This window comes from Pseudomonas sp. Marseille-P9899, assembly GCF_903166565.1.
Taxonomy (GTDB): domain Bacteria; phylum Pseudomonadota; class Gammaproteobacteria; order Pseudomonadales; family Pseudomonadaceae; genus Aquipseudomonas; species Aquipseudomonas huaxiensis.
The window spans coordinates 1,489,447-1,547,117 of record NZ_CAESCG010000001.1 but is presented as its reverse complement, the minus strand read 5'-3'; the positions used below and the strand labels follow the sequence as shown (position 1 = coordinate 1,547,117).

Genomic DNA, 57,671 nt, shown 5'->3' with positions numbered 1-57,671 from the left:
CGCCAGCGGCAACACCAACGATGTCTGGAAAGGCGTTTCGGCGGTCTTCCAGAATGGTTCGGGCACCGTGGCCATCCAGGGTACCCAGACCATCAGCGCGTTGCGCTTCAAGAGCGATGGCTACGTGCTGTACGCCGATGCGACCAATGGCCTGAGCCTGGTCAACAGTTCGGGCGGCTCGGTGGTGGTGACGGTCGACAGCGGCTTGACCGCGACACTTGATACCCCCTTGGCCGGTACCGGCAAGCTGGAGAAAAGCGGTGCCGGGACACTGGTCCTGACCCGTAGCAACAGCTACGCAGGTGGCACCGCGCTGACTGCGGGCACGCTGTTGGTCCGTGATAACAACGCTTTGGGCAATGGCGCCCTGAGCCTTGCCTCCGGTACCACCCTGAGCAGCAACCTGTCCGCGCTGCAACTGGCCAACAACGTCGTCCTCGCCGGTGCGTCCACCGTCGATGTCAGCTCCGGCACCCTGAGCCTGAACGGTGTCGTCAGCGGCGCCGGTGGCCTGGTCAAGGTCGGTGCCGGCAGCCTGGTGCTGAATGGCAACAACGCGCAACTGGGCAATACCTCGCTCAACGCCGGTGGCCTCGTGCTGGGCCGCAGCAACGCGCTGGGTGCGGGCACTTTGAATACGGCCAACAACACCACGCTCGACAGCAACCTGACGAGCCTGCTGATCGGTAACAACGTGGCGATCACCGGTAACCTGACGTTCGTCGGCACCCAGGGCCTGACGCTTGATGGCACCGTGTCCGGCACCGGTAACCTGATCAAGAACGGCGTCAGTGCGCTGACCCTGATGAAGGCCAGCACGCTCAATGGCAGCGTCACGTTGAACCAGGGCACGTTGCGCCTTGCCAACAACAATTCGCTGGGCAACACCAACCTGGTGGTCGGTGGCGTGTCGGCCTTGCAGGCGATAACGGACATTACCGTCAACAATGACGTCAGCCTCGGTGGCGAACTGACGATCAACGGCGGCAACGAACTGACCCTTTCGGGCGTGATCTCCGGTGCTTCGGGCCTGGTCAAGGACGGTACCGGCAAGCTGACCCTGAGCGGTGCCAACCTCTACCAGAGCCCTACCACCCTCAATGCCGGCACGCTGGTGCTGGGTAATGCCCAGGCACTGGGCCTCAGCCGGCTGGATGTGAACGGCACCGGCGCGCTGGAAAGCAGCAGCGCCCTGACCGTGGGCAACGACGTCACCATCAGTGGCGCCCTCACCGTGCAGGGCAGCAACAACCTGACCCTGGACGGCTCCATCACCGGCATGGGCAGCCTGACCAAGGCTGGCAGCGGCACCTTGACCCTTAATGGCGGCGACGGTTTCTACGGCGTCTACAACGTCAACGGCGGTCGCCTGATCAGCAACACCGCGATCACCCTGGGCGAGCCGAGCGCAATCAATGTTGCGTCCGGCGCCACCCTGCAATTGGCCGCAGGTGCGGCCACCGGCCAGCTCAACGGCGCGGGTAATGTGCAACTCGATGCCGGCGAATTCCGGGTTGATGAGGGCACCTTCAGCGGCGCGCTGAGCGGAAACGGCGACCTCTACAAAAACAGCAGCGGCACACTGCAACTCAGCGGCAACAGCTCGCTGGCCGGGGCAACCACCGTTGCCGGTGGCATCCTGCGGGTCAACGGCAGCCTGGGTAACGGCAGTGTTTCGGTCGAGAACGGTGCATCCCTGACCGGCAGCGGCACCCTGGGTGGCGCAGTGACCGTCGCCAACGGCGGCCACCTGAGTCTGGCCAGCAGTTCGGTACTGACCCTCGGCTCGCTGGTATTGAATGACCTCTCCAACCTCGATGTCGCCTTGGGCTCCGCCACGGCGGGCGCGGCGGGCCTGGCAAACGTCAGCGGCAACCTGACCCTGGACGGCAAGCTGAATATCACCGACGTCGGTGGCTTCGGCATCGGCGTCTACCGCCTGTTCGACTACAACGGTGCGCTGATCGACAACGGCCTGGAACTCGGCGTACTGCCAACAGGCGTCCCGACCAACGAGCTGGAAGTGCAGACCAGCGTCGCCAACCAGATCAACCTGGTGGCGGGCGGCCCCGACTACATCCGCTTCTGGGATGGTAGCGAGCTGACCGGCAACGGCACCGTCGAAGGCGGCAACGGCACCTGGAGCAGCACCAACAGCAACTGGACCACCATCAACGCCGGGCTCAACGGCGCCTGGAACAGTTCGTTCGCGGTGTTCCAGGGCTCGGCCGGCACAGTGGTCGTGGATGGCACCCAAAGCGTTACCGGCCTGCAGTTCATCACCGACGGCTATCAACTGGTGGGCGGCGGTGCGGATTCGCTGCAACTGGTCAACGGCACCAGTGGCTACAGCACGCTGCGCGTCGACAACGGCGCGACCGCGACGCTGGACGTAAGCCTCGGCGGCAGTGGTGTGTTGAACAAGGTCGACAGCGGCACGCTGGTGCTCAATGGCACCAATACCTACAGCGGCGGCACGCGCCTGACCACGGGCACCCTGGTGCTGGGCAACAACGCTGCACTGGGCACCGGCAGCCTGCGCGTCAGCGCGGGTACCACGCTGGACAGCAACACCCCCGTCAGCGCGGGCAACACAGTGATCCTCGATGGCGACCTGACCCTGGCCGGCAACAATGACCTGACCCTGACCGGGCAGATCAACGGCAATGGCGGGCTGATCAAGAACGGCGCCAACGTGCTGAGGCTCGATGGTAACAACAGCTTCCAGGGCAACACCGAACTCAACAGCGGCACCCTGGTGCTGGGCCATAACAAGGCGTTGGGCAGCAGTGTGCTGGCGGTCAACGGCACCAGCACCGTGCTCGCTGCTGGTATCTCGGAGCTGAAGAACCGCATCCAGTTGGCCAGCAGCCTGACCCTGGGCAACATCGACCCGCTCGCCCTGACCGGACGCATCAGCGGCAACGGCACCTTGATCAAGCAAGGCCCCGGTACCGTGGACCTGACGGGCAGCAATGATTTCAGCGGTACCTACCGCATCAACGATGGTCGCCTCAATCTGGCCGGCAGCAACAGCACCGGCAATCCAGCGATCGACATCAGCACCGACGGCACCCTCGGCGTCGCGGTCGACAGCGCCGTGGGCCTGCTCAGCGGGCAGGGCTCCATCGCACTGGAAAACAACAGCGTGCTGACCCTGATCGGTGGCAGCTATAACGGCGCCATCACCGGTACCGGCAGCCTGAACAAAGTCGGTAGCGGCGGCCTGATCCTGTCGCGCGTCAGCAACATCAGCGGTGCCACGACCCTGACCGAGGGCAGCCTGTCCGTTACCGCGCACGGCGTGCTCGGCACCTCTTCGCTGACCGTCGCCAGCGGTACTACCCTCGACGGTAGCGGCACCATCGACGGCGCGGTGACCATCGCCGATGGCGGCCATGTGGTCGTCAACAGCGGCAAAACCCTGACCACCGGCAACCTGACCCTCAACGACGATTCCAACCTCGACGCCTTGCTGGGTGCTGCGGTACCGGGTGCCTCGGGTCTGCTCAAGGTCAATGGCAACCTGGTGCTGGACGGCAAGCTCAACGTCACCGACGTGGGCGGCTTCGGTCTGGGCGTGTACCGCCTGATCGACTACACCGGCACCCTCACCGATAAGGGGCTGACCCTCGGCACGCTTCCGGGCGGTCTGGTAGCGGGTGATCTGGACGTGCAGACCAGCGTCGGCAGCCAGGTCAACCTGGTGGTCGGTGCGGCGGCGGGTAATGTGCTGTTCTGGGACGGCACCGGTAGCGGAGTCGGTGCCATCGATGGTGGCAACGGCACCTGGGGTGCAACGGGTAGCAACTGGACCAACGCCAGCGGCAACTTCAACCAGGGCTGGAACAACGGCTTCGCCGTGTTCCAGGGCAACACCGGCACGGTCAGCGTCGAAGACACTCAGAGCACCACCGGCCTGCAGTTCCTGACCGATGGCTACCGCCTGGTGGCGGGTGCTGCGGGTGAGCTGGATCTGGTCAACAGCGGCGCGGGTTATGCCGGCGTGCGTGTCGGCAGCGGCAACACCGCTACGCTCGATGTGAGCCTGATCGGCAGCGGCAAGCTGAACAAACTGGAATCCGGCACTCTCGTGCTGAACGGCAACAACAGCTACAGCGGCGGTACTCAGCTCAGCGGCGGTACCTTGGTCGTGGGCAGCAACGCCGCGTTGGGCAGCGGCACGCTGACCACCGACAACCTGACCACGCTGGACAGCAACCGCGCTGTTACCCTCGGCAATGCCGTGACAGTGGACGGTGGCCTGATCCTCGCCGGCAGCAACGACCTTGGCCTTACCGGCACTATCAGCGGTACCGGCGCTCTGGCGAAGAACGGCGCTGCCAACCTGACCCTGAGCGGCAACAACACCTACAGCGGCGGAACCCTGCTCAACGCCGGCAGCCTGACCCTCGGTCACAACGCCGCGCTGGGCTCTGGCGCGCTGAGCATCCTCGGCAACACCAGCCTGGACACCAGCGCCAATCTGCAAGTGAGCAACAACATTGCCGTTTCGCAGCAACTGACCCTCGCGGGCAGCCACGACCTGACCTTGAGCGGTGTGCTCAGCGGCAACGGCGCGCTGATCAAGAACGGCAACGGCCAGCTTCTGCTGACCGGCACCAGCACCTACACCGGCAACACCTCGGTCAACGCGGGCGGCCTCACCGTCAACGGTACCTTCGCCAGCGCCAACGTGCAGATCGCCAACGGCGCCAGCCTGGCCGGCAGCGGTACCTTGTCCGGCCAGGTCAGCCTGGCCGACGGTGCCAACCTGAATGTCGCCAGCGCTACCGCGCCGCTGACGGTCGGTGGCCTGTCGCTGGCTTCTGCCAGCAACCTGAACTTCACCCTGGGCGCGCCGAACAGTGCGACCACGCTGGTGAAGGTCAACGGCGACCTGACCCTCGACGGCCTGCTCAACATCAGCAACGGTGGCGGCTTCGGCGTCGGTGTGTACCAGTTGTTCAGCTACGGCGGCAGCCTGACCAACAACGGTCTGAGCTTCGGTAGCCTGCCGACTGACATCCTCACCTCGCAACTCGAGGTGCAAACCAGCATTGCCAACCAGGTCAACCTGGTGGTCGGTGAAGCCGACGGCAACCTGGTGTTCTGGAACGGTTCCAAAACCAATGCCGACGGCACCGTCAGCGGCGGCAGCGGCACCTGGGGCGCGGACACCAACTGGACCAACTCCACCGGCAAGAACGCCAACGACTGGAGCAGCGGCCAGTTCGCGGTCTTCGGCGGGCAGGCGGGCACGGTCACGGTTTCCGGTCAGCGCGTGTTCTCGGGTATCCAGTTCCTGGCCAACGGCTACAAGCTGGTGGGCGGCACTGGCGATTCCCTCGAAGCGGTCAACGCGGCGGACGGTACCCTCGCAGCATTGCGCGTCGCCAATAGCGCAACGGCGGTGATTGACGCGGCCATCGTGGGCGAGGGCGGCATCCAGAAACTCGACGGCGGCACCGTGGTGCTGAACGGCGCCAACACCTACAGCGGCGGCACCCTGATCAGTGCCGGTACCCTTCAAGGCAACACCACCAGCCTGCAAGGCTCGATCGTCAACGACGCCAGCCTGATCTTCCTGCAGGAGGTCAACGGTAGTTTCGGCGGCACCCTCAGCGGTACCGGCAACGCGATCAAGCGCGGCGCCGGCAACTTGCTGTTCACCGGTTACAACGATTTCAGCGGCACCTTCACTGTCGAGGGCGGCGTGTTGCAGGTCGGTGAGACCGCCGAGGAAGAGCCGGCTCCAGTGGTCGCGTCGTTCGCTTCGTTTGCCCGCATGGCGCTGTTTGCCGCACCGGTCGGCGACACCCTGGCGGCCGATATCACCGTCAACAGCGGTGCCGGCCTCACCGGTACCGGCACCGTCAACAGCGTAGTCAACCACGGCACCGTGCAGCCGGGTGCCAATGGCAACCTGACTGTCACCGGCGACTTCACCAACGCCAGCGATGGTGCCTTGAACATCAACCTGACCCCGCTGCCGACCAGCTACCTGGCCGTGGGCGGCACCGCCAACCTGGCCGGTGAGCTGAACGTGTTCGCAGTAGCACCGTACGCCGGCGACACCACCTACACCTTGCTGACCGCCGACGGCGGCATCACCGGCAAGTTCGACAAGGACAACACCGCAAGCCTGGGTGTGAACTCGAACCTGGCGTTCATCGACACCAGCCTGGTCTACGGCAGCAACGACGTCAGCCTGTCGGTCGCGCGTAATGGCGTGGCCTTCGCCGATGTGGCCGTGAGCGACAACCAGCGTGACGTCGCCGCTGCCCTGGCTTCGGCAGCCGCACCGGCCAGCCTGAAAAGCGCAATCACCAGCATGGACCGTGCCTCGGCGCAGGCGGCGTTCGACAGCCTGTCCGGCGAGATCCACGCCAGCACCGCCAGCGTACTGCTGGAGGATTCCCGCTACCTGCGCAACACCGTCAACGACCGCATGCGCCAAGGCGATTGCGGCAATGGCGATCCGCGCAGCGTGCTCGCTCCGACCAGCGGCCTGCAGAGCACCAGTAGCGGTTGCCAGGGTCAGGGCGTGGGTTGGATCACCGCGCTGGGCGGCTGGGCCACGCATGACGGCGGCAGCGGTGTGGCCAGTGTCGATCGTGACCTGTCCGGCTTCATGCTTGGCTTCGACAACAACCTCAACGACGAATGGCGTGCGGGTATCGCGGCGGGCTACACCAAGACCAGCCTCGATGCCAATAAGCGCAGTTCCGATGCGTCGGTCGACAGCTACCACCTGGCGACGTACCTGAGCTACCAGCTTGATGCCTTCGCTGCACGTATGGGCGCCGGTTATAGCTGGCACGACATCGAAACCAAACGTCATGTCGCCGTCGGCAGCTACAACGAAGAGCTGAAAGCCAAGTACAAGGCGGGCAGTGCGCAGGTGTTCGGCGAAGTGGGTTACACCATTGAAGCCGCAGGCGTGGCGCTGGAACCGTTCGCCGGCATCGCCTACGTCAACTACGACAGCGACACCGGTCGCGAGAAAGGCGGGGCGGGTGCGCTGGAGGCCAGTTCGAAACAGGACGCGACCTTCACCACCGTTGGCCTGCGTGCCGGCAAGCAGTTCGTGCTGGGCAACGGTACCACCCTGACGCCACGCGGCAGCCTCGGCTGGCGCCATGCGTTTGGTGATACCCAGCCGGACGCGGACCTGCGCTTTGTCGATGGTGGCGCGGCGTTCAGCGCTCAAGGTGTACCGCTGGCGAAAGATGCAGCGGTGATCGAGGCGGGGCTGGATGTGAGTGTTGGGGCGGCGGGCAAGCTGGGTGTCGGTTATTCGGGTCAGTTGGCCAGTGATAACCGGGATCATGCGGTGACTGTTAGCTTCAGTCTCGGGTTCTGAGTTGTTTGGGGGCCGCTTTGCGGCCCTTCGCGACGGTTCGGCGCCCCGACGAGCTCGCTCCCACAGAGGATGGCGTGTGGGAGCGAGCTTGCTCGCGAAGGCCTGCAAAGCAGGCCCAAAAGAACCATCAACCGCGCTGTCGCGCCAGCGTCATCGCGGTATCTTCAATCATGTCCTCCTGCCCGCCGACCATCCCGCGCCGGCCCATCTCCACGAGAATTTCCCGCGCCGACACGCCGTATTTCTTCTCGGCACGCTTGGCAAACAACAGGAACGACCCGTACACCCCGGCAAAGCCCATGGTCAGGGCATCGCGGTCGCTGCGGATCGGGAAATCCATGATCGGCACCACCAGGTCTTCGGCCACATCCTGAATCTGGAACAGGTTGACGCCGGTTTCGATCCCCATTCGTTCACACACCGCTACCAACACTTCCATCGGCGTATTGCCGGCACCGGCGCCAAGCCCGGCGCAGGCGGCATCGATACGGGTGGCGCCAGCGGCGATGGCGGCAATCGAGTTGGACACGCCCATCGACAGGTTGTGGTGGCCGTGGAAACCGATCTCGGTCTCCGGCTTCAACGCAGCCCGCAGGGTGGCCACGCGGATGCCGACGTCCTCGGGCAGCAGGTAGCCCGCCGAGTCGGTGAGGTAGATGCAGTTGGCACCGTAGCTCTCCATCAACTTGCCCTGTTTTGCCAGGCCCTCGGGGCTGTTCATGTGGGCCATCATCAGGAACCCGACCGTGTCCAGGCCCAGCTTGCGGGCGTGGGCGATGTGCTGTTCGCTGACATCGGCCTCGGTGCAGTGGGTCGCCACGCGCAGGGTGGACACCCCCAGTTCATGAGCCATCTTCAGGTGATCGACGGTGCCGATGCCCGGCAGCAGCAGGGCGGAGACTTTCGTCTGCTTCATCAGCGGGATCACCGCCGACAGGTAAGCTTCGTCGCTGTGGGCCGGGAAACCGTAGTTCACCGAGCTGCCGCCAAGGCCGTCGCCGTGGGTGACTTCGATCAGCGGGATGCCGGCGGCATCGAGGCCGCAGGCGATGTCTTTCATCTGTTGCAGGCTGATCTGGTGACGCTTGGGGTGCATGCCGTCACGCAGGCACATGTCGTGGACGGTGATGCGTTTGCCGCGAAGGTCCATGGTGTTCTCCTTAGGCGTGGGCGGGTTGGACGGGGTGCAATTGCAGCTCGCCCTTGAGGATGGCGTCGGCGTACATCTCGGCGGTGCGGGCAGCGGCGGCGGTCATGATGTCGAGGTTGCCGGCGTACTTGGGCAGGTAGTCGCCCAGGCCCTCGACCTCCATGAACACCGAGACCCGGTTGCCGTCGAACACCGGTCCGTTGACCAGCTTGTAGCCCGGCACATAGCGCTGTACCTGGGCGATCATCGCGTCGATGGCCGCGCGGATGGCGTCCTGGTCAGGCTCGTCTTCGGTCAGGCAGTGCACGGTGTCGCGCATGATCAGCGGCGGCTCGGCCGGGTTGATGATGATGATCGCCTTGCCCTTTTTCGCGCCGCCGACTTTCTCGATGGCGCTGGAGGTGGTGCGGGTGAATTCGTCGATGTTCTTGCGCGTCCCGGGGCCCACCGATTTCGAGGCTGCAGTGGCGATGATCTCGGCATACGCCACCGGCTGCACGCCGGACACCGCCGCCACCAGCGGGATGGTGGCCTGGCCGCCGCAGGTGACCATATTGACGTTCATCGCGCCCAGGCCGAGGTTGGCCTTGAGGTTGACCGGCGGCACGCAGTACGGGCCGATCGCTGCGGGCGTCAGGTCGATCATCAGCACGCCCAGCGCATTCAGCTTGCGGCTGTTCTCGGCGTGAACATAGGCCGAGGTGGCGTCGAAGGCGATCTGGATGTTGTCGTCGAGTACGTGCGGCAGCAGCCCGTCGACGCCGTCGGCGGTGGTTTTCAGGCCCAGTTCGCGGGCGCGTGCCAGGCCTTCGGAGGTAGCGTCGATGCCGACCATCCACACCGGTTCCAGCACCTCGCTGCGTTTGAGTTTGTACAGCAGGTCGGTGCCGATATTGCCCGGCCCGATCAGCGCGCATCTGATTTTCTTGCTCATCGTCTGTGGCTCCCCAGGGTGCTCAAGGTATGAAGCGCAGGCTGGACTGGCCCAGCCCGCTCATGGAAAGGCTGATGCGATCACCGGCAACGACCGGCACCAGCGGCGCCAGGGCGCCGGAAAGAATGATTTCGCCACGGCGAAACGGAATGCCCAGTTCGCCCAGGGTGTTGGCCAGCCAGGCCACGGCCGCGCAGGGATGGCCCTGGACCGCCGAACCGAAGCCGCTGCCGGCGGGCTCGCCGTTTTTCAGCAGGTGCATTTCCACCCGGGCCAGGTCCAGCTCGCGCGGGTCGACGCGTTGGGTGCCGAGGGCGAACACGCCGCAAGAGGCGTTGTCGGCCACGGTGTCCTGGATGCGGATCTTCCAGTTGTCGATGCGTGAATCGACGATCTCGAAGCAGGGCATCACCGCTTCGCTGGCGGCCAGCACGTCTTCGGCGCTGATGCCGGGGCCTTGCAGGTCCTCGGCGAGGACAAAGGCGATTTCACCCTCGGCCCGCGGCTGGATGAGGTTGTAGCGGGCCAGGCTGACATCGCTGCCATCGGCCACTTGCATGGCGTCGGTGAGGAAACCGAAATCGGGCTGGTGCACGTCGAGCATCTCTTGCACGGCGCGGCTGGTAACCCCGATTTTCTTGCCCACCACGCGCTCGCCGAGGGCTTCGCGGCGTTGCAGGAAACGCAGGGAAATGCGGTAGGCGTCATCCAGGCTGATTTCCGGAAAGCGCTCGCTGAGCGGCGCGAGGGTCTTGCGGCTGCGCAGGGCGTGGAACAGCTCGGCGCCGAGGGCATCGATCAAATGGGCGTCCATGACGGGGCTCTTTCTGATGGAAGAAAAAAGGCCGGCCCCAACGGGTTGAGAGTGCCGGCCAAAAGGGGGAAGCGGGGTCAGCCGGCCCAGACGCTGGAATCGGCGCCGCCATCGACATCGATGATCTTGCCGGTGACCCAGGCCGAGGCTGGGCTCGCCAGGTACAGCGCGGCGGCGGCGATGTCCTCGGGGGTGCCCAGGCATTTGAGCGGGGTATTGGCTTCCATGGTCTGGCGCATGGCGGCGGGCATCACCCCGGCGAGGGCGTCGGTCAGGGTCGGGCCCGGCGCCACGGCGTTGACCCGCACGTGCGGGGCGAAATCCTGGGCCAGCAGGCGGGTCAGGTGGCTGAGGGCGGCCTTGGCGCTGCCGTAGGCGCTGAAGTGACGCTGCGAATAGCGCGCGGCCACCGAACTGACGTTGATGATGTTGCCGCAACCGGCCTCGCGCATCAGCGGCACACAGAGCTGGCAGAAGGCGTAGGCGGTGGAAACGTTGAAGCGCAGGATCTCGTCGAACTGCTCCGGGCTCAATTGCAGTGGATCGTTCGGCCCGCCGCCGCCGACGTTGTTCACCAGGTGGGTGATGCGGCCCAGTTGCTCGTGGCTCTGGCGGACCAGGGCCTGACGTTGTTCGCTGTCGTTGACATCGCAGGCGATGGCCAGGGCGCGCCGACCGAGGCCGCGGACCTCGGCGGCAACCGCCTCCACATCGGCCAGCGAACGGGCCGAACAGACCACATCGGCGCCGGCCTCGGCATAGGCCAGGGCAATCGCGCGGCCGATTCCACGGCCACTGCCGGTGACAATGGCGACGCTACCGTCCAGTTGGAATCGCTTGAGGATAGTCATGGGCTGTCCTTTCTCCTGTGGTTTGGATGATGGAAGGGACTATGGCTGGGGCGGGGATTTGGGGGCATCGTCTCAATGGACTAGCGGGATGGAGTGAAATATGTGGAACCACTGATGCTCGGCCGCTGATCCGACGGTGCACTAGGTTGAGGTCTCTATTGCAGGAGGCTGATATGGATCGTCCACACAACAAGCGTTTGCGCCATGGCCGTTTTTCCGAGCAGGGGCGTTTGTATCTTCTGACCACTACGGTTGCGGACAGGGTCCCGATTTTTCGGGAGATGTGCCTGGCGAGACTGGTAGTTGGACAGTTTCGGCAAGTGCAGGATGAGGGGCTGGCGAATTCGTTGGCTTGGGTCGTGATGCCTGACCATATTCACTGGTTGATGGAGCTGCGGCAGGCGAGTCTTGACACGCTGATGCAGCGCTTCAAGTCTCGTAGTGCGCGCAGCGTCAACGCGGCATGCGGGCGACAGGGCCGGCTGTGGCAGCCGGGCTTTCATGATCGGGCGTTGCGCCGGGAGGACGACATTCTCGAGGTTGCGCGGTACATCGTGGCCAATCCTTTGAGGGCCGGGCTTGTGCAGCGCTTGGGTGATTATCCGCATTGGGATGCAGTGTGGTTGTAGGGCCATCGCGAGCAAGCTCGCTCCTACAGGTTGGGAGTAGGGGTTGGGGGTTGGGGTAGTAGCGAGCTTGCTCGCGATGCGCCGCGCAGGCGGCGCTCGATCTAAAGAACGCTGAAATCCCTCTGTTGCGTCGGGAGGTCGGGCTTGCGCAACGGTTAGGTGATTGTCCGCATTGGGATGCGGTGTGGTTGTGGGGCCATCGCGAGCAAGCTCGCTCCTACAGGTAGGAGTTAGGGTTGGGGGTTGGGGTAGGAGCGAGCTTGCTCGCGATGCGCCGCGCAGGCGGCGCTCGATCTAAAGAACGCTGAAATCCCTTTGTTGCGCCGGGAGGACGATTCCTCTGAGGGCCGGCTTGTGCAGCGTTGGGTGATTGTCTGCATTGGGACGCAGTGTGGTTGTGGGGCCATCGCGAGCAAGCTCGCTCCTACAGGCGGCGGTAGGGGTTGGGGTAGGAGCGAGCTTGCTCGCGATGCGCCGCGCATGCGGCGCTCGATCTCAAAAGCGCCAAAATCCCTCGCCGCGCGCGTGTTACCAAAAGCCCTAGTCCGCTTTGACGATGAACGACCCCGCCCGCGAATCCGATCATCTCCCTCAGCTTGCGCAAGGGCGCAACCAGATCGGGAGAGTCGAGCGATGTACAGCATGCGTGACAAGAATGAAGAAGAAATCGAGCTGATCGAGCGGGCACGACGCCTGGTGCCGTTGCTCAAGGAACGCGCTGCACAAGCCGAGCGCGATCTGCGGGTGCCGGACGAGAGCATCATCGAGCTGCAAGCCGCAGGTCTGTTGCGGGCACTGCAACCCCGTGCGTTCGGCGGCTATGAGGTCGACCCGCGGACCTTTTTCGAAATCCAGATGATCCTCGCCGAAGGCTGCATGTCCACCGCCTGGATCTACGGTGTGATGGGCGTGCACCCCTGGCAACTGGCGCGCTACCCGGTCGAGGCGCAGCGCGAGGTCTGGGCCAATGACCACGGCGCGCTGATTTCTTCCACCTACATGCCGGCGGCCAAGGTCACGGTGGTGGAGGGCGGCTATCGCATCAGCGGACGCTGGGGCTTCTCCAGCGGCAGCGAGCACTGCCAGTGGGTGTTCCTCGGCGGCATTCTCCCCGCCGACGGCGATTTCGCCAGCGAGCACGGCACCTTCCTGCTGCCGCGCGAGGACTACCTGATTGAGCGCAACTGGGACGTGCTGGGCCTGCGCGGCACCGGCAGCCACGACATCGTCGTCGAAGACGTGTTCGTCCCGGCGCACCGCGTGCAGCGCACCAACAACTGGCGTATCGAGGCCACGCCGGGCCGGCTGGTCAACACCAACCCGATCTACGCCATTCCCTTCGCCCAGGTGTTCTCCCGCGCCGTGTCGACCTCGGCCATCGGTGCGCTGCAAGGGGCGATCAACGAGTTCCGCGCCAATGCCGCTGCGCACACCGGCAAGCACGGCGCGCGCACTGCGGACGATCCGGTGGCGCAAATCGCGGTGGCCGAGGCGGTCATCACCGTCGACGCGCTCAAGCTGGTGCTGGAGCGCAACTACGACCACCTGATGAGCCTGGCCTGCGCCGGCGAGTACCCGGACACCGAAACCCGCCTGCTGTACCGCTATCAGTCGTCCTACGTGACCAACGTCTGCGCCGACCGGGTCAACGACCTGCTGCGCAGCATGGCTGCATCCGGGCTGTACAACAGCAACCCGGTGGCACGGCTGTTCCGCGATCTGCATCAGGCCCGCGGCCACATCGCCAACAACTTCATGGCCTACGGGCGCAGCTTCGGCGCGGTGCAACTGGGCCTGCCCAACCCGGACCCGTTCGTCTGAGGCCCATCCCATCGCGCGTCCGCCTGCCTGTGCCGCACAGGCAGGTCGCACGGAGTACCTGAACCATGAATGATTATCTGACCTTGCGCGTGGCGCGGGTGATCGAGGAAACGGTCGACGCCCGCTCGCTGGTGTTCGACATCCCCGAGCACCTGGCCGAGCGTTTTCGTTATCAACCGGGGCAGTTCCTGACCCTGCGGGTGCCGTTCGAAGGCGGCTGGCTGCCGCGCTGCTATTCGCTGTCGAGCACACCGTTGCTGGACGAGCCGCTGCGGGTGACGGTCAAGCGCGTGCGCGAGGGCCGCGCCTCCAACTGGCTGTGCGAGGAACTACAGGAAGGCCAGAGCCTGGAAGTGCTGCCACCGGCCGGGGTGTTCGTGCCGCGCTCGCTGGACACCGACCTGCTGCTGTTCGGCGGCGGCAGCGGGGTGACGCCGGTGCTGTCGATCCTGCGTTCGGCTCTGCTCGCCGGCACCGGCAGGATCCTGCTGATCTACGCCAACCGCGACGAACAGTCGGTGATCTTCCGCGATGAGCTGCGCTTTCTCGCCAACGCCCATCCGCAACGCCTGCAAATCGTCCATTGGCTGGACTCGGTGCAGGGCGTACCAGCCACGGCGCAACTGGCCGAACTGGCCCGCCCGTTTATCGACGCGCACGCCTTTATCTGCGGCCCGGCGCCCTTTATGGATGCCGCAGTCGCCGCGCTGAAAAGCCTCGGCATGCCCAATGGCCGGGTGCATGTCGAGCGCTTCGTCTCGCTGCCTGGCGAGGGCGAAGCGTTGCCCGTGCTGGTGAGCGAGGCGGCGGTGGCCGCGCAACTGGCGGTGCGCCTCGATGGCGAGGACTACGCCGTGCCCTGCGACAGCGGCGAAACCGTGCTCGACGCCATGCAGCGCGCCGGCCTCAACCCGCCCAGCGCCTGCCGCGTCGGCGGTTGCGCGTCGTGCATGTGCACCCTGGAAAGCGGCGCGGTCGACCTGTTGCACAACGATGCGCTGGACCAGGACGAGTTGGCCGAAGGCTGGATTCTCGCCTGCCAGGCCGTGCCCACCACCGCGCAATTGCGTATCCGCTTCCCCGAATGATGATGAGCGAGTCGATGATGAACCCGAGCCAGAATTGCCCCGCGCCCGCGCTGGCGGCGCCCACCAGCATTGCCCGGATGCTGTTCGACAGCGCGCGCCGCTTCGCCGGGCACAGCGCCATCGAAGAAGACGGTCAGTGCCTGGACTATGCCGACCTGCCGGAGCAGGTCATGACCATCACCCGTGGCTTGATGGCCCTGGGCATCCAGGCCGGTGACCGCATCGGCCTGTGGGCGCCGAACAGCCGCCAGTGGATCCTCGCGGCGCTGGGCATTCATTGCGCCGGCGCGGTGCTGGTGCCGGTCAATACCCGCATGAAGGGCGCCGAGGCCGCCGACATTCTCGCGCGCAGCGGCTGCCGCGTGCTGTTCGTGCAGCGGCAGTTCCTCGACGTCGACTACACCGCGCTGCTGGCGCCCCATCGCCCTGCCAGCCTGGAGCATCAGGTGATCTTCGATGCCGAGCGCACCACGGACGTCCGTGACCTCGGCTTCAGTCAGTTCCTCACCGGCGCCCTGACCATCGAAAAACTCACCGCCGAGCGCCGCGCCCTGTCGATCGGGCCGGAAGCCATGTGCGACTTGCTGTTCACCTCCGGCACCACCGGCAAGCCCAAGGGCGTGATGAGTGCCCACGGCCAGAACCTGCGGGCGTTCGGCGAGTATGTGCAGGTCCTCGGCCTGGTGCCGGGGGATCGCTACCTGATCGTCAATCCGTTCTTCCACGCCTTCGGCTACAAGGCCGGCTGGCTGACGTGCCTGATCGCCGGGGCGACCATCCTGCCCCATGCGGTGTTCGACGCCGACGCGGTGTTCCAGCGCATCGCCAACGAGCGCATCAGCGTGCTGCCCGGGGCGCCGACCCTGTACCTGTCGCTGCTGGCTCATCCGCGCCTGGCCGAGACTGATCTGTCGAGCCTGCGCATCGCCGTGACCGGCTCGGCGAGCATTCCGCCGAGCCTGATCGAGCGGATGCGCAACGAGCTGGGCTTCAGTGTGGTGACCACCGCTTACGGCCTGACCGAATGCGGCGGCCTGGCGACCCTCTGTGACCCCGGCGACAGCGCCGAAACCATCGCCGGCACCAGCGGCCGGCCGTTGTCCGGCACCGAAGTGAGCATCCGCGACCCGCACAACCAGGCGTTGCCCCAAGGCGACACCGGGGAAATCTGCCTGCGCGGTTTCCACGTGATGCAGGGCTATTTCGAGAACCCCGAGGCCACCCGCGAGGCGATCGATGCCGAGGGTTGGCTGCACACGGGCGACGTCGGCCGGCTCGATTCGCGGGGCAATCTGGTGATTACCGATCGCCTCAAGGACATGTACATCGTCGGCGGCTTCAACTGCTATCCGGCGGAAATCGAAGCGGCGCTGATCGCCCATCCGGCCATCGCCCAGGTCGCGGTCATCGGCATTCCCGATGCGCGCATGGGCGAGGTCGGCTGCGCCTGTGTGGTGCTGCGCGAAGGCCGGCAACTGGAGGAGGGCGAGCTGATCGCCTGGAGCCGCGAGCGCATGGCCAACTACAAGGTGCCGCGCAGTGTGCGGCTGTTCCCGGCGCTGCCGCTCAACGCCTCGGCCAAGGTTGCGAAGAACGAGCTGCGCGCGCTGGTGGGCAACGGCTGATTTTCACCAAACGGACGATGTGCCGGCGCCTGCCCTGTTTCAGGCTGCGCCGGCAAGCCCAGGGTTTGTATGCCTAAAACAACAAGAAAGGAGAGGAGCATGTCTTCGCACAACCGGATCGCCACCCGTGATTTGCGCCGTCGCAGCCTGTTGGCACTGGCGGTCGGCCTGGCCAGTGGCGGGGCCAGCGCCGGCCCGAGCTTCGAAGTGGGGGACAACACCACCCTCGACACCTCGCTGACGGTCAACTACACCGCCTCGATGCGCACCGGCAAGCCGGCCCACGAGTACCTCAACGACCTCAACAACGATGACGGCACGCGCAACTTCAAGCGCGGCGCGCTGATCAACAACCGCGTCAGCCTGTTCGGCGAGCTGATGCTCAAGCACGACAACCTCGGTGCGGTGCTGCGCGGCAGCCACTTCTACGACGACGTCTACCACAACCGCAACGACAACGACTCGCCCGGCACGGTGAACAAGATCGGCCGCGCCGACGGTTTCAGCGACGACACCCGCCGCCTCAGCGGCAGCAAGGCGCGGCTGCTGGACGCCTACGTCTACGGCAACTTCGACATCGGCGACACCCAGTACCTGTCGGTCAAGGCCGGCCGCCATCTGGTGGCCTGGGGCGAGAGCCTGTTTTGGGCCAACATCAGCCAGGGCCAGGCGCCGGTCGACGCTACCAAGTTCAACGTGCCGGGCACCGAGGCCAAGGATTCCTACCTGCCGGTGGGGCAGGTCTCGGCGTCCTGGTCGCTCAACGAAGACCTGGCGCTGGTGGGTTTCTACCAGTACGAGTGGGAAAAGACCCAGCTCAACCCGGTGGGTGACTATTTCGGCAGCGATACCTTCGGCCCTGGCGCCGAGTTCTTCCGCCTTGCGCCCGGAGTGATCGCCAACCTGCCGGACCAGAGCTTCACCGGGGTCAATTACGCCGGCGAACTCAAGCCGCGTGACAGCGGCCAGTGGGGCCTGGGCGTGCGCTACCGGATCACCGAGAACACCGAAATCGGGCTGTTCCACTACCGCTACCACGAGCGGATCGGCTCGATGTTCTTCGACTTCAGCGGCACCACCGAGTACTCGTCGCTCAAGCGCCTGGCGCGGCACAGCGGCGTGGAGTCGGCGCCCGCCTATCGCCTGGGCTATTTCGAGGACGTCGAGCTGACCGGCATCAGCTTCAGTTCGAAGGTCGGCGACTCGGTGCAGTACGCCGGCGACCTCAGCTACCGCGACGGTGCTTCGGTGTACCTGGACAACGGCGCGCCGACCACCGGGCAGATCTGGCAGGGCAACCTCAATGCCTCGTACATCCTCGGCCCGAGCTTCATCGCCCAGCAGACCACCTTCATGGGTGAAGTGGTGCACCAGCGCATCCAGGGCGTCGACAAGCTCACCGTCACCGGCGGTGGGCCGGGCGTCGACGGCGTGTACGACAACTTCGAATCGGCCACCCAGACCCGCGGCTCGACCCTGCTGGGGATCGGCGCCTACATGGATTACCCGTCCATCGCCAACGGCCTGGACCTGACCACCAAAGTGGTGTGGACGCAGAACGTCGACGGCAGCGCCTACCAGGGCCTGGGTCGCGACGAGAAGCGCCTGACCGTGGGCGGCGACTTCAAGTACCTGGGCAACTTCCAGGTCGGCTTGACCTACGTGGCCTACCTCAGTTCGCCGGATATCGCCCAGGGCCGCCTGATGGCCGACCGCGATTACCTGTCGTTCAACGCCAAATACACCTTCTGAGGCAATCGGCCACGCCCTGGCGGCGTGGCCGGCTTTGTTCGTCCAAACGTCGAGGCCTGTCATGCAAACCCGTTCCGCTCCATCGCCGTTCAGCCCGGTCACCATCGGCCCGCTGACCCTGAAAAACCGCTTTATCAAGGCTGCCACCAACGAAGGCATGAGTGCCAATGGCGTGCCGTCCCGGCAACTGGCGGCGTTGCACGGCAACCTCGCCGGCGGCGGCGTGGCCTTGACCACGGTCGCCTATTGCGCGGTCAGCAAGGATGGCCGCACCTTGCCCAACCAGTTGATCCTCGAACCCGCCAGCCTGCCGCACTTCAAGGCCCTGACCGATGCCGTGCATGCCAAGGGCGGCCAGGCCAGCGCACAGATTACCCACGGCGGCTGCTTCACCTTCATCCGCGAACGCTCGACCAAACGGCCGCTGTCGGCCAGCGGCGGCTTCAACAAGATCGGCATGATGAGCGGCATGTTCCTCAAGCAGGCCATGAACGAGCGCGACATGCAGCAAGTGGTCGAGGACTTTGCCAAAGGCGCGCGATTGGCGCGTGAAGCCGGCTTCGACGCAGTGGAAATCCATATGGGTCACGGCTACCTGCTCAGCCAGTTCATTTCGCCGCTGTACAACAAGCGCCGCGATCAGTACGGCGGCAGCCTGGAAAACCGCCTGCGTTTCCCGCGTCGGGTACTGCGGGCGGTGCTCGATGCGGTGGGCCGGGAAATGGCGGTCATCTGCAAATACAGCATCACCGAAGGCGTGCGCGCCGGTAACAGCGCCGAGGACGGCGCGCGCATCGCGCGCATGCTGGAAGAAGAGGGCGCGCACCTGCTGGTGCTCAGCGCCGGGATGAACGCCGAATCCATCACCACCATGTTCGGCTCGTCCTTTCCCAAGGAAAACCGCGTGCAACAGAAGAACCCGGTGATTGCCCTGGCCATGGCCATCCAGCGCATGACCGACCCGGTGGTGGAGTTCCGCGAGCTGTACCTGCTGGAGCACGCACGCAAGGTCCGCGCGGCGGTGAAGATGCCGCTGGCCTACCTGGGCGGCGCCAAGAGCTTGGGCGGTATCGAACAACTGATGAGCGAAGGTTTCGACCTGATTGCCATGGGCCGGGCGCTGATCGCCGAGCCTGGGTATGTGAACAAGCTGGCCAATGGTGAAGGGCGCAGCAACATGTGCACGGCGTGCAATCGCTGCGTGGCGATGATGTATACGCCGGGTGGAACGTCGTGCGTGCTCGGTCAGCCGGGAGATGCGGCGCTGAACCGGGTGCCGGCGGGAGGCCAATAGTCTGGATTGACGCCCCGGGCGGCAGTTCCTGCCGCCCGCATCGCCGGCCCTACGCCAGCTTCATCATTGCACCGTCCCAGATCCGCTTGAAATTGGCCCGGCGTTTTTCGCGGCTGTCTTCACTGGTGCCCTTGTTGACCACATCGGTGATCCGGTTCACGACCTCCGGCGCACTGCCCAGATCCGCCTTCTCGTACAGCCGGTTTTCCAGCCAGAAGTTCACCGCGGAGCGGGTGGCGTACTTCATCTGCAACAGCAGGTCCGGGTTTTTCAGGAAGTCCACCGTGTCGTCTGGCCATCGCGTCTGGTGGTTTTCGTGCCAGCGCTGGAAGCGGGTGTAGTTGTGCCGCCCGGTCAGTTGCTTGAGGCCGCGTCCGCGAAAGGCCCAGCCATCGCCGCTGGCATGGCCGCCATTGCCCAGGTCGGCACGTGCGCCATAGGCGAAGTTGGCAATGGCTTCGAAGTCGTAGCGGGCCATCCGCTCGCCATTGGCCTTGACCAGGCCGGGCTTGCAGAAACCGTGGGTGCAGGCGGCATCCGGGTTGTTGCGGAAGTATTTGAAGGTCTTGGGCAGTGACGAACTGCGGTAGGCGAAGCTTTCTTCGACGATCAGCCGGTCGCTGGTTTCCTGCAGGATCTGCGCGAAGAAATGGCTGCGGCGCAGGGGGGTGTCCAGTTTGTAGAAATCGAGGTGGGCGTTGAGTTCGTGGGCGATGGCCAGCAGATCACCGTGCCGGTTATCGCCGACGCCGCTGAACATCCGCTTCATCAGCGCCAGGTTGAAGCTGAAGTGCTGGACGACGGGTGAGGGCGCCGAGGCAGGAAGAGGCGGTGGCGTCACCGGGGCGGGCGTCGCCACAGCCGCTGGCGGCGCGGCAACGGCGACGACTGATGGGTGCTTGTTCTTATGCCGCTTCCAGAACGCCAGACCCCGCAGAAAACCGGACATATCGCCTCCGTCTCATCCCTGAAAACGGAGAACTTGAACTATTCCTACAGCCAAAGGCAAGCTTTCTGTCGAGTGACGGGCCTCAATAGCAGCCTGTTATCAGGCTCCCGCGCCACTGGCCTCGATGCGGATCCTCTCCGCTCGGCATTCACTTCGATCAGTCGCCTGACGGGGCAGGAACGCCTGACCGATCACTCCTTTCAAGGTGCGCTCGCCCTTGAAGTCCTTCGGCAACGACACGCGGATCTCCTCCAGGTAGTCGCCGCTGCAGATCAACAGGAAGTTATTGCGCGCGTCCTTGCTGCCAAATTCATCGGCCAGCTTCGAATAGACCTGCTCCCTGGACACCTCGCCGCCGACGTTGCTGCGGATGTATTCACCGGCCTGGGAGTCGTTGAAGGACTTCAGCAGGTCCACCGCGAAGCGGAAGTACGCGTCATCGGTCATGGCCGTCTGGCACACCCCGTGTTTCTTCCATTCGTAGTTGCCGAACTGCGTGCCGTAATGAAAATTCGGCATCCACGGCTTGATGTAGTCCACGGTGTCGGCGCTCAGATTCAGCTCGGCGCCGTTGCACTGGCCATAGTCGATCCCGCAGGCCTGTTTGTTCGGCCACAGGCCGTGCAAGGTGAAGTGATTGACCGTCAACGCGCCGCTCTTCATGGCCTTGCACTCCGGCTTGGCCGGGCCGCCCCGGTCATGCTCGCAAAAGCCCGGCTGCCAGGTTACCGCCAGCACATAGCTGTCGTATTTATCGGGGACCCGGCAGGCCTGCGCTCCCGCTTCAGACATCACCAGCCCGTCCACCTCGCCGCAGTCGGCGGAGACCCAGCGCAGGTTGTTCTTGCCCGAACCCACCTTGACCCTGACCCACTGGAATTGCTCGCGGTTGACCTCGGCGATCGGGTAGGTCTGCCCCGGCTCAACGGCAAGGTTGCCAGGGTTGGTCTTGTTCTTGAACGATTGAAAGGCTTCGCAGCGTTGCGAAACCGCAAAGGTGCCCGCGCTGGCATTCACGGCCAGAGCGTTATCGACGTTCAGAAAGGTGAGCAGGGTGGCGAGGGAAAGTATGGCCAGACGGTCCATGGTGATGTCCTGGGTCAGCAAACGGATGCCGCGGGAGATTACCGTAGTCGTGGCCTGATGGCGCGCAGAAAGCAAAGAGGAAAACCGACGTGCCCGGGAGCAGTTTTGCTGCTCCGGGCGGGGCCGTGGCTCAACCGAATTGCAGGAATTCCAGGCAACTGCGGTTGAACAACGCCCGGTGCTCGACCTGCACCCAGTGCCCGCACTGGTTCAGCACGATAAAGCGTGCCTTGGCCGCGCCATCGATGATGCGCTGCGCGCCGCTGACCGGGTTGAAGTTGTCATTGCTGCCCCAGAAACCGAGGATCGGGCACTGGATCTCGCCCAGGCGGCTTTCCATGTTCGGCACCATCATCGTGCTGAACAGGTTCTTCGGCTGGGTGACCGCCACCGCCACCCGTTCCTCCAGCAAGTCTTCCGGCAGGATCGAGGGGTCGAACAGTTGCAGGCTCATCATGCTGCGCATTTCTTCCATGCCGATCGGGCCGGCATTGAACAGGCCGACCATGCGCAGGATGCCCGGCATCTGGAAGTAGGTTTCGCGTTCTTCGACGCCGCCTGGCGCCAGCAGAATCAGCTTTTCCGCCAGCTCCGGGTGACGCAGCGCCAGGCCCAGGGCGATGGCGCCGCCCAGCGAATTGCCGAGCAGTGTGCAGCGCGTGACGCCGATCTGTTGCAGGAAAGTCCCCACGCATTCGACGAAGAAATCCAGGTTGTACTGCACGTCATCGGGCTTGTCGGAGCGGCCGAAACCGGGCAGGTCAAGCAGGATGTTGCGATAGCCGGCGGCGACGAAATCCGGGGCGTTGCCCTTGAAGTTGCTATGGCCGCTGGCACCCGGGCCGCTGCCGTGCAGCCAGAGCACCACCGGGCCTTCGCCCTGGTCGAGGTAGTGCAGGCGCAGACCGCCGGGCAGGGTCTGGTAATGGCCGACGGGCAAGGGCAGGTCTACGGATTGATTCATGAGGTTCTCCAGGTCTGCGGATGGACGCGCAGACCGGCCGGGCGTGGTGGATGAGCGAAGGGGTAAGCCGCACCCGGCCAGTGTGCGCCAGGAGATGCTCGGCCCTGCGCGGCCTCGCCACATCGTCCGTTCAGACCACATGGACCGGTTGGTCCGCTAGTCCTGTTGGACGATGTTGGCCCCGGTCGGCGGGCCAATCATGCCGGGGAGGGCCCGCTGTCTGCGGGCCGCGTCGAACACTCCAGGGAGAATGCTATGAAGCTGCAGAACAAGGTGGCCTTCGTCACCGGCGCCGGGCAGGGCATGGGCCAGGCCATCGTGCGTCGGTTCGTCGCCGAAGGGGCGAAAGTGGTAGCCGTGGACCTCGATCAACAGGCCCTGGCTGCCAGCCTGGCGGACCTGGGCGAGAACGTCCTGGCGCTGTCCTGCAACGTCGCCGACAGTGCGTCGGTGGCCGATGCCATGGGCCAGGTCGAAGCCCGTTTCGGCGGCCTCGACATCGTGGTCAACAACGCCGGCGTCGGTGCTCTCGACAGCTTTCTCGACACCCCCGACGAGAGCTGGGCGCGGGTCATCAACGTCAACCTCGGCGGCACCTTCCTGTGTGCCCGCGAAGGCGCGCGGCTGATGCTCAAGGGCAAACGCCAGGGCGCGATCATCAACCTCTCCAGCACCGCGGCGCTGACCGGCGAAGGTCCCAGCCACTACTGCGCGTCGAAGGCCGCAGTCATGGGCCTGACCCGCTCCATCGCCCGTGAACTGGCGGCCAGCGGCATCCGCGTCAACACCCTGGTGCCGGGCCCGACCAACACGCCGATGATGGCCGGCATTCCCGACGAGCACATGCAGGCGCTGCTGAAAAACGTGCCGCTGGGGCGCATGTGCGAAACCGACGAAATCGCCCGGGTGGCGGTTTTCCTGGCCAGCGAAGACGCCAGTTTCATGACCGGTCAGAACGTTGCCGTCAACGGCGGCATGGCCTTTATCTGAGGAGTTTCCATGAGCAAGCGTCTGCAAGGAAAAATCGCTTTTGTCACCGGTGCCGGCTCCGGTATCGGTGAAGCCACCGCCCTGCGTTTCGCCGAGGAAGGCGCCACCGTGGTGCTTTGCGGGCGGCGTCCCGAGCCGCTGCAGGATGTTCTGGAGCGTATCCAGGCACTGGGTGGCCAGGCTGAAGTTGCGGTGGCCGATGTCAGCGACGAACACGGTTATGTCGCCGCGCTGGAAGCCACGGCCAAGCGCCACGGTCGCCTCGACATCCTGGTCAACAACGCCATGGCCTACACCTGGGGCGGCATCGACAGCATGACTACTGCCGACTGGCACGCCAACTTCAGCACCACGGTGGACGGCACCTTCTGGGGCACCCGCACCGCCATGCGCCTGATGCAGGCCAACGGCGGCGGCGCCATCGTCAACATCGCCTCGATCTGCGGCCTGTTCGGCACCGCCTGGATGGCCGGTTACTCGGCGGCCAAGGCGGCGGTAATCAACTTCAGCCGCGCCGCCGCCAGCGAAGGCGCGCCACACAAGGTGCGCTGCAACGTGGTCATCCCCGGCGTGGTCGATACCCCGGCTACCGCCGGCATGCTCAGCGACGCGCGAACCCGCGCCAATACCGAGAAGGTCATCCCGATGAAACGGGTCGGCCTGCCGGTGGAGCTGGCCAACGCCATCCTGTTCCTCGCCAGCGACGAAGCTTCCTATGTCACCGGCGCCAGCTTGAGCGTGGACGGCGGGCGCAGTTCCGACCTGTACACGGTGCTGGAATGAACCCGAACGACGCCTCGCTGCTGCAGCGTATCGACCGCCTGGAGTCGCTCGACGCCATCCGCCAACTGGCCGGCAAGTACGCCCTGGCGCTGGACATGCGCGACATGGACGCCATGGCCAACTGCTTTGCCGCCGACGTGCGGGTGGGCCGCGACAAGAGCGGCCGTGCGCACCTCAAGGCGTGGCTCGACGAAACCATGCGCAAGCAGTTCCACGGCACCTCGCACCACCTGGGCCAGCACATCATCGAATTCAGCGATCCGGACCATGCCACTGGCGTGGTCTATTCGAAGAACGAGCATGAGACCGGACCCGAGTGGGTGATCATGCAGATGCTCTACTGGGACGACTACGAGCGCATCGATGGGCGCTGGTGTTTCCGCCGTCGGCTGCCGTGCTACTGGTACGCGACCGACCTCAACAAACCGCCGATCGGCGGCCTGAAAATGCGCTGGCCGGGGCGCGAGCCCTACGCCGGCACCTTCCATGAACTGTTCCCGTCGTGGGATGGGTTCTGGGCCAACCGGCCGGACAAGGACGCGTTGCCGCAGATTGCTGAGCCGGCGCCTCTGGAGGGGTTCTTGCAGACAATGCGCCGAGGGGCGGGGGATCCGAAGATTCGGGTGCGGTGAGGGAAGGGCAGAAAGGCCGTCGATTGACGGCCTTTTTTGTTGTTGTCAGGGCCTCTAGATTATCTGCGCACCTCTCGCGGCATCCCCAGCGCCCGCTCGGCAATCACATTGCGCTGAATCTCATTGCTGCCGCCGTAAATGGTGTCCGACCGGGTAAACAGAAACAGCGACTGCAACCGGTTCAACTCATAAGGCGCGCCGTCGAGAATTTCCGCCTGCGGCCCCAGCACGTCCATCGCCAGCTTGCCCAGCTCGGCATGCCAGGTCGACCACGCCAATTTGTAGATCATCGCTTCGCGCGCAAGGCTGCCGTCTTGCGCGCCTGAGAGCATGCGCAGCGAGTTGTAGCGCAACACCTTGAGCCCGGCCCAGGCGCGGGCGATACGCTGGCGCAACAGTGGGTCGCGGCTGGCGCCGTTGTCGCGGGCGATACGGATAACCTCGTCCAGCTCGTTCTGGAACTGCATCTGCTGGCCAAGCGTGGAAACACCGCGCTCAAAACCGAGCAGTGCCATGGCGATCTTCCAGCCATCGCCGGGCTCGCCGACCAGGTTAGCGATCGAGGTCCGCGCCTGGTCGAAGAACACTTCGTTGAACTCGCTGGTACCGGTGAGTTGCTGGATCGGCTGCACACGAATCTGTTCCTGTGCCATCGGCACCAGCAGGAACGACAATCCGTGATGACCGCTGCTGCCCGGCTCGGTACGGGCCAGCACGAAGCACCAGTCGGCTTCGTGGGCCAGCGACGTCCAGACTTTTTGCCCGCTGATCAGCCAGTACTCGCCGCTGTCGTCCAGCCGCGCGCGGGTCTGCACATTGGCCAGGTCCGAGCCGGCGCCGGGCTCGGAATAGCCCTGGCACCAGAACTCGCGGCCACTGAGGATGCCGGGCAACAGCCGACGTTTCTGGTCGGTATTGCCGAAGGCGGCGAGGGTCGGACCGACCAGCCCTTCGCCGATATGCCCCATGCGTCCGGGACCGCCCGCGCGGGCATATTCCTCATGGAAGATCACTTGCTGGCTGATGCTCAAACCGCGACCGCCGTGTTCTGTAGACCAGCCGACGCCGGTCCAGCCGCCCGCGGCCAACTCACGTTCCCAGGCTTTGCGCTGTTCCGGGAAGCTGTGCTCGTCGCCCGGCCCGCCGCGAAAACGCAGAGGCTCGAATGCGCCGCTCAGGTGCTCGGCCATCCACTGGGCGATGTCTTTGCGGAAGGCTTCGTCCGCGCTGTTGAATCCGATTTTCATGGGCGTTGCTCCAGGAGTTGCGCGGCCAGGCGCTCGGCGTGCCAGGCCGGCGTACCCAGCCACTGTTCGCCGGCGCGGGCGCGTTTGAAGTACAGGTGCGGGTCGTATTCCCAGGTGAAACCAACCCCGCCGTGCAACTGGATGGACTCGGCCGCGCAGTGGAAGAAGGTCTCGCTGGCGTGCAGCTTCGCCGTGGCGGCGGCGGCGAGCAGTTCACTGGCCAGCGCGGGATCGCCGTCTGCGGCAAGGCGCTCGCCGGCGACGCAGGCGGCGTACCAGAACGCCGAACGTGCGCATTCGACCTGCAGCATCATGTCGGCGCAGCGGTGCTTGATTGCCTGGAAACTGGCGATCGGCCGGTTGAATTGCTTGCGCTCGGCGACGTAGGCCAGGGTCAGGTCCAGAACCTGCTGGGCGCCGCCGGTCTGCTCCGCCGCCAGGCCAATGGCGGCGATGCTCAGCACATCGCGCAACAGCGGCCAGCCTTGGCCGGCGACGCCGAGCAACTGCGCATCGGCGGCGCGCACTTCGCGCAGTTCGATCCGTGCCAGGCGCCGTGTCTGGTCGAGGGTGGGCAGGGCGCTGCGGGTGATGCCAGGAGTGGCGGCGGGGAGGGCGAACAGGCTAATGCCGTGTTCGCCCTGGCTGCCCGGTTCACGGGTGGCGACGATCAGCAGGTCAGCCTGCGCGCCGTCCAGTACCTGCGCGCAGAGTCCATCGAGCACATAGCCGCCGGCCTCGGCGTGGGCGGTGATCTGCACGTTGTCGGCGTCCATACCCGTACCCCAAGCCAGCGTGGCACGGGTTTCCCCGGCAGCGATTGCGCCCAGCCAGTTGGCTTGCAACGGCGGGTTATCGGCCAGCAGCAGGGCCGGGGTCGCCAAGCACGCGGTGGCGAACAGCGGCGAGCCGAGCAAAAAACGCCCGCACTGCTCCTGCAACAAGGCCAGTTCGACGAAACCCAGGCCCATGCCGCCATAGGCTTCCGGCACCATCAGCGCCGGCCAGTACAGCTCCTGAGCGATGCGCTGCCACAGCGCCGGGTCGTAATCATCGACACGCGCCATGCCCGCGCGAACGGCGGACGAGTCGCTGGCCTGGGCCAGAAAACGCTCGGCGCTGTCGCGGATCATCAACTGCTCTTCGGTAAAGGCGAACTCCATAGGGACGGTTCTCTGCGGGACAAAAGGATGCCGCAGTCTAGGTGGGGTGGTTTTGCGGGCGAATCATTGAAACGGACTAGGCGCTATGGGCTTTGAGTCGGTGCGGTTCGATGTGGGGAACGGTGAAGTTTAATTACGGGTTGGTTAATTGCGGTCAAATAATTTATTACGGTGACAGCAGTCCGGTACTTCAGCAACTGACAAAAATGCTAGGCAGCGCGCCGGAAATATTATTGCCAACGATTCTAAAGATCATAAGTTTGCCGGGCTAGGCTGAAAAAAAGCGGTGTCGCCGTCAATGTATTTCTCATTTCGTATGGTTAGCGGGGTGCGTCATGGCGCGCGCGAGCCTGTTTTCAATGCAGCATGGGCTAGTTCGAACGAATTTCGTACAGTGCCTGAAACGCGGAGTTCAATAAATGCTGAATCACGACGCTGATGACCTTCTACCTTCCATGGTCGGTTTTGAACAGGATAGTGTGGGTGCAGGTGAACACCGCTGGCGTAGTCAGGGTTATTTATTGGCGGACCGTGACCTGAGTCTCGGGGAACGCATTCACGCCTGGGTCATCAGGGAACGTGACGGGCAGGTCATGAAAACCGTTGCCTTTACGGCGGATAAAGATAACCGGCTAGTTGCCAAATGGCCGGCCGCTTTTCTGAGCGCTATCAACTCCGCGCCGGTGTCCTCCGGTGAATCACGCTATTTAACCGCTGGTAAGTTTAGTGATAACGGTGCGCTTGAAGTGTCTGCCACCGGCAGCCCATCTTCGAAACTTTTCTCCGATATGACTTTCGTCAAGAAGGCGGAGGTCAACCGGCTGTGGTACTACGATAGCGGTTACCGAGTATTTACATCTGCGCCGTTCATTGCTAATCAGGTAATTGCAGCGCAAGTTCCGGGCTTTGACCTGGCTGCGGGTGAGCAACTATCGCTACAGGTGCGGGACAGAACCAGCCTTCATTTGTATGAAACCTTTCTATTTACGCCAGCCGGTGATGTGCGTAAGGCCGCCGCCTGGCCAGAGGCACTCTGCAAATACATCGACGAGACAAACAAGAAGTCCGCCAGTGCTTATGGCATGTTACGCGCGGGTAAGCAGGGCGACGACAAGGTGTCCATTTCTCCGGCTAAAACGGGTAATGCACTCTGGATACCCCAGTATTCAAATCTGTCCGTAGAACTGGAGCCTGTTACCTGGCAAAAATACAAAGCCGTGGGGGCATTCAAACCCACTGACGGCGCCGTTATTCAGTTTCTCGTTTATGACCGCTATTCCAATGCGCAACTGCCAGGTTCGCCGTTCAGTCACACGGTGAAGGGTAGCGACGCTGCGGCGTGCATGACCTCGCTTGCATCTGCGCTGAAGGCCTCGCCCTTGGGGAGTTATCTGCGACTGGGCGGCGCGACTGCCGATGCCGAGCCCGCAGCGGCGAGTTCAAACCTGTGGATCATGGGGCTACCCGTCAGGGTGGTGACATTGGGGCTACCTGATATCACCTCGCTACATGAAAAAGCGCTGGAAAACCCGGACGGTACACCACTGGCGCTGGGCGAATTGTTTGACAAATACAAAGACGGCGTACGCATCACCCTGTGTGATCGCTGGAGCGGTCAGGTTGCGCATGCCTGGGCATTTGAACCGGGCGTTGCCGACAAGGCAACAAAGGATGCCTGGGTTAGAGCGCTTTGCATTTTCCTCTGTTCGAAGTTCGCCACTGATGTGCCGTTTGTGGGGTTCGGTGAAAAGGTTGCTCAGTCCTCTGCACCCGCCACTACAGATAAGAAAGTTGATGCGTGGACACTGTGGGCCCCGGCCGAAGCAGAAATGGTGCTGCATGCCGAACCGTGGGCAGCGAGGGTAAAGAAAGAGATATCAGAGCCCACTCAGTTGGGTACCCGTCTGATGTTTTTGAGAGATAAGTTGGTGAGTGAAGAAGTGTTGATTATGGGAGCAATACCTGGCCTTACTGGAACGGCCGAAAAAGCGAGATATCTGCTACAGCATCATTTCTATAGGTTGCGCGCGTGGCATGGAAAAGAAGACGTCTTGATAAATGGTGAGGTCATTGAAGGGCTTGGTGCGATGCCACTAGTCAATGAGGTCCTGGGCATTGCGCCAGGACCGAAAGCTGGTATTTCTGCGCAACATGATGATGATAAAAGAAGAGACCTGCTTTCAGCGATATGGAGTAATTCTGTTTCGAGTGAAATATATGCCAAGGCTGGTTTAAGGTCCGCATTGGTAGATCAAGATATTTCTGCATTACCCGCCTCTCGTGTTTCGCGTGAAGACATCCCCTTCTCGGACGTAGAGCTTTGGCAGTTGCGATTGCCTCCCAATTATTGGGTTAAAGAGTGTCTAGCCTGCAGCGAAGACAGGATGACGCTGACGGTGATTGACACTAAGTCTCTGGATTCAAGGCCGCCAACAAGACATGAGCCACAAAGGACGGTTCCCGACGGTCTTGTTTTTTATCCCGTATCCGTTGTAGGCGATCTCGTTGTGACCGATCCTGTTAATGTGACGGCCAAGATTGAAGAGGCCAGAGCTGCACAGGACAGGTCCGAAAATCGCATATGGATTGAAAAGCTGAGAAAACTCATCCCGGGTTCTGATCTTCCCAGCGTTACGCTGGATCTACAACTTCTGCCTGGTGTTGCTGAGTTGGGCATCCGGTTTGTTTCCTACACGCCCGAATTAATGCCCGGAACGGCGGCCACCCAGGTTTTTCCCTTGGAGGAGCACTACCGCCGCAGCGCTGGTATTCACCTCCATATCCCTGACGGGATGACGATTACGACAAATCATCCGCTCGCGCGCGCCAGTTATATCAGCGAGGCCGGCATTACCCGCGCTGCAGCCTCAGTACTCACTATCGATCCACCCATCACTGGAAGGCCTTTTATTCCCAGTGATTCGCTCTGTGCCGATTACGCCAACACACTTGGGTCAGAGGTTTATGACGTCAGCGGCGCTACCGAGAATGGTGTTGACCCCAGAACCGGGCTGTTCCACGCACATTATCCGGTGGGCGTTATCCGCGGGCTTGACGGCACAGGCCCTAACATCGACCTCACCTTGCACTATTCCGCTACCCGGGCCAATGAAAGTGCTCTTGGCGACGGCTGGGCGTTTCGCTTTTCCTCTTATGACAACCGCCTGCGCCGGCTGACGCTTGGCACAGGTCAGACCCTGACCTTGACTGCGGCCAATATCACCGAGGCCACAGATAAAAAACGTCTGCCCATCAACGGCGTGACATTGACGGGTGCGAAAGGCACGTTCGACAAACTGACCCATCTCACGGTGATATTCCCTTCCGGGCGACAGGAAGTGCTAGCCGAGCCGGGTACGCACGACAAGAAAGAGGCCAGCGAGCACTACAAGATGGCGTATCTGGAAAAGCTGGAGGGCGTTCAAAAGAATCTGAAGCAATGGCTGAAGGAGAGCGGTGTTTCAAGCGCAGACTCTCAGGAGATCAACGACGAGATCGAAAAGCTCGACAAGCTCAAGACAGAGATGAAGCGCACGTCCCTGCTACTGGTGCCGTCCGCTATCACTTCACCCCAAGGCAAAAAACTGGATCTGGCGTGGGAAGGAAAAGAGGGGCATGTTCGGCTGAATACCATCCGTGATCTCACGACCGATCTGTTGACTGCAACGCATGGCGCCCCTGTCGCCAATGGTAAATACGCCAGCACGTTCACTGTCTGGCCGGGCACGGAGGAGGAATACACCGTCACGCTCCACATCACCGATTGCCTGCTGTCCAAACTGACCCGCAAGGGCAAAAACGACGCCTCGCCAACGCAGACAGTGGTCTTCGGATACTGCGGTGACCCGGTACTGGACCGCGTGCTGAACTCGGTGGCTGAGGAGGACGGTTCGCTTGAGGTGGTGAGTTATGTAACGGCCTGGAAAACCTGGGATCCACACACGAGCGTTTACATGCCCCTGCCACGAGTAGGGCGCCATACCCTGGTGCCGGGTGCCGGCCAGCCCGTTATCAGTCACACCTGGCAGTGGGTGGACATCAATAACCCGCTGCAAAAAGAGGGCGATTCATTTTCCTCTACGCAAACCCTGGATCTGGGCGATGGCGTGAGCGGCCCGTTCACTCGACGCACCTGGGCGCTCAAGAACAGCCACTGCCTTGAAACGGAGATTGTAGAAGAGGTTCAGGGCGTCTCCCGCACCACAACCCGAATGGAGTACCCGGACGAGGTCAGCGGTACGACCTTGGCGGCCAAATACCGGTGGGCTACCCAGCCCGTCAAAGTCACCGTGACCACGGAAGATCTGCAGACGACAACATCGACCCCCGCTGCGCAGGAGACACTGTCATGAGTCAGACAACAGCAAGCACTTCAGTGACAGAAACCACCCTCGTGACCTGCGATACAGAGCTAGGGCTGCCGTTGAAGGTCGTGGCAGGAGACGGCCAGACGACTCATTTCTGCTATTACCCTGTGACTGCCGCTCTGGATAAGCCGGACCGCAGTGATAAGACTCCTCAAGTGTCTGGCCTGATCACGGGCCTGACACTGGAAAGCAGCGAAGCAACGCCCTTGTCAACGGCCATGGCGCTGACGTGCCCGGTGATCCATGACACAACGCAACCGCCCCTGATGGCCCAGTATCAGTTTCTGGAATTTCCTGACGGCAGTATGTCCGACGCTACGCTGACCCTGTACGGGTATGCAAAGGCAACAGTAAGCCAGGAGGGTGTGTTGACTCCGGATACGGTTCTTAGTCTGGAGGGGGTGACGGTTGACACCACTACCGCACCCTGGACCGTGACAAAAGCCACGGGACGGGTAGGGTTGTCGGTCGGCTTGCAGCAGGTCGAGCTAAAAAAAGAAGCTGGTGTGCTTACAACCGTGAGCACTGCCACTGCCTGGTACAAGGACAACAATGCTCGCCAGACCCGCAAGTTGGTGGAGACCCTGACTTCAGATGTGACCGCCGGGACGTTGCGGGCTAAAAGTACAACCACATTGAAGGTTGAAAACCTTGAGTTGACTCCCGTCTTGTCACACCACATCCGCTCTGCGCGCAGCGGGCGCATCCTGCGCGAGACACAGCAGGATGATCTGGGTCGCCCGGACAAGACGCTGCATCACACCTACGATGCCCGTGACCGACTGCTCGGCAGCACAACCTGCCCCTATGTCGAAGCAAGCTTTCTAGACGGATCAATGCCAGAGGACGGGCAGTCCGTGGAGACCATCAAGTGGACGGATACCCACAGCGGCACCTGGGTCAGTACGACCGGCCCGGACGGCCGCTGTGGCCGGGTGTTGCTGGATGGCCTGCAGCGCCCGGTACGCTGGGAGTTGCAGCGCACGGCCGGCACTGACCACGCTGACAGCAATTATGTTTGCCTCCAGGAGATGACCTACGGTGCCGACGGTGAAGTCACGCAGCAGTGCGTGTATGACTATTTTCCCGGCGGCTTGTGCCTGCGCAATGACGGCGTCCCCTTGCCGGACAACCTGCGGGACTGGTTCTGGACCGCAGAAAGCACCACCGGCAAAACCGATGCGGAGCAGGGCGATACCCTGACGACCGAGACTCTGATCGGCACAGCGCTCAAAGGCCCGCAGCACACGCTGGAGATGACGCAGCGCAATCATCGGGACGGACAGGTGACTTTGACGCATAAGCAAAAAAGCTGGGAGGCGGGCAGCGATAAATTGAAAGGCTCCGGCGCGGTCACCGAAGAAGTCCTCAATGCCAAGGGGCAGCGTATCAGCCTCACGGAAACCCTGCCTGGAAGCGGTACTGAGCCGGTGACGCGCAAATGGACCACCACGTTTGACGAACTTGGACGCCGAACAGAAGTCATTGCGCCTGATACCCGGGGAGTGCAATGGGCATACGAGGGGCTGAGTACCACGCCTATCAAAATCAGCGCCAAGGCTGCCAGCGGCAGGATAGTGGTGATGGGTAAACAAACCAGTCAAGGCGACGAAATTACGGCGCGGACGGTAGGCGCAGAGGGCTCGTCGCTAACTTATGTATATGACGACAAGGGATATGTCCGCCCGGACAAAACGCGCCTCTATTGCGTGAGCAGCGAAGACGGTAATACGGCTTCCTGGTATGCCGAAAAAGAGACGGCGAAAACACTGTTGGTCAAATTCGAATACACCGCCCTCACGCAGGCGATCAAGGCCGAGCGGCCCGCCACCGAGGACAATCTGCAAAGCGCCATCACCAGCGAGCGTTTGTCGCCGCAACTTCTGGGGCTCCACCATAGTGACCGCGTGGTGCGCGGCGTTACACAGTCTCGGCGCAGCCAGCATTCGTTGCGCGGCGGGGACGCGGGAGGCTCGCATCCCAACGGTATGTTCAGTCGGGCCTGGAGTGATAGCCAGAACCGGCGTAGCCGTGTGCGGCGCGGCCATTTGGAGTACCGCTACCGTTATGGCGCGCAAGGTGAGTGCGAATACGTCGCCGTCGAGGATATGCGTAGCGGGCGTAAACAGACCATTGCGTACCGTTACGACGAACACGGTCGGGAGGTGGAACGTACTTACCGCCTGGACGGGATCGTCAAAAGTCGCTACGTCCAGACCTGGACCGCTATCGGCCAGTTATCCAGCAAGACGTGGTACCGAAACGGGGAAAGCAACCCCGCCAGGACGGAGAACTTTAGTTATTTCAACTGGCGAGACGAGCTGCGTCTGTGGACCGTCACGGCAACCGCTGGCCATGAAATCAAGAATGCGCAGGGAGAGGTGCTCAGCAGCCAGTCGTATGATTACACGCCACTTGGGAGTATTCAGCTTTGCACCACGACATTCACCAATCAGGAAATTGAAGTACGGCGCTATAGCTACGGCGATCTCAAACACCCGACTCTGCGCACCAGCGTGATAGTCACGCGGACCCCGAAAGACGGTCCTGCCGCTACATCAATAAAAACGCGGTTGACCTACGACGACAATGGTAACCAGACCAACAACGAGCACAAGCAGGCATTCGCCTATACCCACACGGGGCAATTGCACTCTGTCACCGCAACAGAAAACACCACCACGCTCGCCACCTATGAATATGACGAGATGGGACGGCTGGCGGCCCAGTGGGATGAGGCGAACAAGCAGCGTCGGGTATTGCAATACAGCGACCATCAGTTGTGCGGCGAAGTCTGGCTGGATGACAAGGGCACTGCCGTGAAGCGGCGCGTGCTGGATGAAGAGGCAGGCCTGGTGGTGCAGGTGCGCAAAGGTCAGGGTACAAGTGAAACTGCGCAGACCCTCTTCATTCTGCCCGACCCACAGAACGGCGGCGGCGAGGAGTTCTGGCTGGACGACAAGGGTGCATGGCAAAGCCGGGCCGTCGGCTTCACCCCGTGGGGACAAGCCCCTCTGGGAGAACTGAACGCCATGGAAAGCGGCCTGGGCTATAACGGCCAGCGCGTTGATCCGGTGACCGGCGACTACCATGCAGGGAATGGTTACCGGATCTATGACCCGCAGCAAAAAGCGTTTTATCAGGGCGACAGCCTGAGCCCGTTCGGCAAAGGCGGACTCAATGACCGAGCCTACTGCGCCGGCAGAGACCCGGTGAACTGTTGGGATCCAGACGGGCACATCATGATGAATCGCCGGGACCAGGCGCAAAGCCTGGCCTCGCTGGACGACATGATCCGGGAGACGGTGCCACCCACTCACGATTCGGCGCAGTGGTGGGAATGGATGCTGCTCGGGATTTTTGGCGCGCTCGCGGTTATCGGCTCGGTCATGACCGGTGGTGTACTGGGTGTGGTCTTGATGGCTGTTGGCGCGACGGCATTTGCACTGGGCGCAGCGTCACTGGCACTCAAGCAGAGTAACCCGGCACTGTCTGACAGGCTGGGCTGGGCATCGGCCGCGTTTAGCCTGTTCGATGCTTCTGGGGTGGTATTGGCGAAAATAGCCGGTCTGATCGCCAACGGGGTGCGCGCGGGTATTCAGGCGCTGCGCAACTTGCGTAACGTCGTGAAATTCCATGGTGCCAGTGCGCTGTTTAAAGCGTCGCGTAGTGGGCGTTACCTGGATACGGCTTTGCGACTTCCTGTTGGGAAAGTTGCCGCCGGAGGGAAAGCCGGCGCCTCGGTGGTCGTATATCAAAAGATGGGACGTGACGGAAGGAACGCCCGGCTAGCCGGTGATCTGGGGTATATGTTCGAAGACACGTACAGAGGGGGGGTGCGATTGAATTTGCACGCCCACGGCGGACTGCTGGGTCCTAGTGGAATGATGGCGCTGGATGATAAATTCCAGTTGGCGGATGACGTCTATAGAAAACTCAGGGGGGTTGTTGATTTTAAAAAATACGCCAATATCCGATTAATCATGTGCTATTCGGCCAATGGGATGAGCGGATCTTTTGCACAGCGCTTTGCTGACCTCACGCGTGCTAACGTGAAAGGGTATGTGGGACCTGTATGGTCGAGCTATACGGCGAATGAGGTGGGGGCAGCGTTTTCTGTGGGGGAATTTGGAGGTCGAAAAGTAATTAATGGATTAATTGCCAATATGGACTCGCTCAGGATTGCAAAAGTAAATCCTTTTCACCCTATTAATGAATCTCGGATGTTTGATCCGGTGCAATACATGCGGTGGTTGGAGTTCAGATATAATCCGGTCAAGTTTGCTCCGCGCCCTGGTGTTCCCGGGCTACATGGCGTTTGACGTAAGATTCAAGAGATCTTTACATGTTTGATTTAGCCGCAAATAGTGAATCGTGTAGCAACCCATATCGGTCCTGATTGCAGATGCCGATGACCCTGATTACCAGGGCGCTGCCCTGGTAATCACATCCCGCAGGCACACCGCGTCTGCATGCTCGATAGCGAATGCTGTGCCCCATTCCCCAAATGGGGTGTTGTCGATCTGCAAGAAACAGGATGGGATTGTCTATTTTCGGCTAACGCACCCGCCCAACCCGCTTAGTCTCAACGGACGATGATGCTCCCCCTGCCGCTGCGCACAATGACCTCGATACCGAATTCAGCCATCGAGGAACAGGGGCATGATCGAGATTCGCGGTTTGGGCTATTTCATCGCACAGGTCGAAAACCTTAGCCATTGGCAGCGCTACGCCGAGGATGTGCTCGGCATGCAGGTCCGGCCGGCGCCAGCGGGCGGGCTGTACGTGAAGATGGACGAGCGGCCGTTTCGCATGCTGATCGTCGAAGGCAGCGAGGCGCGCTATGTCGCTTCGGGCTGGGAGCTGGCCTCGGAACAGGCGTTCAACGCCGCCTTGCGCCATCTGGACGGGCAGGGCGTGGAATGGCAGGCCGGCAGCGCCGAAGCGATCGAGCAGCGCGGCGTGCAGGCGCTGGTGTCGGTGGTCGATCCGTCGGGCAACCGCCACGAGCTGTGCTGGGGCCATCGTTCCGACTGCCTGCCGTTCGTCTCGCCTCAGGGTGTGCCGCGTTTCATCACCGGCGACATGGGCCTGGGGCACACCGTGCTGCCGGCGCCGAATTTCGACGCGACCCTGGCGTTCGCCAAGGACGTACTCGGTTTCAGCCTGTCGGACATCTTCAATTTCCGCCCCGACCCGTCGGCGCCACCGATCCGCATCCATTTCCTGCACTGCGGCAACGCCCGTCACCACAGCCTGGCCCTGGCCGAGTACTCGGTGCCGTCCGGTTGCGTGCACGTGATGGTCGAGGTCGATTCGATGACCGAAGTCGGTCGCGCCCATGACCGCCATCTGGCCCAGAGCGTGAAGCTCTCGGCCACCCTCGGCCAGCACCTCAACGACCGCATGACCAGCTTCTACATGAAGACCCCGTCCGGCTTCGACCTCGAATACGGCTTCGGCGGCCTGCAAGTGGACTGGGCGCAACACTCGGCCTTCGAGTTCACCCGCGTGAGCATCTGGGGCCACGACTTCTCGGTCGGCCAGCAAGGAGCCTGACATGAACAAACAACTGACGGCGGCCGATGCGGTCGCCCAACTGCGCGACGGCATGACCATCGGTTTCGGTGGCTGGGGCCCGCGCCGCAAGCCGATGGCGATCGTCCGCGAGATCCTCCGTTCGCCGGTGAAAGACCTGACCGTGGTCGCCTACGGTGGTCCGGAAGTCGGCATGCTCTGCGCCGCCGGCAAGGTGCGCAAGCTGGTGTTCGGCTTCGCCACCCTCGACGCGATTCCGCTGGAACCTTATTACCGCAAGGCCCGCGAAGCCGGCGAGCTGGAGCTGATGGAACTGGACGAAGGCATGTTCCAGTGGGGCCTGCGCGCCGCCGGCATGCGCCTGCCGTTTCTGCCGACCCGCTGCGGCCTGGCCACCGACGTGGCGCGGCTCAATCCCGAGATCAAGGAAATCCGCTCGCCCTACGCCGACGGCGAGGTGCTGCTGGCGATGCCGGCGTTGAACCTGGACGTGGCGTTCCTTCACGTCAACGTCGCCGACCGCCTCGGTAACTGCCTGGTAACCGGTCCCGATCCGTACTTCGACCACCTGTTCGCCCGTGCCGCGCAGCAGTGCTTCGTGTCCTGCGAAAAACTCCAAGAGCGCCTGGAACTGACTGCCGAAAGCGCGCGTTTCAACACCTTCGAACGCTACCTGGTGACCGGCGTGGTCCACGCGCCACTGGGCGCGCACCCGACTTCCTGCCCCTCCGACTACGGCTGGGATTTACAGCACCTCAAGCAGTACGTCGCCAGTGCCAGCGAGGAGGGTGGCTGGGCCCGGTACCTGCAGACCTACGTGGCCGGCGGCGAGCAGGCCTATCAAGCGCAAAACGGCGGTGCCGAGCGCATGGGCGCGTTGCCCCTTGCCGTGTTCTGAGGAGAGCGAAGAATGTCTGCCAACTGTGATTTCACCCTCGCCGAACTGCTGATCGTCGCCGCCGCCGAAGCCTGGCGCGGCAACGGCGAACTGATCGCCTCGGGCCTCGGCGTGATCCCGCGCCTGGGGGCCAGCCTGGCCAAGCTCAGCCACAGCCCGGAACTGCTGATGACCGACAGCGAGGCCTTCCTGGTGGAAGAGCCGGTACCGCTGGGCCCGCGCGGCGACTATCAGCCGCGTTACTCGGGCTACATGTCCTTCGAGCGGGTCTTCGAATGCGTCTGGGGCGGGCGTCGCCACGCCATGATCGGCCCGACCCAGATCGACCGCTGGGGCCAGACCAATCTGTCCTGCGTCGGCGACTACCACAAACCGAAGACCGCGATCCTCGGCGTGCGGGGTCTGCCGGGCAACAGTATCAACCACCTCAACTCGTTCTTCGTGCCCAACCACAACACCCGCGTATTCGTTAGCGGCGAGGTGGACATGGTCTCCGGCGTCGGCTTCAAGGCCGACCGCTGGCCCGAAGGTGCGCGCCGCGACCTGATGGATATCCGCGTGGTGGTCAGCGACCTCTGCGTGCTCGACTTCGACGGCCCCGAGCGCGCCGTGCAGGTGCGCAGCCTGCACCCGGGCGTGAGCTTCGAACAGGTGCAGGACAACACCGGCTTCCCGCTGCTCAAGTCGCCGCAACTGAAGCAGACCGCGCACCCGAGCGCCGAACAGCTTGCGCTGATTCGCCGGCTCGATCCCCACGACCTGCGCGCCAGTGCGCTCAAGGGCAACCCGCCCGGCATCCGTACCGCCTGAGACAGGAGCGCGAACATGCACAGCAACGACAGCGAATTCGTCGTGCGCCAGGACCGGTCGGCCTACGAGACCGACGAGCCGGTGCTGTACGGGGTGGCCGATGGCATCGCCAGCGTCACCCTGAACCGGCCCAACTTCAACAACGCGCAGAACTCGCAGATGACCTACGCCCTCGATGCCGCCCTGCGCCGGGCGGTGGACGACGACGGGGTCAAGGTGATCGTGCTGCGCGGCGCTGGCCGGCATTTTTCCGCCGGCCACGATATCGGCACACCAGGGCGCGACATCGACAAACCGTTCGAACGCGCCCACCTGTGGTGGGACCACACCAACAAACCCGGCGGCGAGCAGCTGTACGCCCGCGAGCAGGAGGTCTACCTGGGCATGTGCCGGCGCTGGCGCGAGCTGCCCAAGCCGACCATCGCCATGGTCCAGGGCGCCTGTGTGGCGGGCGGGCTGATGCTGGCCTGGGTCTGCGACCTGATCGTCGCCAGCGACGATGCGTTCTTCCAGGACCCGGTAGTGCGCATGGGCATTCCGGGGGTGGAGTATTTCGCCCACCCCTACGAGCTGAACCCGCGCATCGCCAAGGAATTCCTCTTCTGCGGCGACCGCATGAGCGCCGAGCGCGCCTACCAGATGGGCATGCTCAACCGCGTGGTGCCCCGCGAAGAGCTGGAAAACACCACCTACGCCATGGCGGCGACCATCGCCCGCCAGCCGCGCATGGGCCTGGCCCTGACCAAGCAGGCGATCAACCACGTCGAAGACCTGCAAGGCAAGCGCTCTGCCATGGACGCGGCGTTCGCCTGGCACCACTTCGCGCACGCCCATAACGAATTGCTGTCCGGCGACAAGCTCGGCGGCTTCGATGCCAAGGGCATGGCCCAGGCCAACAAGCAGGCGGCCGCCGCCGGGAGCGAAGGCGCATGAGCGGCTGGCTGCAGACTCCGTTGACCGAAGCGCTGGGCTGCCGTTATCCCATCGTGCAGACCGCCATGGGCTGGGTCGCCGACGCCAATCTGGTGATCGCCACCACCCGTGCGGGCGGCTTCGGCTTTCTCGCCGGGGCGACCATTGCTGCCCATGAGCTGGAAGGTGAAATCCGCAAGGTGATCGACGCCACCGGCGGCAGCAATTTTGGCCTGAATTTCCATATGTTCCAGGACAACGCCGCGCAGTGCGTCGACCTCGCCATCGCCTATCGCCTGCGTGCGGTCAGCTACGGCCGCGGCCCGGACAAACAGACCATCGCCCGCTTCAAGGCTGCCAAGGTGCTGTGCATTCCCACGGTCGGCGCGCTCAAGCATGCGATCAAGGCACAGGAACTGGGCGCCGACCTTATCACCATCCAGGGCGGTGAGGGCGGCGGTCACACTGGCGGCGTGCCCAGCTCGATCCTGTTGCCCCAGGTGCTGGATGCGGTAACCGTGCCGGTGATCGCCGCCGGCGGTTTCGCCACGGGCCGTGGCCTGGCCTCGGCGCTGGCGGCCGGTGCGGCGGGGATCGCCATGGGCACGCGCTTTCTGATGACCCGCGAATCACCGACACCCAAAGCGACGCTGGAACGCTACCTGAAGGTCAACGACCCGCAACGGGTGCGGGTCACCACGGCGGTGGATGGCATGCGCCACCGCATGATCGAAAACCGCTTTATCAACCACCTCGAACAGGCCGGGCCGTTTGGCCGCCTGCGCATTGCCCTGGGCAGTGCCTGGCAGTGGAAACAGCACACCGGCATGAGCCTCGGCCATATGGCCGGAGTGTTTTTCCGCGCGCTGCGGGAAGACCCGTCAGCGCTGTCGCAGGTGGTCATGGCCGCCAACCAGCCGGTGCTGTTGCAGCGCTCGATGGTCGACGGTCAGCCCGACGACGGCATCCTGCCCAGCGGCCAGGTGGCCGCTGCCATCGGTGAACTGCTCAGTTGCCAGGAGGTGATCGAAGGCATCGCCCGCGAGGCCGAACAGTGCCTCGACAGCTTGCTCGCCCGGCAAGTCAGCCACCGTCCAGCGAATCAGCCCATCAGTATTGGAGAACCCCTGTGAACCAGGCATTCAGCACTCAGCTTCAACAGGGGATCGCGGAACTCGTGATCGCCAAACCCCCGGTCAACGCCCTCGACAGCCAGGAATGGAACGCCCTGGCCCGTGAAATCGACCGCCTCGGGGCCAACCCCGAGGTGCGGGTCATCGTCATCCGTGCCGAAGGCCGTGGCTTCTGCGCCGGCGTCGATATCAAGGAACTGGACGCCCATCCCGAGCGCATCGTCGAGGTCAACGCCGGCAACTACGCCACCTTCAAGGCTGTGCACCGTTGCCCGGTGCCGGTGATCGTCGCGGTGCACGGCTTCGTTCTCGGTGGCGGCATCGGCATCACGGGCGCGGCGGATATCGTCGTCGCCGCCGAATGCGCCACCTTCGCCCTGCCGGAAGTGGACCGCGGCGCCATGGGCGGCGGCGCCCATCTGCAGCGGTTGTTCCCGCTGCAGAAGGTGCGTTACCTGTTCTTCACCGGCGACACCATCGGCGCCCGCGAAGCCATGCAATACGGCTTTATCGAGCGTCTGGTCAGCAAGGAGCAACTGCGCGAAACCGCCCTGGAAATCGCCGCGCGCATCGCCGCGAAAAGCCCGGGCATGATCCGCATCGCCAAGGAGGCCCTTAACGGTATCGAGGACGGCAACCTGGAAGACAAGTACCGCTGGGAGCAGGGCTTCACCCTGCAGGCGTACACCAGCCCGGACTCGGCGGAAACCCGTCGCGCCTTCGTCGAAAAACGTGAAGCGAAGTTCTGATAGAGCAGAACGCAATCCCTGTGGGAGCTGGCTTGCCTGCGAAGGACCGCGTAGCGGTCCCAAAACCATCCGGCACGAGTTGTTGTCCTGCAAGGTCTTGGATTCAGCGCCTGTTTGATCGCCTGCATCCAGGAATTCGGCATGGCAGGTTTTGGGACCGCTCTGCGGTCCTTCGCAGGCAAGCCAGCTCCCACAGGGGAGCGTCGCAACAACCAGTTAGTTATGTTTTGGCCTATGAGGGCACCATGGAACTGACCTATACCCCCAAACAGCAAGCCTTCCGCGCCGAAGTGCGCGCCTGGCTGGCGCACAACCTGCCCCGCGAGCCGCTGGCCAGCTACGACACCCGTGAAGGCTTCGAGCAACACCGGGCCTGGGAAGCCAAGCTGTTCGACAGCCGCTGGTCGATGGTGATGTGGCCGGCCGACCTCGGCGGGCGCGGCTGCGACCTGATCGAGTGGCTGATCTTCGAGGAAGAATATTACGGCGCCGGCGCGCCGATGCGGGTCAACCAGAACGGCCAGTTGCTGCTGGGCCCGACCCTGATGGAGTTCGGCACCGAGGCGCAGAAAAAGCACTTCCTGCCGCGCATGGCTGCCAGCGTCGACATGTGGGCCCAGGGCTGGTCCGAGCCCAACGCCGGCTCGGACATGGCGGCGATTACCAGCAAGGCAGTGCGTGACGGCGATCACTACGTGATCAACGGCCAGAAAACCTGGTCGACCCGGGCCACCTTCGCCGACTTGCTGTTCGGTCTGTTCCGCAGCGAGCCGGGTTCCAGCCGTCACCACGGCCTGTCATTCCTGATGGTGCCGCTGAATGCCGAGGGCGTGAGCATTCGCCCGATCAAGGCGCTGAACGGCAAGGATGCCTTCGCCGAAGTGTTCTTCGACGATGTGCGGGTGCCGGTGAGCAATCTGATCGGCGCCGAAGGGCAGGGCTGGCACGTGGCGATGGCCACCGCCGGTTTCGAGCGCGGCCTGCTGCTGCGCTCGCCCGCCCGCTTCCAGTACACCGCGCGCAAGCTGGTCGAGCTGCTCAAGGCCGAACCCGCCGCCGCCGAGCGTGATCCGGGGCTGCGCGATGCGGTGCTGGAATGCTGGATGGGCGCCGAAGCCTACGCGCTGTCGGCTTACCACACCGTGGGCCGGCTGGGCCGTGGCGAGCAGATCGGTGCCGAATCAAGCATCAACAAGATCATCTGGTCGGAACTCGATTTGAAGATGCACGAGACCGCCATGCGCCTGCTCGGCGCCCGCGCCGAACTGATTGCCGGCGCACCGGCCGCAGGCGACGCGGCGCACTGGCTGGAGGGCTTCCTGTTCGCCCAGGCCGGGCCGATCTACGCCGGCACCAACGAGATCCAGCGCAACATCATCGCCGAGCGCATGCTCGGCCTGCCGAAGTAAGGAGCGGCCATGGACTTCACTTTCAACGATGACCAGCTCGCCTTCCGCGAGGCCATCAGCCGTTTCCTGATGACCGAAGCCGCACCGGAAATGCTCCGCGAGATCTGGGAAACCGACGCCGGGCGCTCGCCCGACCTGCGCAACAAGATCGCCGCCCAGGGCCTGACTGCCTTGTCGATCCCCGAAGAGGACGGCGGCCTCGGCATGGATGACGTGGCCTGGGCCCTGATGACCCAAGAGCTGGGCTACTACGCGATCCCCGATTCCCTGGCCGATACCGCTTATGTCGCCGTCGGCCTGCTGGCCGCCCTCGATCCGGCGCATCCGGCCCGTACCAGCCTGCTGCCGCGCATCGGCGAAGGCAGCCTGCGCCTGGCCATCGGCCATCTGGTCAACCCGCTGGTCAGCGACGCGCAACTGGCCGAGGTGCTGATCCTGCCCCATGGCGACGAAATCCACCTGCTGCCGCGAGCAGCAGTGGACGTCGAAGCCAACCCGAGCATCGACGCCTCGCGGCGGCTCGGCCGGGTCACCTGGCACCCGACGCCGGCGACCTTGCTGGTCGGCGGCGAACGGGGCAGGGCGTTGCAGGCGCAACTGCTCGACCGCGGCGCGTTGTCGGTGGCCGGGCAACTGCTCGGCCTGGCCCAGCGCATGCTCGACCTGTCGGTGGACTATGTGGCCCAGCGCAAACAGTTCGGCAAGCCGATCGGCAGCTTCCAGGCGGTCAAGCACCACCTGGCCGACGTCGCGCGGCAGATCGAACAGGCCAAACCCGTGCTGTATCGCGCCGCCCACGGCCTGGCCCGTGGCGATGCCTCGGCCTCGCTGTGGGTGTCGCAGGCGCGCCTGGCCTGCTGCGAAGCCAGTTGGGTAGCCGCGCGCAAGGGCATCCAGGTGCATGGCGCCATGGGGTACACCTGGGAAGTCGACCTGCAGATGTTCATGAAGCGCGCCTGGGCCCTGGATGCGTCCTGGGGCGATCGCGGTTTCCATAAATCCCGTGTCGGCGCTTACCTGTTCGCCGATGCCGCCCGGCTGGGTCCGGGCCATACCTTCGAGGACTGAGCGATGCCAGAAGCCTATATCGTCGATGCCTTGCGCAGCCCCACCGGCAAGCGCAAGGGCGCGCTCTCCGAGGTGCATGCCATCGACCTCGGCGCCCATGTGCTGAAAGCACTGGTACAGCGCAATGCGATCCCCGCAGAAGAGTACGACGACGTGATCTTCGGCTGCGTCGACACCATTGGTGCCCAGGCCGGCGACATCGCCCGCACCAGTTGGCTGGCCGCCGGCCTGCCGCTTTCGGTGCCGGGCACCACGGTGGATCGCCAGTGCGGCTCGTCGCAGCAGGCCGTGCATTTTGCCGCGCAGGCGGTGATGAGCGGCACCCAGGACGTGGTCGCCGTCGGCGGCGTGCAGACCATGACCCGCATCCCGATTTCCTCGGCGATGCTGGCCGGCCAGCCGCTGGGTTTCCCTGATCCGTTTTCCGGCAGTCACGGCTGGCGCGCCCGTTTCGGCACCCAGCCGGTGGACCAGTTCTACGCCGCGCAGCGGATTGCCGATCACTGGGGGATCAGTCGCGAGCAGATGGAAGCCTTTGCGTTGGAAAGCCACCAGCGCGCTTTGGTCGCACGGGAAAGCGGGCGCTTCGCTCGGGAAATCGTCGGTTATGAAGGGCTGAACGAAGACGAAACACCGCGGCAGACCAGCCTGACGAAAATGGCCGAACTGCAGCCGGTGGACCCGCGCTTCCCGTCGATTACCGCAGCGGTATCGAGCCAGACCTGCGACGCCTCGGCGGCGCTGCTGGTGGTGTCGGAAGCGGCGCTCAAGCGCTACGACCTGACCCCGCGTGCGCGCATCCATCACCTGACGGTGCTGGGCGACGACCCGATCTGGCACCTCACCGCCCCGATCGCCGCTACGCGCCGCGCCCTGGAAAAGACCGGGCTGCGCATGAGCGACATCGACCGGGTAGAGATCAACGAAGCCTTTGCCTCGGTGGTCATGGCCTGGGCCAAGGAACTGGATTACGACCCGGCGCGGACCAACGTCAACGGCGGCGCCATCGCCCTCGGTCATCCGCTGGGCGCCACGGGTGCGCGGCTGATGACCACGCTGCTCAACGAACTGGAATGCAGTGGCGGTCGCTATGGCCTGCAAACCATGTGCGAGGGCGGTGGCCAGGCCAACGTCACGATCATCGAACGTCTTTGAATCAAGGAGTCAGACCATGGCTATCTGTAACGGCCGGACGGTGATCATCACCGGTGCCGGCGGCGGCCTCGGCCGCGCCTACGCCCTGGCCTTCGCGGCCGAGGGCGCCAATGTGGTGATCAACGATATCCGCGCCGAAGCGGCGCAGGATGTGGCCGGCGAGATCGTCGGTAACGGCGGGCGGGCCATCGCCAACAGCGACGACATCACCAGCCTCGACAGCGCCCAGCGCATTGTCGATGCGGCGCTGGCAGCGTTTGGCGAAGTGCATGTGCTGGTCAACAACGCTGGCGTGCTGCGCGATCGCATGTTTATCAGCCTGTCGGAAGAAGACTGGGACCTGGTGATGCGCGTGCATTTGAAAGGGCATTACTGCCTGGCGAACATCCTTGGTCGGCGCTGGCGTGACCAGGCCAAGGCCGGCACGCCGGTGGCGGCGCGGATCATCAACACCAGCTCCGGGGCGGGGTTGCAGGGCTCCATTGGCCAGTCCAACTACTCGGCGGCCAAGGGTGGGATTGCCGCCTTGACCCTGGTGCAGGCGGCGGAACTGGCGCGTTACGGCGTCACCGCCAACGCCCTGGCCCCGGCGGCGCGCACGGCGATGACTGAAAGTGCGATGCCTGATGTGGTGCGCAAGCCCGATGACGGCAGCTTCGACGCCTGGGCCCCGGAAAATGTCGCGCCGCTGGTGGTGTGGTTGGGCAGCGAACAGTCGGCGCATGTCAGCGGCCAGGTGTTCGAAAGCCAGGGTGGGCGGATTTCTCTGGGGGATGGCTGGCGGACCGGTGTGACCCGGGACAAGGGGGCGTTGTGGCGGGTGGAGGAGGTTGGAGTGGCGGTGGATGCCATTTTGGCTGAGGCGCCAAAGGCGCAGAAGGTGTGGGGTAGCTGAAGCCCTGATCGCCGCAGAACCTGTGGGAGCGGTGTCAGCCGCGAAGGGCCGCAGAGCGGCCCCAACAACCATCCAGCACGAGGTGGCTGTCTACATCCGGTATTTCTTTTGACCTTGAGGATGTCTGAATGTGAGATCCCGACCCGCCAGAAAAATGGTGCAGGATGGATTCAGGGCCGCTTTGCGGCCCTTCGCGGCTGACACCGCTCCCACAGGTTCTACGCCGTCCAAGAGATTTGTAGATACCTCTCACAGCGGATAGTTTTTTAACTCCCGCGCAATCAACATCCGCTGAATCTCGCTCGACCCCTCATAGATCTGGGTAATCCGCGCATCCCGGTAATAACGCTCCACCGGGTAATCTTCCAGATACCCATAACCACCATGCACCTGGATCGCCTTCGAGCAGACCCGCTCGGCCATTTCCGAGGCGAACAGCTTGGCCTGGGAGGCTTCGCTGAGGCACGGCTTGCCGGCGCTGCGCAGGCGCGCGGCGTGCAGGATCAGCAGGCGGGTGGCGTTGATCTGCACCTGCATGTCGGCCAGCAGGTTGGCGATGCTCTGGTGTTCGTTGATCGGCTTGCCGAACTGGATGCGCTCGCGGGAATACACCAGCGCCGCCTCGAATGCCGCGCGGGCGATGCCCAGCGCCTGGGCAGCAATGCCGATGCGGCCGCCCTCGAGGTTGGACAAGGCAATCGCCAGGCCCTTGCCGCGTTGGCCAAGCAGGTTGGCCTCGGGAATACGGCAGTTGTTCAAGGTCACCGCGCAAGTATCGGAAGCGCGGATGCCCATCTTGTGTTCACTGCGATCCACCACGAAACCGGCATTGTCAGTGGGCACCAGAAACGCCGAGATGCCTTTCTTGCCCAGGTCCGGGTCGGTCACCGCAAAGACGATCGCAAGCTTCGCCCTGCGGGCGTTGCTGACGAATTGCTTGGCGCCATTGATGACCCAGTGGCCATCCTGCAGCTCCGCGCGGGTGCGCAGGTTGTGGGCTTCGGAGCCGGCCTGGGGCTCGGTCAGGCAGAAACAGCCGATCACTTCGCCACTGGCCAGGCGGGGCAGCCAGGTCTGTTGCTGTTCATCGTTGCCGTAGGCCAGCAGCGGACCGCAGCCCACCGAGTTGTGGATGCTCATCAGCGCGCCGGTGGCGCCGTCACCCGCAGCGATTTCTTCCACCGCCAGGGCGTAGGCGACGTAGTCGGTGTAGCTGCCGCCCCAGTCTTCCGGCACCACCATGCCGAGCAAGCCCAGTTCGCCCATCTTGGCGACCACGCCATCGTCGATCCAGCCGGCCTTTTCCCAGGCCTGGGCATGGGGTGCGATCTCGCCACGGGCGAAGTCGCGGGCCATGTCGCGGATCATGATCTGTTCTTCAGTCAGTTCCAGGTCTTGCATGTGCGTACTCCAGCCCTCACAGGCCTTCGAAGAATTGGTCGACCCGCTGCGGCTCCAGGCCGGCGACAGTGGCGGGGTTCCAGCGTGGCTGTTTGTCCTTGTCGATAAGCAGGGCGCGCACGCCTTCGATCAGGTCGCCGTGATCGAACCATTGCTGGTCCAGGTGCAACTCCATTCTGAAACAGTCTTCGAGGCTCAAGTGGCGGCCCCGACGAAGCAACTCCAGGGTCACCGCCATGCCCAGCGGCGAGCGCGACTCCATCAGGTCGGCGGTCTTCAGCGCCCATTCACGGCTGTCGCCGACGGTCACGCTGCGCAGTTGCTCGATCATGCTGGCGATATCGGGCAGGGCGAAGAAATGGTCGATGGCCGGGCGCAGCTCGGCCAGCGGCGGATCGACCAGGGTCTGGGTGCCAAGGCCGGCCAGCACGCCTTGCAGGTCTTTGAGCGGGTATTCGCTCCACTTGATGCCATCGAAACCCTGGTTGAGGGCGCCCAACCGGTCGCTGTCGATATACCAGTCGGCCAGGCCGCAATACAGGGCATCGGCAGCACCTACCTGCACGCCGGTGACGCCCAGGTAGGTGCCGAGTTCGCCGGGAATGCGCGACAGGAAATAGCTGCCACCGACATCCGGGAAGTAACCGATACCGACTTCCGGCATCGCCAGGCGGCTGCGTTCGGTGACCACGCGCAGCTCGGCGCCCTGGGCCAGGCCCATGCCGCCGCCGAGGGTGAAGCCGTCCATCAACGCCACGATCGGTTTGCGACAGTGGTGGATGAACAGGTCCAGGTCGTATTCCTCGACAAAGAAGTCACGGTGCAGCGTGTCGCCGCTTTTATAGCTGTCGTACAGCGAGCGAATGTCGCCACCGGCGCAGAAGCCCTTGGGGCCTGCACCGCGCAGCACCACGGCGTGAATCTGCGGGTCGATGGCCCAGGCTTCCAGTTGCAGGCGCAGGCTGCGGACCATCTGCAGGGTCAGGGCGTTGAGGCCGGTGGGGCGGTTGAGGGTCAGATGGCCGATATGGTTGCGGACTTCGGCCAGTACCTGGGCGTTGTCGGTGTCTGAAATGGCCGGTGAATAAGCTGGCGCGGTCATCGCTGTCTCCCTGCTTTGTTATTGATTTTCCACGTGATTTGCCACGATGTGGACGAGCGGTCAAGGATCGCCCGGATCGTAACAGTGCAAATTTGCCGAGTTCAATCCGCAAAACTGCAAGGGCAATCTGCATTTTTGCATGTGCAACCGCGACCTTCGCCAGCGGTCTCGACACTTTAGCCTTGTGACCCGCTAGCACAGGGGATTAGTTCCCTCGGCCGGCGCGCTCCCGGCACCGGCCAAAGCAGCTCCCGCTTGCTTCCAATGCAGCGTAGGGCACCGGCTGTCGGCTTTCGATAATCCCTCCCGACAACCGTCCCCAACGTTCGCGGAGAGCGTCATGCACAACAATAAGAATGCCAATGCCCGTTTCCTGCCCCTTTTGGCTGGCCTCGCCACCCTTGGCCTGACCCCGTTGGTCCAGGCTGAAATCATGCTGTACGACAAGGATGAGACGACCTTTTCCACCGACGGCTACGTCAACGCCTTCTACGTCAACAGTGACGTCGACCGCGCCGGCGAGCAGTACGACCGTCGCCAGTCGCGGGTGAAGATGGGCTTCCTGCCCAACTACCTGGGCTTCAACATGACCAAGCAGATGGGCGACCTGAAGCTCGGCGGCCGCGCCTCGTTCTGGGTCACCATCAACGATAGCGAACAGAACGGCACCGACACTGCCATCGACGTTCGTCAGTTCTACGGCACCGTAGCCAACCCCGAGTGGGGTGAAGTGCTGATCGGTAAAGACTTCGGCCTGTTCGCCCGCTCGAACATCCTGCTCGACGAATTGCTGGCCGGTTATGGCCAGGTCAGCGACACCCTCGGCCTGGTGGACGGTGGTGGTGTGTCCTTCGGCAACATCGGCAGCGGCTACCCGTACCCATTCCCGACCTCGCAGATCACCTACCGCACGCCTGTGATGGAAGGGTTCCGGATTGCCGTGGGCATCATGGACCCGGTCGATACCAACGACGACAGCGCGGTCGGCAAGGCCTACCAGAAGAACCCGCGCACCGAGAGCGAGATCACCTACCAGTTCGACCTGGGCGGCGCGAAGATCTACAGCTGGCTCAACGGCAGCTACCAGACCTCGGAAAACACCGACCACAACGTCGACAGCGTGACCTCCAAGGGCGTCGGTTATGGCGTCCAGGCCAAGATGGGCGACTTCTCGCTGACCGGCTCCGGCTTCACCGCCAAGGGCATCAACCCGTTCTTCACCAACAACGCCGGCGAAGCCACGCTGCGCGAAGTGGACAGCAAGGGCTACCTGTTGCAGGGCTCGTACACATTGGGCAAGAACCGCCTGGCGCTGTCCTACGGCAAAACCAAGGATGACGGCAACGGCGCGGTGAACACCGGCGCCGACTACGAAACCCGCGGCATCGCGCTGTTCCACACCATCAACGACAACCTCAAGCTGGTGGCCGAGTACAACCAGTTCGAAATCAACGGCCATCAAGGCGACGCGCAAAACGAAGACACCGATACCTTCGCAGTCGGTGCTGTCCTGACCTGGTAAACCCCACCACCGCGGGGCAGGGCCACTCCAGCCGGCAAGGCGCATCCTGCCGGATGAGGGTGGCACTGTTTCGCGGTGGCCTGTTGCATCAAGGTTGGTAGCTCAGCCCCTTGTAGGAGCGGCTTCAGCCGCGATGGACTGCAAAGCAGTCCCGACCCAATCCCCCCTCTACAACCAATGCCACCACCACCCCCTACCCAAGTAGCATTCGGCCCCATCCCCGCGCTTCGTACACTGCCGCCATCCATCCCCAATACGCTGGAGGCTGCTTATGTCGCAGTCCAACGCCGAAGGCGTCCTCAGTGCTGTATCCCGTGCCATTGACGCCGAAGAGGCTGCCCAGGACCTCGCCCGGCAATTGATGCACCCGCACCTGGGCTTCGTGCTGTTTTTCTGTTCTGCCGAATACGACCTGCCGGCCCTGGCCCAGGCGCTGCAAGAGAGTTTTGGCGGTATCCGCCTGGCCGGCTGCACCAGCGCCGGTGAAATCACCCCGGAAGGCTATGGTCGCGGCTGCATTACCGCGCTCGGTTTCGATCATCGGCAGTTCTCCATCGCCGCCGAACTGATCGCGCCGATGCACGATTTCAGCCTGATCGACGCCCAGCGTTGCGTCGAACGACTGGTCAACGAGTGCCGCGGCAACACCCTGGCGCCAATCAAGGGCCACAGCTTCGCCCTGACCTTGCTCGACGGCTTGTCCAGCCGCGAAGAAATGCTCCTCGCCGCGCTCAATGCGGCCCTTGGCGATATCCCGCACTTCGGTGGTTCGGCCGGCGACGACAATTACCTCAACCGCACCCACGTCTACTACGACGGCGTCTTTCACAACAGCGCTGCGGTGGTGCTGCTGGTCAACACCTGGCTGGATTTCGAGGTATTCACCACCCACCACATCCAGCCGCGCGGCGAAAAACTGGTGGTGACCCGCGCCGACCGCACCCTGCGCCGGGTCTACGAACTGAACGCCGAGCCCGCCGCCCTGGAATACGCGCAACTGATCGGCGTGCCGGTGGACCAGCTCGACCTGCGCACCTTCGCCGCCCACCCGCTGGCGGTGCGCATCAACGAGCGCTACTACGTGCGCGCGATCCAGCGCGTGCATGACGACCTGAGCCTGAGCTTCTACTGCGCCGTGGAGAACGGCATCGTCCTCACCGCCATGAGCCCAGGGCCGCTGGTGCCAAACCTGAATACTTTGTTCGACGGCCTCTGCGAGCGGCTCGGCGACCTGTTGCTGACCATCGGCTGCGACTGCTTCCTGCGCCGCCTGGAACTGGACGGCACGCCGCAGACCGAGAACGTCGAGGCGATCCTGCGCAAGCACGCGGTGGTGGGTTTCAACTCCTACGGAGAACAGTTCAATGGCATGCACATCAACCAGACCTTCACCGGCGTTGCCATCGGACGGTCCCGTGCCCGGCGATTTGACTGAAGCGCGGTTGCTGATCGAGCAACTGCGCCACGAAAACCACAAGCTCAGCCGCATCAACGCGGCGCTGATCGAGCGCCTGGAGTCGGGGGCGGCGCGCCCGGACGACTCCTACGCGGCGTTCCAGCACTCGGTGACCCTCGCCGAGCAGGTGCGCGAACGTACCGACGCACTCAACCAGGCGATGGCCGAACTCAAGGCCAGCAACCATCTGCTCAGCGATGCGCGGATGCGCGCCGAGACGGCGCACCAGTACCTAGTGGACGCCATCGAGAGCATTTCCGATGCCTTCGTGCTGTTCGACACGGACCTGCGCATCGTCCTGTTCAACCAGCGCTTCAAGGCGCTCTGGGCCAACAGCCGGATCCGCATCATCAGCGGCATGCACCTGTCGGAGGTGCGCCGGCTGATGTTGCGCACCGGGCTGTTCACCGAAGAATCACGCAATATCAACGACGAAAACCTGCTGTACCGACTCAAGGACGGACGCTGGCTGCAGGTCAGCGAGCGTCCGACCCAGGGCGGCGGGCGCGTGGTGCTGCTGACCGATATCACCGAGGTCAAGCACAGCGAAACCCAGCGCCGCGAGCAGGCGGTGGCGCAGAAATCCCACCTGTTGCAACGCGCGGTGGACAACCTTTCCCAGGGCGTGGCGATGGTCAATGCCGACGGCGTGCTGGAGCTGTGGAACCGGCGCTTCCTGGAACTCAGCGGGCTGGCACCGGTCGCTGCGCACCGGCAGTTCGCCGACGTGATCGGCGACAGCGAACTGGCCTTGCTGACCCCGGCCACCCGCGACGTCAACGGCCGGCCAACGCGGGAACTGGAACAGCGCCTGTACGACGGGCGCATGCTGGAAATCCGCACCCATCCGCTGCCCACCGGCGGCTTCGTCAACACTTTCACCGACATCACCGAGCGCTACCAGCACGCCGAGGCCCTGAGCGAAAGCGAGCGCTGGATCCGCCTGATCACCGACCAGGTGCCGGCGCTGATCGCCTACCTCAACGCTGATCTGGTCTACGAATTCACCAACAAGGTCTACGAGCAGTGGTACTGCTGGCCGCACGCGGCAATGCTCGGCCAGCGCCTGCGCGACGTGCACAGCGCCGAGCACTACCAGCGTCTGGAAACCTACATCGGCCAGGCCCTGGCCGGGGAGAGCGTGACCTTCGAGTTCGCCGAGACCAACGCCCACGGCCAGGAGCGCTACATGCTGCGTTCCTACGTGCCTAACAGCCTGCCCAATGGCGAGGTGGTCGGCATCTTCGTGCTGATCCGCGATATTACCGAGCGTCGCCGTACCGCCGAAGCGCTGCACCAGGCGTACCAGCACCTGGAAGTGCGGGTGCGCGAGCGCACCACTGAACTGACCCAGCTCAACCAGCAACTGCTGCGGGAAATCGAGGAGCGCCGGCGCGCCGAGGCGCGGCTGCGGGATGCCAAGCAGGAGGCCGATCAGGCCAACCTGTCGAAGACCAAGTTCCTCGCCGCAGTCAGCCACGACCTGCTGCAACCGCTCAACGCAGCCCGCCTGTTCACCAGCGCGTTGCAGGAGCAGAGCCACAGCCCGGCGCTGGTGCGTAACGTCAGCAACGCGCTGGATGATGTGGAATCGCTGCTCGGCACTTTGGTGGATATTTCCAAGCTGGATGCCGGGGTGATCAAGGCCGATGTCGCCACGTTCGCCGTCGGCGACCTGCTCGACAACCTCGCCGCCGAATACGCCGCCACGGCCGCCAGCGAGGGCCTGCGCCTGCACTATGTGCCGACCCGCCTGCGGGTGCGCAGCGATATCCAGTTACTGGCGCGGATCCTCCGTAACCTGCTCAGCAATGCCATCCGTTACACCCCGCAAGGCCGCCTGTTGCTGGGCTGTCGGCGGCGTGGGCGGCGTTTGTTGATCGAGGTCTGGGACACCGGCATCGGCATTCCGCTGGACAAGCGCGAAGAGATTTTCCAGGAGTTCAAACGCGGCGATTCGCAGCGCCCAGACCAGGACCGTGGTCTCGGCCTGGGCCTGGCCATCGTCGAGAAGATCGCAGGAATTCTCGGCCACCGCATCCAGGTGCGCTCGACGCCCGGCAAGGGCTCGGTGTTTTCCATCGAAGTGCCGCTCAGCCGCCAGGTGCCACGGGCTCGGGAGCCGGTGCCGGAGGTGATGCCGCTGCTGGAGCGTCTGGAAGGCGCGCGGATCTGGGTGCTGGACAACGATGCAGCCATCTGCGCCGGCATGCGTACTCTGCTGGAACAGTGGGGTTGCCGGGTCAGCACGGCGTTGAACGAAGAGGATCTGGCCGGGCAGTTGCCGGCGGACGAGGCCGAAGCCGGGCTGCTGATCGTGGATTACCACCTGGACCACGACCGCAACGGCCTGGAAGCGGTGGCGGCGATCAATGCGCGGCGGGTTTCACCCTTGCCGGCACTGATGATCACCGCCAACTACAGCAACGAACTCAAACAGCAGGTGCGTGAACTGGGCCACACCCTGATGCACAAACCGGTGCGGCCAATGAAACTCAAGGCCGCGATCAGTCACCTGCTGGGCAACGAGCTCAGCGTGGCAGGCGCCCACTGACGAAGTGGGCGACGTCGTTGAAACCGTGGGTCGAAGGGTGGCCCGGGGTGACCAGCGAATCGATGAAGGCTTCGTCCTCGGCGCTGATCTTCACCTCCAGCGCGCCGCCGTAGGTGTCCCACTGGGCCTCGGTGCGCGGGCCGACGATCGCGGAACTGACCGACTGGTTGTTCAGCACCCAGGCGATGGCGAACTCGACGATGCCGACGCCTTTGGCCTGGGTGTAGGCCTGGATTTTCTGGGCGATGGCCAGGGATTCAGTGCGCCATTCCACTTCCAGGATGCGTTTGTCCTGGCGCGCCGCGCGGCTGCCGGCCTCGGGTTCGGCATTCGGTGCGTACTTGCCGCTGAGCACACCGCGCGCCAGCGGGCTGAACGGCACCACGCCGAGGCCATGAAACGCTGCGGCAGCCAACTGCTCGGTCTCGACCTGACGGTTGACGATGTTGTACAGCGGCTGGCTGACCACCGGCTTGGGTACGCCGAGGCGCTCGGCCAGGTTACAGATTTCAGCGATGCGCCAGCCACGGAAATTGGACACGCCCCAATGACGGATCTTGCCCTGACGCAGCAGATCGCCGATGGCCGAGACGGTGATGTCCAGCGGCGTGGCGTGGTCTTCGCGGTGCAGGTAATAGATGTCCAGGTAATCGGTGCCGAGGCGGGTAAGGCTGGCTTCGATGGCGTTGAAGATGTGCTTGCGCGACAGCCCGCTGCGGTTCGGCACGCCGTCTGCCGGGCCATAGCCGACCTTGGTGGCGAGGACCCAGTCGTGGCGGTGGCGGGCGATGCCTTCGCCGACGATCTCTTCCGAGCGCCCGGCGTTATAGACGTCCGCCGTGTCGATGAAATTGACGCCCTGGTCCCAGGCCTTGTCGATGATGCGCAGCGAATCCTCGGTACGGGTCTGCTCGCCGAACATCATGCTGCCCAGGGTCAGGGCGGAGACTTGCAGGCCACTGCGGCCGAGAGGACGGTAGATCATGGTCGAAAGCCCCTTCGCGGTATGGAAGGGGTGTTGTACAGGGGGAAAAGCATCGCTGGCAAGCCAGCTCCTTACCCGTTGGAGCTGGTCCTGCCGACGATGAGGCTCTCCTGGATCAAACCCTACCGGGCAGTAACCGCCGCCCCCTGGCGATTACGCGAAACCCGCAACGCCACCAGGCTGCCAAACACGATCAACCCCGCCAGCGAATACAGCGCCGCATCGGTCGAACCCGTCTGGTCCTTGATCCAGCCCACCAGGTACGGGCTGAGGAAGCCCGCCATCTGCCCGACCGAGTTGATGATCGCCAGGCCCGCAACGGCCGTGCCGGCGCTGAGCAGGGCGGTGGGCATCGGCCAGAACATCGGCAGGCCGGTGAGGGCGCCCATGGTGGCGATGCTCAGGCCGAGGATGGCGATGACCGGGTTATGGGCGAAGTTCACCGCGATCAACAGGCCGATGGCGCCCATCAGCATCGGCACCACCAAGTGCCAGCGCCGCTCATTGCGCAGGTCCGCCGAGCGGCCCACCAGCAACATGAACACGCCGGCCAGCAGATACGGAATCGCGCTCAGCCAGCCGATCAGCAGGGCATCGCTGAAACCGAGGCTCTTGATGATCGACGGCAGCCAGAAGTTGATCGCGTAGACACCGCTCTGAATGCAGAAATAGACGAATCCGAAGGTCCAGATCAGCGGGTTGGTCAGCACCGACATCAGGCCGTCGCTGATGGTGCTCGGCTTGTTCGCCGCGTCCTGTTGCAGATCGGCAGCCACCGCCTCACGCTCGGCCGGGCTCAGCCAACCGGCCTTGGCGAAGCCGTCGCTGAGCAGGAACACCGCCATGCAGCCCAGCGCCACGGTCGGCAGGCCCTGGATCAGGAACATCCACTGCCAGCCGGCGAGGCCGCCCTGGCCCGCGGCGAAATGGTTGAGAATCCAGCCGGAGAACGGCCCACCCAGCAGGCCCGAGACCGGGATCGCCGACATGAACAGGGCCATGATGCGGCCGCGGCGCTGGGCCGGGAACCACTGCGAGAGGTACAGCACGATACCCGGGAAGAACCCGGCTTCGGCGGCGCCGGTGAACAGGCGCAGCACATAGAACTGGGTCGGTGTGGTGACGAACAGCAGGCAGGTCGACAGCGTGCCCCAGGTGATCATCATCAGCGCGATCCAGCGCCGCGGGCCGAAGCGGTTCAGCGCCAGGTTGCTGGGCAGGCCGCAAAGCACGTAGCCGATGAAGAAGATCCCGGCGCCGAGGCCATAAATGGTTTCGCTGAAATTCAGGGCGTCGAGCATCTGCAACTTGGCGAAGCCGACGTTGACCCGGTCGAGGTAGTTGAACAGGTAGCAGATGAAGATGAAGGGGATCAGCCGCAAGGTGATGCGCCGGTACAGCGCGTCGCGGTTGATGTCGTGGCCGTGGTCAGAGGCAGGGCTGGATGACATGGTTCTCTCTCTGTTGTTATGGTTGTGCGGCATCCCGCGGCGAGGCGGGCGCTTCAACGAAGTCTCGACCAGCGCAGGAGCCCTGTCTTTGTGCTTTTGCACAGCATTTACGGCGCACGGCTGTGCTGCCGACCAACCTGTAGACCTTCAAGGAACCGCGCATGTTCGAACTGGACCATGACCTGGCGCAGGACATCGTCGACCGGGCGATGGCGATTCTGCCCCACAACGTCAACGTCATGGACAGCCAGGGCCTGATCCTCGGTAGCGGCGAGCGCCAGCGCATCAACACCCGCCACGAAGGCGCGCAACTGGTGCTGGCCAACGAACGCATCGTCGAAATCGACAGCGTAGCCGCCAAATGCCTCAAGGGCGTGCAGCCGGGGGTCAACCTGCCGCTGATGCTCGATGGCCGGCTGATCGGTGTGCTCGGCATCACCGGCGAGCCGCAGCAACTGCGCACCTATGCCGAACTGGTGCGGATGACCGCGGAAATGCTCCTGGCCCAGCGTCACCTGCAAGTCGAACAGCAATGGCGCCGGCAACGTTGCGACGACTTGCTGGCCCTGCTGCTGGGCGGCAGCGGCGACGCCCCGCGGCTGGTGGACGAAGCCCGGCAACTGGGCCTGAAACCGCAACTGCCGCGGATTCCCTGCCTGTTCGAACTGGACGAGGGGCCGGGCGCGGAAGCGCTGTCGGTGTGGCTGATGCAGCGCTACCCGGACAGTTGGTGCGTAAGCCCGGCGCGGCAATCGCTGCTCTGGTGCCGCCCGGCGACCTTGGTGCTGGACGAAGCGCGGCTGCTGGAAAAACTCCAGGGCCAGGGCTGGCAGGTACAGCGCCTGGCGGTGGGCGGCATCGCCGATGGCGTGGACAAACTGCGCCGAGGCTACCGCCGCGTGCGCGACCTGCTGGCCTACGGGCAAGACGTAGTGCCTGATGAGCGCCTGCTGACGTTGGCCCGTTTCCGCTTGCCGGCCTTGCTCTGGCGCCATCGCCAGGACGACGCCCTGGATGAACTGCTGGAACCCTTGCAGCGAGTCCGAGCCAAAGACGTCAGCGGCCAGTTGCTCGCAACCCTGCGTGCCTGGTGCGCCCATGACGGCCAGAGCCAGGCCTGCGCCGAAG

General features: G+C 63.8%; 39 protein-coding genes (2 of these 39 only partly in view). 26 read left to right on the top strand and 13 right to left on the bottom strand.

What is annotated here, in order from left to right; genetic code table 11:
• Positions 1-7,366 carry the 3' portion of an autotransporter-associated beta strand repeat-containing protein gene (locus HWV67_RS06775; RefSeq protein ID WP_256680029.1) on the top strand. 3,188 nt of this gene lie to the left of the window's left edge, so only the last 7,366 of its 10,554 coding nucleotides appear in the window; the start codon falls outside the window, past its left edge; it ends in the stop codon at positions 7,364-7,366.
• Positions 7,367-7,493: 127 nt separating this feature from the next.
• Here the strand turns inward: HWV67_RS06775 and dmpG are convergent, their stop codons facing one another.
• The 4 genes from dmpG to HWV67_RS06755 all read right to left on the bottom strand — a co-directional run bounded on the left by dmpG (position 7,494) and on the right by HWV67_RS06755 (position 11,115).
• Positions 7,494-8,516 (bottom strand): 4-hydroxy-2-oxovalerate aldolase, encoded by a 1,023-nt coding sequence (dmpG, locus tag HWV67_RS06770; protein ID WP_175650491.1) that lies wholly within the window; start codon positions 8,514-8,516, stop codon positions 7,494-7,496.
• A gap of 10 nt (positions 8,517-8,526) precedes the next feature.
• On the bottom strand, positions 8,527-9,450 hold the full coding sequence (locus tag HWV67_RS06765; protein WP_175650490.1) for an acetaldehyde dehydrogenase (acetylating): 924 nt from the start codon (positions 9,448-9,450) through the stop codon (positions 8,527-8,529).
• A 22-nt stretch (positions 9,451-9,472) separates the two neighbouring features.
• Positions 9,473-10,264 carry a fumarylacetoacetate hydrolase family protein gene (locus HWV67_RS06760; protein WP_175650489.1) on the bottom strand — a complete coding sequence of 264 codons (792 nt, stop codon included), beginning with the start codon at positions 10,262-10,264 and terminating at the stop codon, positions 9,473-9,475.
• Between the two features lie 77 nt (positions 10,265-10,341).
• The gene (locus tag HWV67_RS06755; RefSeq protein ID WP_175650488.1) at positions 10,342-11,115 is read right to left on the bottom strand and encodes a glucose 1-dehydrogenase; all 774 of its coding nucleotides are present in this window, start codon (positions 11,113-11,115) and stop codon (positions 10,342-10,344) included.
• Positions 11,116-11,288: 173 nt separating this feature from the next.
• Here HWV67_RS06755 and HWV67_RS06750 point away from each other — a divergent pair, with 173 nt between their 5' ends.
• The 6 genes from HWV67_RS06750 to HWV67_RS06725 all read left to right on the top strand — a co-directional run bounded on the left by HWV67_RS06750 (position 11,289) and on the right by HWV67_RS06725 (position 19,324).
• The gene (locus tag HWV67_RS06750) at positions 11,289-11,744 is read left to right on the top strand and encodes an REP-associated tyrosine transposase (protein WP_175650487.1); all 456 of its coding nucleotides are present in this window, start codon (positions 11,289-11,291) and stop codon (positions 11,742-11,744) included.
• A gap of 633 nt (positions 11,745-12,377) precedes the next feature.
• Positions 12,378-13,565 (top strand): acyl-CoA dehydrogenase family protein, encoded by a 1,188-nt coding sequence (locus HWV67_RS06745; protein ID WP_175650486.1) that lies wholly within the window; start codon positions 12,378-12,380, stop codon positions 13,563-13,565.
• 65 nt (positions 13,566-13,630) lie between these two features.
• Positions 13,631-14,653, top strand: coding sequence for a ferredoxin--NADP reductase (locus tag HWV67_RS06740; protein WP_175650485.1), 1,023 nt, complete (start codon positions 13,631-13,633; stop codon positions 14,651-14,653).
• Between the two features lie 17 nt (positions 14,654-14,670).
• Positions 14,671-16,278: a FadD3 family acyl-CoA ligase gene (locus tag HWV67_RS06735; RefSeq protein WP_175650986.1), complete on the top strand. Its 1,608-nt coding sequence runs from the start codon at positions 14,671-14,673 to the stop codon at positions 16,276-16,278.
• Positions 16,279-16,377: 99 nt separating this feature from the next.
• Entirely contained in the window at positions 16,378-18,030 is a 1,653-nt protein-coding gene (locus HWV67_RS06730; RefSeq protein ID WP_175650484.1) for a DUF1302 domain-containing protein, read from the top strand.
• A gap of 61 nt (positions 18,031-18,091) precedes the next feature.
• Positions 18,092-19,324 carry an NADH:flavin oxidoreductase gene (locus HWV67_RS06725; RefSeq protein WP_175650483.1) on the top strand — a complete coding sequence of 411 codons (1,233 nt, stop codon included), beginning with the start codon at positions 18,092-18,094 and terminating at the stop codon, positions 19,322-19,324.
• Between the two features lie 49 nt (positions 19,325-19,373).
• Here HWV67_RS06725 and HWV67_RS06720 read toward each other — a convergent pair whose 3' ends face one another.
• The 3 genes from HWV67_RS06720 to HWV67_RS06710 all read right to left on the bottom strand — a co-directional run bounded on the left by HWV67_RS06720 (position 19,374) and on the right by HWV67_RS06710 (position 22,323).
• Complete coding sequence (locus tag HWV67_RS06720; protein WP_175650482.1) at positions 19,374-20,273, bottom strand: glycoside hydrolase family 19 protein; 900 nt, start codon at positions 20,271-20,273, stop codon at positions 19,374-19,376.
• A gap of 99 nt (positions 20,274-20,372) precedes the next feature.
• Positions 20,373-21,359, bottom strand: coding sequence for a ribonuclease T2 family protein (locus HWV67_RS06715; RefSeq protein ID WP_175650481.1), 987 nt, complete (start codon positions 21,357-21,359; stop codon positions 20,373-20,375).
• 130 nt (positions 21,360-21,489) lie between these two features.
• A complete protein-coding gene (locus HWV67_RS06710) occupies positions 21,490-22,323 on the bottom strand; it encodes an alpha/beta fold hydrolase (RefSeq protein ID WP_175650480.1) in 834 nt (277 codons plus the stop codon).
• Positions 22,324-22,578: 255 nt separating this feature from the next.
• Here HWV67_RS06710 and HWV67_RS06705 point away from each other — a divergent pair, with 255 nt between their 5' ends.
• The 3 genes from HWV67_RS06705 to HWV67_RS06695 are packed head-to-tail and all read left to right on the top strand — an operon-like array spanning position 22,579 to position 24,728.
• A complete protein-coding gene (locus tag HWV67_RS06705; protein ID WP_175650479.1) occupies positions 22,579-23,313 on the top strand; it encodes an SDR family NAD(P)-dependent oxidoreductase in 735 nt (244 codons plus the stop codon).
• 9 nt (positions 23,314-23,322) lie between these two features.
• Positions 23,323-24,096: an SDR family NAD(P)-dependent oxidoreductase gene (locus HWV67_RS06700; RefSeq protein ID WP_175650478.1), complete on the top strand. Its 774-nt coding sequence runs from the start codon at positions 23,323-23,325 to the stop codon at positions 24,094-24,096.
• Complete coding sequence (locus tag HWV67_RS06695) at positions 24,093-24,728, top strand: nuclear transport factor 2 family protein (protein WP_175650477.1); 636 nt, start codon at positions 24,093-24,095, stop codon at positions 24,726-24,728. The genes HWV67_RS06700 and HWV67_RS06695 overlap by 4 nt, the downstream gene beginning before the upstream one ends.
• A gap of 59 nt (positions 24,729-24,787) precedes the next feature.
• On the opposite strand, the gene HWV67_RS06690 is transcribed toward HWV67_RS06695, so the two are convergent.
• The gene (locus HWV67_RS06690) at positions 24,788-25,975 is read right to left on the bottom strand and encodes an acyl-CoA dehydrogenase family protein (RefSeq protein ID WP_175650476.1); all 1,188 of its coding nucleotides are present in this window, start codon (positions 25,973-25,975) and stop codon (positions 24,788-24,790) included.
• On the bottom strand, positions 25,972-27,138 hold the full coding sequence (locus HWV67_RS06685) for an acyl-CoA dehydrogenase family protein (protein ID WP_175650475.1): 1,167 nt from the start codon (positions 27,136-27,138) through the stop codon (positions 25,972-25,974). The genes HWV67_RS06690 and HWV67_RS06685 overlap by 4 nt, the downstream gene beginning before the upstream one ends.
• 419 nt (positions 27,139-27,557) lie before the next feature.
• On the opposite strand from HWV67_RS06685, the gene HWV67_RS06680 reads away from it, so the two are divergent.
• The 12 genes from HWV67_RS06680 to HWV67_RS06625 all read left to right on the top strand — a co-directional run bounded on the left by HWV67_RS06680 (position 27,558) and on the right by HWV67_RS06625 (position 46,072).
• Positions 27,558-31,490 (top strand): hypothetical protein, encoded by a 3,933-nt coding sequence (locus tag HWV67_RS06680; RefSeq protein WP_175650474.1) that lies wholly within the window; start codon positions 27,558-27,560, stop codon positions 31,488-31,490.
• Positions 31,487-35,827 carry an RHS repeat domain-containing protein gene (locus HWV67_RS31525; protein ID WP_178126920.1) on the top strand — a complete coding sequence of 1,447 codons (4,341 nt, stop codon included), beginning with the start codon at positions 31,487-31,489 and terminating at the stop codon, positions 35,825-35,827. The genes HWV67_RS06680 and HWV67_RS31525 overlap by 4 nt, the downstream gene beginning before the upstream one ends.
• Positions 35,828-36,167: 340 nt before the next feature.
• Positions 36,168-37,064 (top strand): VOC family protein, encoded by an 897-nt coding sequence (locus HWV67_RS06670; RefSeq protein WP_175650473.1) that lies wholly within the window; start codon positions 36,168-36,170, stop codon positions 37,062-37,064.
• 1 nt (position 37,065) lies between these two features.
• Positions 37,066-37,941, top strand: a complete 876-nt coding sequence (locus tag HWV67_RS06665; RefSeq protein WP_175650472.1) for a CoA transferase subunit A — start codon at positions 37,066-37,068, stop codon at positions 37,939-37,941.
• 12 nt (positions 37,942-37,953) lie between these two features.
• Positions 37,954-38,751: a CoA-transferase subunit beta gene (locus tag HWV67_RS06660; RefSeq protein WP_175650471.1), complete on the top strand. Its 798-nt coding sequence runs from the start codon at positions 37,954-37,956 to the stop codon at positions 38,749-38,751.
• A gap of 15 nt (positions 38,752-38,766) precedes the next feature.
• Positions 38,767-39,684: an enoyl-CoA hydratase gene (locus HWV67_RS06655; protein WP_175650470.1), complete on the top strand. Its 918-nt coding sequence runs from the start codon at positions 38,767-38,769 to the stop codon at positions 39,682-39,684.
• Positions 39,681-40,796, top strand: a complete 1,116-nt coding sequence (locus HWV67_RS06650; RefSeq protein ID WP_175650469.1) for an NAD(P)H-dependent flavin oxidoreductase — start codon at positions 39,681-39,683, stop codon at positions 40,794-40,796. The genes HWV67_RS06655 and HWV67_RS06650 overlap by 4 nt, the downstream gene beginning before the upstream one ends.
• Positions 40,793-41,545: an enoyl-CoA hydratase family protein gene (locus HWV67_RS06645; RefSeq protein WP_110970567.1), complete on the top strand. Its 753-nt coding sequence runs from the start codon at positions 40,793-40,795 to the stop codon at positions 41,543-41,545. The genes HWV67_RS06650 and HWV67_RS06645 overlap by 4 nt, the downstream gene beginning before the upstream one ends.
• 245 nt (positions 41,546-41,790) lie before the next feature.
• Positions 41,791-42,954, top strand: coding sequence for an acyl-CoA dehydrogenase family protein (locus HWV67_RS06640; RefSeq protein WP_175650468.1), 1,164 nt, complete (start codon positions 41,791-41,793; stop codon positions 42,952-42,954).
• Positions 42,955-42,963: 9 nt separating this feature from the next.
• Positions 42,964-44,022, top strand: coding sequence for an acyl-CoA dehydrogenase family protein (locus HWV67_RS06635; RefSeq protein ID WP_175650467.1), 1,059 nt, complete (start codon positions 42,964-42,966; stop codon positions 44,020-44,022).
• 3 nt (positions 44,023-44,025) lie between these two features.
• Entirely contained in the window at positions 44,026-45,177 is a 1,152-nt protein-coding gene (locus HWV67_RS06630) for an acetyl-CoA C-acetyltransferase (RefSeq protein WP_175650466.1), read from the top strand.
• Positions 45,178-45,193: 16 nt separating this feature from the next.
• A complete protein-coding gene (locus tag HWV67_RS06625; RefSeq protein ID WP_175650465.1) occupies positions 45,194-46,072 on the top strand; it encodes an SDR family oxidoreductase in 879 nt (292 codons plus the stop codon).
• Positions 46,073-46,321: 249 nt separating this feature from the next.
• On the opposite strand, the gene HWV67_RS06620 is transcribed toward HWV67_RS06625, so the two are convergent.
• Together HWV67_RS06620 and HWV67_RS06615 are read right to left on the bottom strand one after the other, a co-directional pair.
• Positions 46,322-47,473: an acyl-CoA dehydrogenase family protein gene (locus tag HWV67_RS06620; protein WP_175650464.1), complete on the bottom strand. Its 1,152-nt coding sequence runs from the start codon at positions 47,471-47,473 to the stop codon at positions 46,322-46,324.
• Between the two features lie 16 nt (positions 47,474-47,489).
• Positions 47,490-48,575, bottom strand: a complete 1,086-nt coding sequence (locus HWV67_RS06615) for an enoyl-CoA hydratase/isomerase family protein (RefSeq protein WP_175650463.1) — start codon at positions 48,573-48,575, stop codon at positions 47,490-47,492.
• 340 nt (positions 48,576-48,915) lie between these two features.
• Here HWV67_RS06615 and HWV67_RS06610 point away from each other — a divergent pair, with 340 nt between their 5' ends.
• From HWV67_RS06610 to nahK, 3 genes are all read left to right on the top strand, one after another.
• Positions 48,916-50,097 (top strand): porin, encoded by a 1,182-nt coding sequence (locus tag HWV67_RS06610; RefSeq protein ID WP_110970574.1) that lies wholly within the window; start codon positions 48,916-48,918, stop codon positions 50,095-50,097.
• Between the two features lie 271 nt (positions 50,098-50,368).
• A complete protein-coding gene (gene nosP / locus HWV67_RS06605; RefSeq protein ID WP_175650462.1) occupies positions 50,369-51,532 on the top strand; it encodes a nitric oxide-sensing protein NosP in 1,164 nt (387 codons plus the stop codon).
• On the top strand, positions 51,462-54,107 hold the full coding sequence (gene nahK / locus HWV67_RS06600) for a hybrid sensor histidine kinase/response regulator NahK/ErcS' (protein ID WP_256680028.1): 2,646 nt from the start codon (positions 51,462-51,464) through the stop codon (positions 54,105-54,107). Before nosP ends, nahK begins: the two co-directional genes overlap by 71 nt.
• Here nahK and HWV67_RS06595 read toward each other — a convergent pair.
• On the bottom strand, positions 54,085-55,092 hold the full coding sequence (locus tag HWV67_RS06595; RefSeq protein ID WP_175650460.1) for an aldo/keto reductase: 1,008 nt from the start codon (positions 55,090-55,092) through the stop codon (positions 54,085-54,087). The genes nahK and HWV67_RS06595 overlap by 23 nt on opposite strands.
• Before the next feature lie 122 nt (positions 55,093-55,214).
• The gene (locus HWV67_RS06590) at positions 55,215-56,543 is read right to left on the bottom strand and encodes an MFS transporter (protein ID WP_175650459.1); all 1,329 of its coding nucleotides are present in this window, start codon (positions 56,541-56,543) and stop codon (positions 55,215-55,217) included.
• Positions 56,544-56,704: 161 nt separating this feature from the next.
• Here HWV67_RS06590 and HWV67_RS06585 point away from each other — a divergent pair, with 161 nt between their 5' ends.
• Positions 56,705-57,671 carry the 5' portion of a sugar diacid recognition domain-containing protein gene (locus tag HWV67_RS06585; RefSeq protein WP_175650458.1) on the top strand. 131 nt of this gene lie beyond the right edge of the window, so 967 of the gene's 1,098 nt are visible here — the first part of the coding sequence; the start codon lies at positions 56,705-56,707; its stop codon lies beyond the right edge, outside the window.

Excerpts from the sequence above, each read along its gene's own strand:
- dmpG (WP_175650491.1), bottom strand. The coding sequence starts at position 8,516 with ATGGACCTTCGCGGCAAACGCATCACCGTCCACGACATGTGCCTGCGT.
- HWV67_RS06765 (WP_175650490.1), bottom strand. The coding sequence starts at position 9,450 with ATGAGCAAGAAAATCAGATGCGCGCTGATCGGGCCGGGCAATATCGGC.
- HWV67_RS06760 (WP_175650489.1), bottom strand. The coding sequence starts at position 10,264 with ATGGACGCCCATTTGATCGATGCCCTCGGCGCCGAGCTGTTCCACGCC.
- HWV67_RS06755 (WP_175650488.1), bottom strand. The coding sequence starts at position 11,115 with ATGACTATCCTCAAGCGATTCCAACTGGACGGTAGCGTCGCCATTGTC.
- HWV67_RS06750 (WP_175650487.1), top strand. The coding sequence starts at position 11,289 with ATGGATCGTCCACACAACAAGCGTTTGCGCCATGGCCGTTTTTCCGAG.
- HWV67_RS06745 (WP_175650486.1), top strand. The coding sequence starts at position 12,378 with ATGTACAGCATGCGTGACAAGAATGAAGAAGAAATCGAGCTGATCGAG.
- HWV67_RS06740 (WP_175650485.1), top strand. The coding sequence starts at position 13,631 with ATGAATGATTATCTGACCTTGCGCGTGGCGCGGGTGATCGAGGAAACG.
- HWV67_RS06735 (WP_175650986.1), top strand. The coding sequence starts at position 14,671 with ATGAACCCGAGCCAGAATTGCCCCGCGCCCGCGCTGGCGGCGCCCACC.
- HWV67_RS06730 (WP_175650484.1), top strand. The coding sequence starts at position 16,378 with ATGTCTTCGCACAACCGGATCGCCACCCGTGATTTGCGCCGTCGCAGC.
- HWV67_RS06725 (WP_175650483.1), top strand. The coding sequence starts at position 18,092 with ATGCAAACCCGTTCCGCTCCATCGCCGTTCAGCCCGGTCACCATCGGC.
- HWV67_RS06720 (WP_175650482.1), bottom strand. The coding sequence starts at position 20,273 with ATGTCCGGTTTTCTGCGGGGTCTGGCGTTCTGGAAGCGGCATAAGAAC.
- HWV67_RS06715 (WP_175650481.1), bottom strand. The coding sequence starts at position 21,359 with ATGGACCGTCTGGCCATACTTTCCCTCGCCACCCTGCTCACCTTTCTG.
- HWV67_RS06710 (WP_175650480.1), bottom strand. The coding sequence starts at position 22,323 with ATGAATCAATCCGTAGACCTGCCCTTGCCCGTCGGCCATTACCAGACC.
- HWV67_RS06705 (WP_175650479.1), top strand. The coding sequence starts at position 22,579 with ATGAAGCTGCAGAACAAGGTGGCCTTCGTCACCGGCGCCGGGCAGGGC.
- HWV67_RS06700 (WP_175650478.1), top strand. The coding sequence starts at position 23,323 with ATGAGCAAGCGTCTGCAAGGAAAAATCGCTTTTGTCACCGGTGCCGGC.
- HWV67_RS06695 (WP_175650477.1), top strand. The coding sequence starts at position 24,093 with ATGAACCCGAACGACGCCTCGCTGCTGCAGCGTATCGACCGCCTGGAG.
- HWV67_RS06690 (WP_175650476.1), bottom strand. The coding sequence starts at position 25,975 with ATGAAAATCGGATTCAACAGCGCGGACGAAGCCTTCCGCAAAGACATC.
- HWV67_RS06685 (WP_175650475.1), bottom strand. The coding sequence starts at position 27,138 with ATGGAGTTCGCCTTTACCGAAGAGCAGTTGATGATCCGCGACAGCGCC.
- HWV67_RS06680 (WP_175650474.1), top strand. The coding sequence starts at position 27,558 with ATGCTGAATCACGACGCTGATGACCTTCTACCTTCCATGGTCGGTTTT.
- HWV67_RS31525 (WP_178126920.1), top strand. The coding sequence starts at position 31,487 with ATGAGTCAGACAACAGCAAGCACTTCAGTGACAGAAACCACCCTCGTG.
- HWV67_RS06670 (WP_175650473.1), top strand. The coding sequence starts at position 36,168 with ATGATCGAGATTCGCGGTTTGGGCTATTTCATCGCACAGGTCGAAAAC.
- HWV67_RS06665 (WP_175650472.1), top strand. The coding sequence starts at position 37,066 with ATGAACAAACAACTGACGGCGGCCGATGCGGTCGCCCAACTGCGCGAC.
- HWV67_RS06660 (WP_175650471.1), top strand. The coding sequence starts at position 37,954 with ATGTCTGCCAACTGTGATTTCACCCTCGCCGAACTGCTGATCGTCGCC.
- HWV67_RS06655 (WP_175650470.1), top strand. The coding sequence starts at position 38,767 with ATGCACAGCAACGACAGCGAATTCGTCGTGCGCCAGGACCGGTCGGCC.
- HWV67_RS06650 (WP_175650469.1), top strand. The coding sequence starts at position 39,681 with ATGAGCGGCTGGCTGCAGACTCCGTTGACCGAAGCGCTGGGCTGCCGT.
- HWV67_RS06640 (WP_175650468.1), top strand. The coding sequence starts at position 41,791 with ATGGAACTGACCTATACCCCCAAACAGCAAGCCTTCCGCGCCGAAGTG.
- HWV67_RS06635 (WP_175650467.1), top strand. The coding sequence starts at position 42,964 with ATGGACTTCACTTTCAACGATGACCAGCTCGCCTTCCGCGAGGCCATC.
- HWV67_RS06630 (WP_175650466.1), top strand. The coding sequence starts at position 44,026 with ATGCCAGAAGCCTATATCGTCGATGCCTTGCGCAGCCCCACCGGCAAG.
- HWV67_RS06625 (WP_175650465.1), top strand. The coding sequence starts at position 45,194 with ATGGCTATCTGTAACGGCCGGACGGTGATCATCACCGGTGCCGGCGGC.
- HWV67_RS06620 (WP_175650464.1), bottom strand. The coding sequence starts at position 47,473 with ATGCAAGACCTGGAACTGACTGAAGAACAGATCATGATCCGCGACATG.
- HWV67_RS06615 (WP_175650463.1), bottom strand. The coding sequence starts at position 48,575 with ATGACCGCGCCAGCTTATTCACCGGCCATTTCAGACACCGACAACGCC.
- HWV67_RS06610 (WP_110970574.1), top strand. The coding sequence starts at position 48,916 with ATGCACAACAATAAGAATGCCAATGCCCGTTTCCTGCCCCTTTTGGCT.
- nosP (WP_175650462.1), top strand. The coding sequence starts at position 50,369 with ATGTCGCAGTCCAACGCCGAAGGCGTCCTCAGTGCTGTATCCCGTGCC.
- nahK (WP_256680028.1), top strand. The coding sequence starts at position 51,462 with ATGGCATGCACATCAACCAGACCTTCACCGGCGTTGCCATCGGACGGT.
- HWV67_RS06595 (WP_175650460.1), bottom strand. The coding sequence starts at position 55,092 with ATGATCTACCGTCCTCTCGGCCGCAGTGGCCTGCAAGTCTCCGCCCTG.
- HWV67_RS06590 (WP_175650459.1), bottom strand. The coding sequence starts at position 56,543 with ATGTCATCCAGCCCTGCCTCTGACCACGGCCACGACATCAACCGCGAC.